We start from the raw sequence: 55,529 nt of genomic DNA on the forward strand, positions 1-55,529 counted from the left end.
TCGAGAAGGGCTTCGCCGGCTTTTCGATCGGGCAGAGGATCGACAAGGTCGGCATGCGCGGATCGCCGACTGCCGAGCTGGTGTTCGACGATTGCTTCGTCGGCGACGAGCAGGTGATGGGGCCGCTCAACGGCGGTGTCCAGGTGCTGATGTCTGGCCTCGATTACGAGCGGGTGGTGCTGTCGGGCATCCAGCTGGGCATCATGCAGGCCTGCCTCGACGTCGTCCTGCCGTACGTGCGCGAGCGCAAGCAGTTCGGCCGCCCGATCGGCGAGTTTCAGCTGATGCAGGCCAAGGTCGCCGACATGTATGTCGCGCTCAGTTCGTCACGCGCCTATGTCTATGCCGTCGCCAAGGCGTGCGACGCAGGGCTGACGACGCGGTTCGACGCTGCCGGCTGCATTCTGCTCGCGTCGGAAAATGCGGTGAAGGTGGCGGGGGAGGCGATCCAGGCGCTCGGCGGCGCCGGCTATACCAAGGATTGGCCGGTCGAGCGCTACTGGCGCGACGCCAAGCTGCTCGACATCGGCGCGGGCACCAACGAGGTGCGGCGCATGCTGATCGGTCGCGAGCTGATCGGGCGCAACGCCGCAAGCGGGGAATGAGGCCACCGGCATGACCACGATCCAGACGCTCGTCGATACCGGTTCCGACACCTTTGCCGCCAACGCGGCGCACAACCGAGCGCTCGCCGATAGCCTGCGCGAAACGGTGGCGCGCACGGCGCTCGGCGGATCCGAGCAGCATCGTGCGCGTCACGTCGCGCGCGGCAAGCTGTTGCCGCGTGACCGTGTCGAGCGGCTGCTCGATCCCGGCTCGCCGTTCCTCGAGATCGGCGCACTCGCGGCGAACGGGATGTACGGCGACGCGGCGAACGCCGATGGCGCGCCGGGCGCGGGTATGATCGCAGGGATTGGCCGCGTGTCGGGCCGCGAGTGCATGATCGTCGCCAACGATCCGACGGTGAAGGGCGGGGCATACTTCCCGCTGACCGTGAAGAAGCACCTGCGCGCGCAGGAGATCGCGCGCGAGAACCGCCTGCCGTGCATCTACCTCGTCGATTCGGGCGGCGCCAACCTGCCGCACCAGGCGGAGGTGTTTCCCGATCGCGAGCATTTCGGCCGAATCTTTTTCAACCAGGCGCATATGTCGGCGGAGGGGATCGCACAGATCGCCTGCGTGATGGGCAGCTGCACCGCGGGCGGCGCCTATGTGCCCGCAATGTCTGACGAGACGGTGATCGTCCGCGATCAGGGCACGATCTTCCTCGCCGGGCCCCCGCTGGTGAAGGCGGCGACGGGCGAGGTGATTTCCGCCGAAGAGTTGGGCGGGGCGGAGACGCATGGGCGCCGGTCGGGTGTCGTCGATCACGTCGCCGAGAATGACGCGCACGCGCTGCTGATCGTGCGCGATATCGTCGCGACGCTCAATCGGCCGAAAGCGATCGACATCGAGGTCGCCGCGCCGCGCCCGCCCAAGCTGAACCCGCAGGATCTCTACGGCATCGTGCCGCAGGACGTGCGCGCGCCATACGACGTGCACGAGGTGATCGCACGGATCGTCGACGGGTCGGAGATGCACGAGTTCAAGCCGCTGTACGGCACGACGCTGGTGTGCGGCTTCGCGCGCATCTGGGGGATGCCGGTCGCGATCCTCGCCAACAACGGCGTGCTGTTCTCGGAAAGTGCGCTCAAGGGCGCGCATTTTATCGAACTCGCCTGCCAGCGCCGCGTGCCGCTGCTGTTTCTGCAGAACATCTCGGGCTTCATGGTCGGTGGCAAGTACGAGGCGGAAGGGATTGCGAAGAACGGCGCGAAGCTCGTTACGGCGGTGGCAACCGCGTCGGTGCCCAAGATCACGGTGCTGATCGGCGGCAGCTTCGGGGCGGGCAATTACGGCATGTGCGGGCGCGCCTACAGCCCGCGCTTCCTGTTCACCTGGCCCAATGCGCGCATCTCGGTGATGGGCGGGGAGCAGGCGGCGAGCGTGCTTGCGACGGTGCACCGCGATGCGGAGCGCTGGTCCGCCGACGAGGCGGAGGCGTTCAAGGCGCCGATCCGCCAGAAATACGAGGACGAGGGCAACCCGTACTATGCCACCGCGCGCCTCTGGGACGATGGTATCATCGATCCGGTGCAGACGCGCGACGTACTCGGCCTCGCCTATTCCGCGGTGCTCAACGCGCCGATCCCGCAAACGCCGAAGTTCGGCCTGTTCCGGATGTGATGGCCATGATCGAGAGCTTGCTGATCGCCAATCGCGGCGAGATTGCCCGTCGCATCATCCGTACTGCGCGGCGCCTCGGCATTCGCACGATCGCGGTCCATTCGGACGTCGACGCCGGCATGCCGTTCGTGCGCGAGGCGGACGATGCGGTCTGCATCGGCACCGCGCCCGCGACCGACAGCTACCTGCGGCAGGACCGGCTAATCGCCGCGGCGCGCGAGACGGGCGCGCAGGCCATTCACCCCGGCTACGGTTTCCTGTCGGAGAATGCCGAATTCGCCGAGGCAGTGATCGCCGCCGGGCTGATATGGGTCGGTGCGCCACCCGCCGCGATCCGCGCGATGGGGCTGAAGGACGCGGCAAAGGAGCGGATGATCGCCGCCGGCGTGCCCGTCACGCCGGGCTACCTCGGCGCCGACCAATCGCCCGCGCGGCTACAGGCGGAGGCGGATGCGATCGGTTATCCCGTGCTGATCAAGGCGGTAGCCGGCGGCGGCGGGAAGGGTATGCGCAAGGTCGATGCGCCAGCCCATTTCGCCGCGATGCTCGAGAGCTGCCAGCGCGAGGCCGCGGCGTCGTTCGGCAACACGCAGGTGCTGATCGAGAAGTACATCCTGTCGCCGCGCCATATCGAAGTGCAGGTGTTCGGCGACACGCACGGCAACGCCGTTCACCTGTTCGAACGCGACTGTTCGCTGCAGCGGCGGCATCAGAAGGTGATCGAGGAAGCGCCCGCGCCGGCGATGGATGCGGCGACGCGCGCGGCGGTCTGCGACGCGGCGGTCAAGGCGGCGCGCGCAGTCGATTATGTCGGGGCGGGCACGATCGAGTTCATCGCCGACGGATCGGACGGGCTGCGCGCCGATCGCATCTGGTTCATGGAAATGAACACCCGCCTCCAGGTCGAGCATCCGGTGACCGAGGCGATCACCGGGCAGGATCTCGTCGAATGGCAGCTGCGCGTCGCGAGCGGCGAGCCGCTGCCGAAGCGGCAGGAGGAACTGGCGATCGACGGCTGGGCGATGGAGGCACGGCTCTACGCCGAGAACCCCGCGACCGGCTTCCTCCCCTCGACCGGGCCGCTCGATCGGCTGCGCTTCCCCAAGGATGTGCGCGTCGACAGCGGCGTCGAGGAAGGGGGCGAGGTGACGCCCTACTACGATCCGATGATCGCCAAGCTGATCGTTCACAGCGCGACTCGGCGTGAGGCAGCGTCGCGGCTGGCGGCGGCGGCGCGCGGTACGCAGGTGTGGCCGGTGCGCACGAACGCCGCTTTTCTGGCGCGCGCCGCGTCGGATGCGGACTTCGTCGCGGAGCGGATCGATACTGGCTTCATCGAGCGACACGCCGATCGGCTGATCCCAGCCACCCAGCCCTCGCCACCGGTGCTGGCCGCCGCCGCCGCCGCGATCCTGCCGGCGGCGAGCGGCGATCCCTGGACCGACTTGCGCGGCTTTCGTGCCAATGCGCCGTCGGTAACGCGCGTCGAGGTCGAGGTGGGGGGCAAGCCCTATCTCGTCGACGTTGAGAGCGATCATTCCGCAGCGACGGTCGCCGACGGCGTCCTGTTCCTCGAAGGCGAGGCATGGCCGGTCGGGCCGCGCCGCGCGGATCACGTCGGCGGGGGCGGGGAAGGCGACGGCGCGATCCTGTCGCCGATGCCAGGCCGCGTCATCGCGGTGCTCGTTGCGGACGGGCAGACGGTGACCAAGGGCGAGCGGCTGCTGGTGCTCGAGGCGATGAAGATGGAGCAAGCGCTGGTTGCGCCCTTCGACGGTATCGTCGCCGACTTGAAAGCGAGCGAGGGGGCGCAGGTGGCTGAAGGAACGCTACTGGCGCGGGTCGAGCGCGCAGCCGAGGGTTAAGTTCATGCGGCGTTCAGCATTGACGACTACAAGTGTAGTCGTTACGAAGGACGTCGCCATGCGGGAGTATGTCATCACGATCGCGACCGCAACGCTGGCCGCCTGGCTGCTGCAGCAGGGCGCGCCGCCATCGACGGGCTTGCACCCTGCGGCGCGCACCGTCATCGCGGCGGGGTGACGATCAGTTTCCATCTCGCGCGCGCCGACAATGGCGTCATCGGGCGTGACGGCACACTGCCTTGGCACCTCCCCGCCGACCTGCGGCGCTTCAAGGCGCAGACGCTCGGCCGTGCGATGATCATGGGGCGCAAGACGTTCGACAGCTTTCCCGCGCCGTTGCCCGGCCGGCGGCATATCGTGCTGACGCGCGACGCAGCATGGCAGCGCACAGGCGCCGAGGTGGCGCATGCTCCGGCCGAAGCGATGGCGCTCGCGGGTGACGATGCCGCGGTGATCGGCGGCGCCGACATCTTCGCGCTGTTTCTGGCTAAGGCCGATCGAATCGAGCTGACCGAAATTCACGCTGCGCCAGATGGCGACACGATTGTGCCGCCCTTCACCGGCTGGCGCGAAATTTTCCGCGAAGATCATCCAGCCGAGGCGGAACGCCCGGCGTACAGTTTCGTGACACTGGTGCGCTGAACCGCGCGCCGCTATGCGCCGCTGCGATGGAGCGGCAGGCAATGATCAGGCTGAACGCGGGCGATGTGCTGCCGCTGGACTTGCGCGGCGGGATCGTCGCGCTCGGCAATTTCGACGGCTTCCACCTCGGCCATCAGGCGGTCGTCGGCCAGGCGATGACGCGCGCGCGGGCGGAAGGACGGCCGGCGCTGGTCGCGACCTTCGATCCGCATCCGATGCGTTATTTCAAGCCCGACACGCCGTGGTTCCGGCTGACGACGCTCGAACAGCGCGCCGCATTGATGCAGGCAGCCGAGATCGACGCGATGATCGTGTTCGAGTTCGACGATCGTCTCGCCGGGCTCGACGCGGACGCCTTCGTCACGGAGCGGCTGATCGGGCAGCTCGGCGTCGCCGGCGTCGTGACGGGGGCGGATTTCACCTACGGCAAGGCGCGTTCCGGTGACGTAGCGAGCCTCGCGGCGCTCGGCCGCCATCACGGCTTCTCGACCGACACGGTGGGTGCGGTGAGGCTGGATGGCGAGACGGTGTCGTCGACGCGCATCCGCGCCGCGCTGCGCGAGGGGCGACCGCGCGATGCCGCGCGGCTGCTCTCGCGTCCGTTCACGATCGCCGGCGAGGTGCGCCACGGCGACAAGCTCGGGCGCGAGATCGGCTATCCCACCGCCAACGTCGATCTCGGCAACTATCTTCGCCCCGCCTACGGCATCTACGCGGTTCGTGTGGCGCTCGCCGATGGACGCGTGATCGACGGGGCGGCCAATCTCGGGATCCGGCCGAGTTTCGATCCGCCCAAGGAGCTGCTCGAGCCGTATCTGTTCGACTTTTCCGAGAACCTCTACGGCCAGACGATTGAGGTGGCGCTGATCGACTTTCTGCGGCCTGAAGCAAAGTTCGACAGCCTCGATGCGCTGAAGGCGCAGATGGCCGCGGATTGCGATCGGGCGCGGGCGTTGCTGGCGGAGTGACGCTCGGCTAAGGGCGCGAGCCTCTATGGCCGACGAAACCCCCTCCGCATCCGCGCCCGTTCAGAAGGATTGGCGCGACACCGTCTTCCTGCCGAAGACCGACTTCCCGATGAAGGCGGGCCTGCCGCAGAAGGAGCCCGCGATCCTGGAGCGCTGGCAGCGGCTGGGTCTGTACCAGCGGCTGCGCGAGCAGCGCGCCGATCGTGAGACGTTCGTCCTCCACGACGGCCCGCCCTATGCCAATGGCGACATGCATATCGGCCACGCGCTGAACCATATCCTGAAGGACATGGTCGTGCGCACGCAGACGCTGCTCGGCAAGAACGCGCCGTACGTGCCCGGCTGGGACTGCCACGGCTTGCCGATCGAGTGGAAGGTCGAAGAGGAATATCGCAAGAAGAAGCTGAACAAGGACGAGGTGCCGGCGGCGGAATTCCGCGCCGAATGCCGCGCCTATGCGCAGAAGTGGGTCGACACCCAGCGCGAGCAGTTGAAGCGGCTCGGGATTAACGGCGATTGGGACAAGCCGTACCTGACGATGGACTTCTTGGCGGAGGCAACGATCGTCGCCGAGCTGATGAAATTCGCCGAGACGGGCCAGCTGTATCGCGGCGCCAAGCCGGTGATGTGGAGTCCGGTCGAGAAGACCGCGCTGGCCGAGGCCGAGGTCGAATATGAGGACGTGGTGTCGACGCAGATCGACGTCGCGTTCGAGATCGTCGAGGCGCCGAACGCGCCGGATCTGGTTGGCGCGCATGCGGTGATCTGGACCACGACGCCCTGGACGATCCCGGTGAACCAGGCGCTCGCCTACGGCCCGGAGGTGGAATACGTCCTCGCGCGGTTCGACGACATGGTGATCGAACCGCGCACATTGCTCGTTGCGCGCGATCTGATCGAGAGCTTCGGCGCACGCATCGGCCATCCGGTGGTGATGAAGGTCGGCGACGAAGCCGGCACCGTCACCGCACTGGCGATGATCACCGGCGACAAGCTCAAGGGTGCGGTCGCGCGTCATCCGATGCACGCGCTGGGCGGCTTCTTCGCCAGGCCGCGCCCGTTCCTCGCCGGCGATTTCGTCACCACCGATGCCGGCACCGGGCTCGTCCACATGGCGCCAGATCACGGCGAGGACGATTTCGAGCTGTGCAAGGCGCACGGCATCGATCCGGTGTTCGCGGTCGATGCGGCAGGCATGTACCGGCCTGACTGGGCGTGGCTCGGCGGGCAGGGCAGCGTCATCAACAAGAAGTTCGTCGCCGCCGATGGCCCGATCTGCACCGACCTGCGCGAAGCCGGCGCACTGGTCGGGGCGAGCGACGACTTCAAGCACAGCTATCCGCATTCCTGGCGCTCGAAGGCGAAGGTGATCTTCCGTTGCACGCCGCAGTGGTTCATTGCCGTCGACAAGCCGATCGAGGGTGGCGACACGCTGCGGCAGAAGGCGGTGGCCGCGATCGCCGCGACGCGCTTCGTGCCCGAGAAGGGCCGCAACCGCATCGGCGCCATGGTCGAGGGGCGGCCGGACTGGGTGATCAGCCGGCAGCGCGCCTGGGGCGTGCCGATCGCTTTGTTCGTCCATCGTGCGACGGGCGAATTGCTGGTCGACCCGGCGGTTAATGCACGCATTGTCGAGGCCTTTCGCAAGAAGGGTGTCGATGCCTGGACCGACGAGGCAATGGCTGGCTTCCTAGGCGGGGGACGCGATCCGGCGGATTACGAGCGGGTTACCGACATTCTCGACGTGTGGTTCGATTCGGGCTGCACCCATGCCTTCGTGCTGGAAAGCGGGCGCTGGCCGGAGCTTAGGTGGCCGGCGGACCTGTACCTCGAAGGGTCCGACCAGCATCGCGGCTGGTTCCAGTCCTCGCTGCTGGAAAGCTGCGGCACGCGCGGACGCGCACCGTACGACGCGGTGCTGACGCACGGCTTCACGATGGACGCCAAGGGCATGAAGATGTCCAAGAGTCTCGGCAACACGATCAACCCGCTTGATCTGATGCGCGATTATGGCGCGGACATCCTTCGGCTGTGGGCGCTGTCGGTGGATTTCACCGAGGATCACCGCATCGGCAAGGAGATCCTTGCCGGCGTCGCGGACCAGTATCGCAAGCTGCGCAACACGTTCCGCTATCTGCTCGGCGCGCTCGACGGGTTCGACGAAAGCGAGAAGCTGCCGGTCGCCGAGTGGCCCGAGCTGGAGCGGTATATGCTCCACCTCGTCCATGCGTTCGACCAGCAGCTTCGCCGCGCGATTGCCGATTACGACTTCAACGGCTACGTCCGCCTGCTGAGCGATTTCGCCAACGAGGATCTGTCGGCGTTCTTCTTCGATATCCGGAAGGATTCGCTTTATTGCGACGCCCCGGACGACGTGAAGCGCCGGGCCTATCGCACGATGCTCGACGTGCTGTTCCACGCGATGGTGCGCTGGGCGGCGCCGGTGCTGGTCTTCACTGCCGAGGAAGTGTGGCAATCGCGCTTCCCCGATGAAGACAGCTCGGTGCATTTCCTCGACTGGCCCGAACTGCCGGCGGAAGCGGGCGAGAACGTCAGCGCCCGCTGGCTCGAAGTGCGCCGCCTGCGCGAGCGCGTGACCGAGGCGATCGAGCCGCTACGCCGCGAAAAGGTGGTGCGCTCCAGCCTGGAAGCCGACGTGACCGTCACCGACACGCCGTTGCCGGTCGACCAGTTGGCCGAGGCGTTCATCGTGGCGAAGGTATCGCCGGGCGATGAGGTGACGGTGAGCCGGACCGATTATCACAAGTGCGGGCGCTGCTGGCGGCTGCTGCCCGAGGTGGTTGAGGATACCGCGCTGTGCGGCCGCTGCGCTGCCGTCGTCGGCGAGGCGGCGGCGTGACGCGTGGTGCACCCGTTGCGGGGCTCGCCGCGGCGGCGGCGGTGTTCGTGCTCGACCAGCTTAGCAAATGGCTCGTCACCGGGCCGCTGGGGATCGACTTCCTTGGCGCCTCGCGTGAGATCGTGTCGTTCTTCGACCTGCGTTTCGTGCAGAACATGGGCGTCAGCCTGGGGCTGCTACGCGCGGAAAGCGATGTCGCGCGCTGGGCGCTCGTCGCGATGACGGCCGCGATCGCCGTCGCCGTCACATGGTGGATGTGGCGCGAGGAGAAGGCGGCCGACAAGCTGGCGCTCGGCCTGGTGCTGGGCGGCGCGCTCGGTAATATCCTCGATCGCGTGCGTCTGGGCTATGTGGTCGATTTCGCCGACCTGCATTTCGGCGAGTGGCGGCCGTTCCTCGTCTTCAATGTGGCGGATGCGGCGATCACGATCGGCGTGCTCATTCTGCTGGTGCGCGCGCTGCTGATTCGCGATAAGCCCGCGCAACAGCCGGCACAGACGGTTTCGGAGAATGTGAATGCGTAAGGTGGTGGCGCTTGGAGCAGCCGCGGCGGCGATGCTCATGTCGGCAACGTTGGCGGGGTGCGCGAGCAGCGGGCTCGACCGCGATCGGCCCGACGAGTTCGCGGTGGCGCGTCAGCCCTCGCTGATCATCCCGCCCGATTTCGCGCTGGTGCCGCCGACGCCGGGCGCTGCGCGCGTTCAGTCGGTGACGGGCGCGCAGGCGCAGACGCTCGAGGCGCTGTTCGGCTCCGCACCGCGCAGCGCGAGCGAGGCCGCGGTCGTCCAGTCGGCCGGAGGCGCGACCGCAGATCCGGGCATCCGCTCGTCGGCGGGCGACCCCAGCACCAACGTCGTCGACAAGGGGCAGACGACGCGCGACATCATCGCCGCGCCGGAAGGCGATGGGCAGGACGCGCGCGCCAACGCGCCGAAGTAAGCGTCCAATCCGATCCGACGGCCGCTAGCGGCGGTCAGTCGGGCCGCGGGCGCAGGTTCGACTGGTAGATGTGCCAGCGCTGCTGCGCTGCGGTCGCGCCGTCGATGGCGGCGGTGCGATGAAGCACCACGTCGCCCTTGAGTGTGGCCGGGCGACCGTCACGCAAGGTGGCAGCCACACTTACGGGAACCGTGACGTAGCGCTGGCCGGCACCGCTATCGACGCGGCCGGGCGTTCCGATATCCGCGCGATAGTCTACGAATTTGGCGAAACTCGCGGCGAAGTCGGCGGCCGACATGCCAGAGGCTGCGCCGTCACGTTCCCACAGGTGCCACGCCGTTCGATAATCCCCGCGGTTAATCGCGCTGAAATAGGCCTGTGTTACTGCGACTGCCGCCGCGACATCCTGCCCGCCGCTTTCCTGCGCATTCTTATCTGCAATGGTCGCACCCGCTACGCGCCCCGCGGCGTCGGCACTATTCGACGACCGCTCGGTCGACGTGACGCGATCATCGGTATCGGGCAGGGCGGCAGACGTAGATGGTGCCGATTTCGCCGACGGTCTCGCGGCGGGGCGCTCCGTCACCGCATCGTTGCCGCCCGGCGCCGGGGGAGAACAAGCCGTCACGGCCACCGCCGCCAGCGCGACAATACCGCGGCGCCTGTCGGCTTTCACGAGTTGGCGGTCACGGATTGATCGCCACCTCGTCGGTGTCGCTCAGATCCTCGTCGTCATCGATCGAGCCATCCTCGAACGCTTCCTGCGCATCATCCTCGCCGATGTCGTCCTCGTCCTGCTCGGCGTCGTCGTCCTGCTCGGCGACCTCGCTGTCGGCCATTAGCAGTTCGTCCTCCTGCTCGTCGTCGGCATCGTCGACGTCGAGATCGGGATCAAGATCGGTGATGATCGTGCCGTCGCTCGGGCCGTCGCGCGTCGCTTCGAGGATCTCAGCGCGCTGGCTCTCATCATAGCCGTCCTCGTCGAAGCCGTCGTCGCCCGAACCGTGGCTCGTTACCTGATGGCCGCCCATGATCGTTTCTCCTGATTGCCGATGCGGAACGGCCATCGCCGCTTGCCGGTTCCGGGGCTGTGCGGTGACGCGGGTCGGTTGAGGAAAGGGTGAAGCGACGGGGAAGGTCTGCGTCGAAAGCCTTCCCGGTTAGGCTTGTACCGGCTGCCGACGCCCATTAGTGTGTTATACGATACGTACACCTTGAGCACGGAGTTGCCGCCATGATCGTGAAGTTTGCCGCCGTCGCCGCGATCGCGCTGTCGCTCGTCGCGTGCAGCAAGAACGACGGGGAGGGCACGACGGTGTCGATCAACGGCGGCAACGGCACGGCGCTGGTCGATGGCGACAGCGGCGAGGTGACGGTCGACACGCCCCTGTTCAAGGGCGCGATCAAGCTGCCGAAGATTACCATGACGGCCGACAATTTCGATCTGAACGGCGTTCATCTTTATCCGGGATCGAAGATCGGCTCGGTCAATGTCGATGCCGGCAAGGACGGCGGCGAAGGATCGGGTGGTGTAGTGCGCGTGCGGTTCGACAGCCCGGCCAGCGCCGAGAAGGTACGCGACTGGTTCCGGGGCGAGTTCGAGAAGGCGGGGACCAGCGTTACGGTCAACGGCAACAGCCTGTCGGGGCAAGCCGAGGACGAGCGGTTCCGCATCGATCTGCAGCCTGCCGGCGAGCGCGCGAGCGGCGTCGTGACGATCAACGGCTAGGCAACAGGGGGCCGGGCACGGCATCAAGGGGGACGCGCGACGCTGGCGGGGGCAGTGCGCTGCGCTTATGTAGCGCAGCAACCCACTGTTCGATCGAAGGCGTATGTGATGCTCGATACCCAGATGGCCGCCGTGCCGACCCTAAGCCTCGCCGATCAGGCACGCGATCCCGAGCGGTTCGCCGCTGACCTGGGCGGATCGTTTCGTCGCTTCGGCTTCGCAGTGGTCGCCGATCACGGCGTGCCGCACGATCTGATTTCGCGCGCCTGGGCCGAGACGGAAGCGCTGTTCGCGCTGCCGAAAGAGGAGAAGCGCGGGTATTTCGTCGAGGGCGCCGGCGGGGCGCGCGGCTACACGCCGTTCAAGACCGAGATCGCCAAGGACGCAAAGCACGTCGATCTGAAGGAATTCTGGCACGTCGGGCGCGAGTTGCCGGCTGGCCATCGCTTCGCGGGATCGATGGCGCCGAATATCTGGCCGGAACGCCCGGAAGGTTTCAAGGACACATTTCTCGAGCTGTTCAAGGCGTTCGACACCGCGGGCGACCGGCTGTTGTCTGCGATCGCGACGCATCTCGGCCTGGCCACCGACTGGTTCGATCCGGCGGTGCGCGACGGCAATTCGGTGCTGCGGCTGCTGCATTATCCGCCGATCCCGGTCGATGCGGAGGGGGTGCGCGCCGGGGCGCATGAGGACATCAACCTCATCACGCTACTGCTCGGCGCGGAGGAGGCGGGTCTCGAACTGCTCGACCGCGATTCGGGCAAGTGGCTCGCGGTAAAGCCGCCGGCGGGCGCGATGGTCGTCAACGTCGGCGACATGCTGCAACGGCTGACCAACCACGTACTACCGTCGACCACGCACCGCGTCGTCAATCCGCCGCCCGAGCGGCGCGGGCACTCGCGTTACTCGATGCCGTTCTTCCTGCATCCGGCGCCCGATTTCCTGATCGAGACGCTGCCGCAGACGATCACACCGGATAATCCCAACCGCTATCCGACCCCGATCACCGCACACGATTACCTGCACGAACGACTGGTGGAAATCGGCCTGATCAAGAAGTGACCCGTCACGCTGCCCGGCACGCTGCCCGCCACGATCAATGCGGCGGGCAGCGCGGTAGTGTTCAGCGACTGGCGAGGAAGGAGCCGAGATCCTTCGGCGTTGCGGCATTCGCTGCCGCCGTCAGCTGCGCATCGCTGCGCGGCGCCGGCGTGTCGGGCACGTAGGACAGATCGGTCACTTCGACGGTTGCGCCCATTTCGGTCGCCGCGAACAGTTTCTTGGCAAATTCGGTCGGCACGCGAATGCAGCCGTGCGAGGCGGGGAAGCCGGGATTGCGGCCAGCATGGATCGCCACGCCGTCCCATGTCAGCCGCTGCATGAACGGCATCGGCGCGTTGTCGTACAGGTTCGAATGGTGCATCTGCTTCTTCTGCAGGATGGTGAAGAGGCCAACAGGGGTCTCGTTGCCTTCCTTGCCGGTCGAAACGGTCGACACCGCGACGAGCTGATCGGCGCGATAGACATAGGCCTTCTGATCGGGAATACTGATCAGAATGCTGACCGGGCCCGCCGCGGCGTCCTCTTCCCAGAGGTACTTCCCCGGCGTGAGGGTAGCTGCAGCATCGACGAGAGCAACGCTGGTGCCGACCGCGCTCTTGGCGAATGCTGGCGTGGCGGTGAGGGCTGTCATCGCGAGGACAGCCGGCGTCAATGCACGAATCAGGCGCATGATCCAGACCCCTTACTATAAATACTCGATCCGGCTTTTCGGATCTTGACAGGCACAACGGATGATCGCGGGTTTGGTGCCATTGCGACGAATCGCGCCGGATCTGCGACGTACCAAGCAAGCGACGGGCCAGATGCCCGCAATGGTTGAGGAACGTTCACCATTTCGCTGGTATGAGGGGCCAAGCGGGAATGGGAACGACGATCTGATGACAATGATGGAATGTGGGGCGGGGAACGATGGTGCGATCGACGCGGGCAAGGCGCCAACGCGTCGCGGCTTGCTGAAGACGGCAGGCGCGCTCGCCGGCGCGATGATCGTGCCCGATGCTGTTGCCGCTGCGATGCGTCCGCTGGATCCGCGGCCAGCCCCGCTGCCGGCATCGGCGCTGGCGCCGGTTCGCCCCGCACCGCGCGTGGTGCCGAGCTCACCGCGTGTTGTGCGCCCCGAATTGATGCGGCGGGCGCTCGCCGCACTCGAGCGGCACGGCAGCCGCGGCGTCCAGCGCGATCGCATGGTTATCGCCGATTTCGCCGCATCGTCCGCGCAGCCGCGCTTTCACCTAATCGATCTCGTCAGCGGCACCAGCGTGTCGAAGCTTGTCGCGCACGGCAGCGGATCGGATCCGGCGCACACCGGCTATCTGCAGCGCTTCTCGAACCAGGACGGCTCGAACGCGTCGTGCGAGGGTGCCTTCCTCGCGTCGGATTATTACGTCGGCAAGCACGGGCGCTCGCAACGGCTGATCGGGCTCGATCCGACCAACAACAACGCGCTGTCGCGCGCGATCGTCGTCCACGGCGCGTGGTATTCTAACCCTGACATGTTGCGCACGCACGGCCGGCTGGGTCGCAGCCAGGGCTGTTTCGCAGTCGGCGAGCGCGAGCTGGCGGAGGTCTTCGAGCGCCTCGGCCAGGGCCGGATGATCTACGCCGCCAAGGTCTGACGCCGGCGCAGCGTGCGCGCGCGGCCGATGAGCCGCGCCCACAGCAATTGCTCGATCCCAGCGTGGCCGAGCCCGAGATGCGGCGGGCGGATCTGCAGCGCGTCGCGCAGCGCGATCGTCCCGGCGCGCAGCGACGCGCGCGCCACATCGGCCCAGCGCCGTGCAGTCGCCCAGCGGATCATGCGGATGTCGGCATCGCTCAGCGCGTTGTCGGCGAGGAAATGCTGCTGCAGCCGCGACAGGTGGTCGCCTAGCCGCATCAGCGTGGCGCGGTCGGGCACTGGCTGGCGGTGCATGAGATGTTCGACGACAAGCGCGGCGGCATCGTCCGCCTGTTCCTCGAACGGGGAGGCATACGCCGCTGCTAGCACCCGGCGCGCATTGGCCAGCATCACCGTCTCATACCGCTGCGACGCGCCGCCGGCGTGGCGGCGATAGGCGAGCAGCGGCGCGTCGATCCGCGCGATCGCCCCGTGCGCCGACAGGCGATGATAGAGGTCGAAGTCCTCGGCGTAGAGAATGTCGGGGCGGGTGAACGGATCGAGCCGCGCCGCCGCGGCTTGCCGCATCATCACCGATGACCAGACGAACGGGTTCTCGATCCGGATTAACCAGCGCAGCAGCGCGGGCGTGGTGTGCGCGACGTGCGGCGAGGGCAGCAGCCGCGCGCCGTCCAGCACCTCGGTCGCGGTGGCGACGAGCACGGTGTCCGGATTGGCGTCGAGGTACGCGACCTGCCGCGCGAGACGATCGGGCAAGCACAGATCGTCCTGATCGAGCCCGGCGACGTAGCGGCCGCGCGCCTCGGCGAAGGCGCGGTTGCGCGCGCGTACCGGACCGCCATTGGCCGGCAGGGCGATCATCCGCACGCGTGGATCGGGCCAGTCGCGCAGCACGGCACGCGTCGCATCGGTCGAGCAATCGTCGACCACGATCACCTCGAAATCGCTGAACGTCTGGCGTTGCAGCGAAGCGAGCGTTGCGGGCAGCAGTTCGGCGCCGTTGTACGCCGCCATGATCACGCTGACGACGGGCGGCGCGCTCATGCCGCGGCCCGTTCGCGCGGGGCGAGCAACTGGTCGACGATCATCATGCCGACGTCGTTCTGCCACAGCCACAGCCCGTTCGCCTGCCCGACGAAGCTTGCCTCGCCGCCGAGTTTGCCGTGCGGCACGAAGCCGGCGGCCAGGCCGATCCCAAACAGGCCGGGGATCGGCGCGCCGCCCGCGTCGCGGACGCGGCATTCGCCGTCGACCATCGGCGCGCCGTGATGCGCGGCGAGGGCGAGCCGGCGGCCGGCGGCATCCTCCAGCGACAGCGCACGCGGGCGATAGCCCATCGCGGCGATGACGAGATCAGCCTCGCGCAGGCAGGCACGTGCGGCCGCATCGTCGTCGCCGGTGACGCGGTGGAGGGCGACGCGCGGGTCGGGCTGGCGACCGTCGATGCCGAGCATACGCAGCACGAGGTCGCGCGCCTCGAGCCGGAAGCCGGCGAGGCGATAGACGAAGCCCGAGACGGGGCAGATGTCGTCGGGGCCGAAATCGGTAAAGCCTTCGGCATGCGCTGCCTCGACCGACGGGTAGAACGGCCGCAGCGGGCGGCGGTGGAGGAGGGTGATCGCCCCCGCGCCTAGCGGCAGCGCGGGGCGGCCTTTGAGCAGCAGCGCAACCGTCGTCAGCGCGCTGGTCGAGCCGCCGATCACCGCGATGCGCGGCGCGCGTTTGGTCGACAGCAGATCAGCGACCATGTCGTATCCACCGAGCGACAGCACCGCGTCCGACTGGATCAGCCGATCGCCGGCGAGCGCGACGATCGGCTCGCCCGCGACGTGCTGTGCGACCAGCCGGTCGAGCGGCTGGTGCCCGCCGGTGGCGATGACGAGATTGCGCACGATGCGCTCGCTGTCGCGGTGCGTGGCGAGATCCCGTACGCGTACGTGCCACAGCCCGTCGACACGCCGCGCGGAAAGTGCCTCATGCCCCGTCAGCACCGTGCCGCCGTTGGCGGTGATCGTGGCGTGAAGGCGATCGCCCATCGCGCGTAGCAGCGGGCCGACTTCGGCGAGCGGCACGCCGAGCGAGCCGCGATGCCGCGCGACGGCGAGCGCCGCGGGATGATCGGCGAGCGTGGCGATCGCAGGATCGGCATTGCCCTCGATCACCGACAGAAAGGTCTGCGCGGTCGAATCGGAGGTGATCGCGTAGCGGCCGAGCTGTCCGCCGCCGATCGCCGCATCGCGCTCAACGACGATCAGCCCATGGGCCAACTGCGGCAGCAGGCCGTGCCGGCTCGCCGCGGTCAGCATCGCGGTACCGGCGGGGCCGCCGCCGACGATCATCGTCTCGGCGACGGGCGATGCAGCCCGTGCCGGCGTGCGCGGCGTGGCAGCGATCGCCTTGTCGAGCGCGTCGATCGCGCGATCGACGTCGGCGACCGTCATCGTGTCGGACAGCGGCAGCGACAGCAGCCGGCTCCCGATCATGTCGGCGACCGGCGTCGGCTCGATCTGCGCGACGCCGCGCACCCACGGCTGCTCGCCGAGATGCGGGCTGAAATACTTGCCCGCGCCGATACCCTGCCGGTCGAGCCGCGCGATGATCGCGTCGCGCTCGTGCGTATGCTGCGAGGGGAGCAGTAGCGGAAAGAAGCCGAGCGCCTGGCGCCCCGGTGCCTGCGGCTGCGCCGTGTAGCGCCCGGCGATGGCGCGATGATAGGCATCGGCGAGTGCGCCGCGGTGCGCGGCCACGGCGTCGAACGTGTCGAGCCGCGCCTGCGCGACGACCGCCATCGCCTCGGGCAGCTTGGCGTTGAGCCCCGGCAGCGTCGCGGTGCGCGGCGCGGTGAAGCCGAAATTCGCCATCGCGCGCAGCCGCTCGATCCGGTCGGGATCGGCGCAGTGGATCAGCCCGCCCTCCGCCGTCGCGAACGGCTTGGTCGCGTGCATCGAATAGACGACGGGGAAGGGTGCGCCGGCACCGAAGCCGACGCCGGCCGCATCAATCGTGCCGAGCGACGCGGCGGCGTCGACCACCACCGCCACGCCGTATCGACGCGACAGCCAGTGATAGCGTTCGAGATCGATGCCGTAGCCGAAGGTCGCGTAGGGCACGACGGCGGCGATGCGCGCGCCGTAGCGCGTGAGCAGGCGTTCCTCCTCGTCCGCCGCGGCGCTCCAATCATCAGGATCGATGTCGCAGACGAGCGGGGTGAGTCCGGCCCACCACGCCGCCTGCGCCGTCGCCGCGAACGTAAGCGCCGGCATCAGCGCGAAGCGCCCCGCCGGCCCGTCGTTCACCGCATCGCGCAGCGCGATCATCAGCCCGAGCGTCGCATTGGCGACCGCGAGGCATGCGCCGCGCCCGTCGAACAGGCGCTGCGTCGCGTCCGCCTCGAACGCTCGCAGCTCGGGGCCATTGTTGCTCAGGATACCGGAGGCTTCGACACGGGCGAGCGCCTCGACCATCGTCGACAGGCGGGGCGGGTGCGGGGCGATCAGCGGCAGACGCTTCATGGGCAAGACGATCCTCTCGCCCCGCCCCATGGCTTGATTCAGGCTAAGATCCGGTTACCCGCCGATCGAAGGCCTTGAGTTCATAGGCGATCGACGCCTCGACCAGCGCGTCCCACAGCTGCGCGATCGCCTCCGCCGGCAGTCCCGTAGCGGCGGCGTGATCGGCGGCGTTGGCGATCACCTGCGCCTTGCGATCCTCGTCGCGCACGTGGCCGCGCGCCGGCTTGATGCGGGCGGCGGCGTCCATATAGTCGAAGCGGCGTCGCAGCAGCGCGATCAGCTCGCGATCGACTTGGTCGACGCCGGCGCGCACCTCGGCCATGGTCGCGCATTCGGGCCCGGATAGGATCATGGCATCGGGCCTTGGCGAGGCGCAGCGGCGCTGTCCACCCCGCGTCGTCGATCGCCGCCACACGCCGTGCCGGCCCGGCGCGCTCGCCTTGACTTCGGCGCCGCCGAGGCCTAGGCGCGCCGCTTCGCGATTGCCCCTGCACCCCGGTGAAGCAGGCGGCCCGGCCGTTTTCGAGATGGCCGGTGCGATACCGGGATCACCGTTGTCAGCATATCGAAGGATACAGCATGTCGAAGCGCCATAGCGCCAAGCACAAGATCGACCGTCGTCTCGGCGAGAACATCTGGGGCCGCCCGAAGAGCCCGGTGAACAAGCGTGAATACGGCCCCGGCCAGCACGGCCAGCGCCGCAAGGGCAAGGTGTCGGACTTCGGCCTGCAGCTGCGCGCCAAGCAGAAGCTCAAGGGCTATTACGGCGACGTGACCGAGAAGCAGTTCCGCCACTGCTACGACGAGGCCGCGCGCATGAAGGGCGATACCTCACAGAACCTGATCGGCCTGCTCGAGCGCCGCCTCGACATGATCGTGTACCGCGCGAAGTTCGCGCCGACGATCTTCGCCGCGCGTCAGCTCGTCAGCCACGGCCACGTCTACGTCAACGGCGTGAAGTGCAACATCGCGTCGCGCCGCTGCGCGGTGAACGACGAGATCACGATCGGTAAGAAGGCGCAGGAAATGGCGCTGGTGCTCGAGGCGCAGAGCCTCGCCGAGCGCGACGTGCCGGAATATGTCGCGCAGGACGGCACCACCAAGGTGACCTTCATCCGCGTGCCGACGCTGGACGAAGTGCCCTATCCGGTGAAGATGGAACCGAACCTCGTGGTCGAGTTCTACAGCCGCTGACGCCAAGCTCCGGCGACGCCGGAGCGCGGTTCACCGTCAGCGGCTCGGCCGGCCTTGCCCACGCAAGGTTCGACGGCGTGGCTTCGCCACGCCGGCCGCTGGAGACAGGAAAAGGGCGGTCCCGAAAGGGGCCGCTTTTTTCGTATGGCCCGTCATCAGGATGGTGATCGGGCAGGACGGCGCCAGGTGCGTCGATTGACCGTCGGCACTGCGACGCACGCCAGCCCGTCCCCGCGCTTAGGTAGACTAAGCCTCTCTTTTCCCCCCCGAGCCCACGGCTATGTCTCGAAGGCCGCGACGCGCAGCAAGCGATCGTTGCGAGGGGCGGGCGAACCTGTAAGGTCCGCCGCATTGCCGTTCACGAGGATATCCGATGCGTCGCCTTGCCACTATCCTGCTGCTCGCCACCGCGCTTCCCGCGGACGCGCAGACCCAGCCGAGCTTCTCGGTCGAGACGCTGAAATCGGTGACGCAGGAACTGTCGTCGGACGCCTATGAGGGCCGCGCGCCGACCACCGCGGGGGAAACCAAGACGATCGACTATATCGTCAAGCGCCTCGCGGCTGCGGGGGTGAAGCCGGGCAACAAGGGGCAGTGGACGCAGGAAGTGCCGATGGTGGAGATCACCGCAACCGACGTCTCGCCTTTCACCGCCACCGGCGGCACGGCGCCCGTTACCTTTAATTATCGCACCGATATGGTTTCGGGGACCTATCGCGTGACGCCCAAGGTGGCGCTGAAGAATAGCGATGTCGTCTTCGTCGGCTACGGCATCAACGCGCCAGAGAAGGGCTGGAACGATTACGCCGGGCTCGACGTGAAGGGGAAGACGGTCGTCATCCTCGTCAACGATCCCGACTGGCAGACGCCCACCGCGGGGCTCGACACAGGGCCGTTCGAGGGCCGGGCGATGACCTATTACGGTCGCTGGACGTACAAGTTCGAGGAGGCCGCGCGGCAGGGCGCGGCGGGCGCGATCATCGTTCACGACACCGAGCCCGCAGCCTATGGCTGGTCGGTAGTGCAATCGTCGTGGACCGGGCCGCAGTACGAGCTCGACGAGCCCGGCAACCACATGGATCAGAGCGAGGTGATCGGCTGGATCCAGCTCGCCAAGGCGAAGGAGCTTTTCGCTGCCGCGGGAAAGGATTTCGATCAGCTCGCTGCGGCGGCGAAGAGCAAGGGCTTTCGCGCGGTGCTGCTCGGTCTCAAGCTGTCGGGCCAATTCTCGAACCAGATCAAGCGCAGCATGTCGAAGAACGTCGTCGGCGTGATCCCCGGCACCGCCGCGCCCGACGAGGTCGTGCTTTATTCCGGTCACTGGGACCATCTCGGCCGGTGCGACGCGGTGGCGGGCGACGATATCTGCAACGGCGCGGCCGACAATGCGACGGGGATCGCCGGGCTCATCGCCATGGCGGAGGCGTATAAGAAGGCGGGGCCAACGCGCCGTTCGGTCGGCTTCGTCGCAGTGACGGCGGAGGAGAGCGGGCTGCTCGGCTCGCGCTATTATGCCGAGCATCCGGTGTTTCCGCTGGGCAAGACGGTCGGCGGGGTCAACATGGACGTGTTGAACGTGCTCGGCCCGGTGCGCGATTTCGAGATTACCGGCGCTGGCAAGTCCGAGCTCGAGGACATGGTGAAGCCGCTGCTCGCCGCGCAGGGCCGCCGCGTGTCGGCCGAAGCGACGCCCGAGAAGGGGCACTACTATCGCTCGGACCATTTCAGCTTCGCCAAGCTGGGCGTGCCGATGCTGTCGGGCGGCAGCGGCGAGGATCTCGTCACCGGCGGCGTCGCGGCGGGCAAGAAGGCCGCGGAGGACTATAACGCCAATCGCTATCATGGGCCCAAGGACGAATATGACCCCAACTGGAACTGGGGCGGCGCGATCCAGGATCTGACGATCTACTATCAGCTCGGCCGGCAGCTCGCCGACGGCACCGCCTGGCCGAACTGGTATCCCACCGCCGAGTTCAAGGCGATCCGCGACAAGTCGCGCGAGGCGGCGAAGTGAGCCGCACGCCCAAGCCCGAATGGGCGCCGCACAAGGCGGTGTGGATCGGTTTTCCGAGCCATCCCGAACTATGGCAGGAGGATCTGGACGAGGCGCGCGACGAGGTCGCGGCCTTTGCCGCCGCGGTACATGCCGGGGGCAAGGGCGAGCAGGTGCTGCTCGTCGTCGCCGACGACGAGGCGGCGGAGGCGGCCAAGCGGCTCGCCGGTTTCGCGCAGATCGTCGTGGAGCCGTTCGGCGATATCTGGCTGCGCGACACCGGGCCAATCATCGCCGGCGACCGTGTCGCGCGCAGCTTCCGCTTCAACGGCTGGGGCGGCAAATACGACCTGCCGGGCGACGACGATATCGGCCAGCGGCTGGCGGCGCAGCGCGGCAAGCGCGTCGAGCGGCACGACTGGGTGCTGGAGGGCGGGGCGATCGACGGCGACGGTACAGGCCTCGTCGTGACGACCGAGCAGTGCCTGCTCAACCCCAACCGCAACCCCGGCCTGTCGCGCGCCGAGATCGAGGCGCGGCTCGCCGCCGATCTCGGCTACGACCGCGTGCTGTGGCTGGGCAACGGACTACACAACGACCACACCGATGGGCACGTCGACAATCTCGCCCGATTCGTCGGCGAGGGGCGGCTCGCGATCCCGGTCGGCGGCGACAACGATCCCAACTGGCAGGTCTATCAGCAGGCGGCGCAACGCGCGCGCGCAGGCGGCGTCACGGTGGTGCCGGTACCGTCGCCCGGACGGGTGCTTCGCGACGAGGAAATCGTGCCGGCGAGCTACATGAACTTTTACATTGGAAATGCGAGCATCGTCGTGCCGATCTATGGCGCGCCCGACGACAACGTCGCGGTGCGCGAGATCCAGGCGCTATTCCCCGAGCGCCGCGCGATCGGCCTGCGCGCCGACGCGATCCTGACGGGGGGCGGCAGTTTCCATTGCATCTCGCAGCAAATCCCCGCCTGAACCCTTGCGGCCCTCGCACCGCGGCATACGCGGGCGAGGGCCGATCCGCTTAGCCGAAGACGCGCGCGAAGATCGTGTCGACATGCTTGTAATGATAGCCCAGATCAAATTCGGCATCGATCGCGGCGGGTGACAAGGCGGCGGTCACATCCGCGTCGGCCTTGAGCAGATCGCTCAGCGACAGCGCGCCGTCCGATTCCCATACCTTCATCGCGTTGCGCTGCACGAGGCGATACGCGTCCTCGCGGCTTACGCCGGCCTGCGTCAGCGCCAGCAGCACGCGCTGCGAGTGGACGAGCCCGCCCATTCGATCGAGGTTCTTCTGCATCCGCGCCGGATAGACGACGAGCTTGTCGATCACGCCGGTGATCCGCCCGAGCGCGAAATCGAGCGTGATCGTCGTGTCTGGGGCAATGTAGCGCTCGACCGAGGAGTGGCTGATGTCGCGCTCGTGCCACAAGGCAACGTTCTCGAGCGCCGGGGTGACATAGCCGCGGACCATACGTGCAAGGCCAGTGAGATTCTCGGTCAGTACCGGGTTGCGCTTGTGCGGCATCGCCGACGAGCCCTTCTGCCCGGGCGAGAAATATTCCTCCGCCTCCAACACCTCGGTACGCTGGAGGTGGCGGATCTCGGTCGCAAGGCGCTCGATCGAGCTGGCGATGACGCCAAGCGTCGCGAAATACATCGCGTGCCGGTCGCGCGGGATCACCTGCGTCGAGACTGGTTCGATCGCGAGGCCGAGCTTGGCGGCGACGTGCGCTTCGACGCGCGGATCGACGTTGGCAAAGGTGCCGACCGCGCCCGAGATCGCGCAGGTGGCGACGTCGGCACGCGCCGCGACGAGCCGTGCGCGTGCGCGATCGAACTCGGCATAGGCCTGCGCCAGTTTGAGCCCGAAGGTGACGGGCTCGGCGTGGATGCCGTGGCTACGCCCGATCGTCGGCGTCAGCTTGTGTTCCTCGGCACGCCGCCGGATCACCGCCAGCAATGCGTCGATATCAGCGATCAAAAGGTCGGTCGCGCGCGTGAGCTGGATGGCAAGGCAAGTGTCGAGCACGTCCGAGCTCGTCATCCCCTGATGCATGAAGCGCGCCCAGTCCTCGCCCGAGTGCGCAGCGACCTGCTCGGACACCCAGGTGAGAAAGGCGATCACGTCGTGCTTGGTCACCGCCTCGATCGCGTCGATCGCGTCGACATCGATCCTTGGCTCGGTGCGCCACCACGCCCAGAGCGCATCGGCGGCGGCGCGGGGAACGACGCCGAGATCGGCGAGCGCTTCGGTGGCGTGCGCCTCGATCTCGAACCAGATGCGGAAACGCGCTTCGGGCGTCCAGATCGCGGTCATGTCGGGGCGGGAGTAACGCGGAACCATGTGCATTTCCTTGGTCGTGCGCAGGAAACGGCTCGTCGCGAGCCGCCGAGGGGAGGGGCTGGCGCGGGCGTTAGCAGGCTCATGTCAAGGCTTCAAATCGAGTGACAGGAACCGATATTATCAATCGACGGTTGATGACGGACCAGTTCCTGGCGCGGTGCCCGATGTTGAGCGCGCCGCCTGTCGACCGGACGAATAGAATAACGAATGGAGAGAAAAGATGTTGAAATTCGCTCTTCTCGCTACGGCCATGACCGTTGCTTCGCCGGCGCTTGGGCAGCAGGCGACCACCACTGAGCCGACGACGGCGCCGACCGCGCAGGCAGCGCCGGCTGCACCCGCAGATCAGGCAGCACCGATGGACTCGACCGCAGCCGCGCCCGCAACAGCGGCAACCCCCGCACCGACGGAGACGGCTGCGAGCACTGCACAGCCCGCAACCGGCGATCAGGTCACCTCGATCGTCGATGCAGAGTTCGCGTCCTACGACAAGGACGGCAACGGTGATCTGAACAAGGCCGAGTTCGCCGCGTGGATGGACGCACTCAAGTCCAAGGCCCCGGGCGGCGCCGACAAGCCGGGCGACGCGAAGTGGAACGAGGCGGCGTTCGCGCAGGCCGACAAGGACAAGTCGACCAGCGTGTCGAAGCAGGAACTGACCGGTTTCCTCGGCAGCCCGGCCAAGGCTGGCTGATCGCGCCGACAATCGATCAAAAGCGGCCGCTGGAGCAATCCGGCGGCCGTTGTCGTATCACATCAGCCCCTTCGCGCGCAGGCTGGTATGGCCGCTGGTGCCGATGATGAGATGATCGTGGACGCCGATGCCGAGCCCCTTGCCGGCCGCAACGATTGCGCGGGTAATGTCGATGTCGGCGCGGCTGGGCGACGGATCGCCCGAGGGGTGATTGTGCACCAGAATGATCGCCGCCGACCCGAGATCGATCGCGCGTCGTATCACTTCGCGCACGTGGACCTGGGCTTGGTCAATCGATCCCTCGCTCATCACCTCGTCGCGGATCAGCATGTTGCGCGTATTAAGGTGCAGCACGCGCACCCGCTCGATCGTGTGATGCGCCATGTCGGCGCGCAGGTAATCGAGCAGCGCCTGCCAGTTGCCGAGCACGGGGCGCGCCGCGACCTCGGATTGCAGCAGCCGAAGCGCGGTAGCCTGCGCGATCTTGATCGCGGAAATGCCCACGTCGCCCATGCCCTTGATCCGCGACAGCGCCGCCCGGTCGGCGGTGAAGACCCCGCCGATGCTGCCGAATTCGCGGAGCAGCGCCTTGGCGATCGGCTTGGTATCGATGCGCGGCGTCGCAAGCGTGAGCAGGTATTCGATCAGTTCGTGATCGAGCAGCGTGTCGCCGCCAAGCCCGAGCAAGCGTTCGCGGATGCGCGCGCGGTGACCCAGGTGGTCGGGCGGTGGGTCGCTATCGGCCATGGCGCAGACGCTAGGCGGCAGTCCGGGGCAGCGCAATTGCAAGGCGATGCCATCCCCGCGTAGAGGGCGGTGATATCGTATCGTTTGAAGAAGAGGTTGCGTGGCGGCGGCACAACAGGATCGGACGCGCCGCCGCATGATCCGCACCCGCCTCCTCATCGCCGTCGTCGGGCTTGTCGTGCTGGCGCTGCTGGGGGCCTGGCTTGCGCGCGTGCCGATCGCGACGGGCGTGATCGACCGTACCCTCGCGGCGAAGGGCGTGCCGGCACGATACCGCGTGGCTGACCTTGGCTTCGGGCGCCAACGGCTGACGGACGTGGTGATCGGAGATCCGGCCGATCCCGACCTCGTCGCCGACTGGATCGAGACGCGGACCGATATCGGCCCCGCCGGCGCGCGGGTTACCGGCATTCGCGCAGGGCATGTACGGCTGCGCGGCCGGGTGGTCGACGGCAAGCTGCGGCTTGGCGCGATCGACCGTCTGCTTCCCGCACCGTCGGGGGCGCCATTCGCTCTGCCCGCGATCGACCTCGCGCTCGCCGACGGGCGTATGCGACTGGAGACGCCGATCGGCGTGTTCGGGCTGCGGCTGGCGGGCAGCGGCGGGCTGGCGGATGGTTTCCGCGGGACAATGGCGGTCGTGGCGACGCCCCTCGCGGTGCGCGACTGCACCATCACCGGCGTCGAGGGCGTGCTGGCGCTGCGCATCGATGAGGCGGCGCCTCGCCTCGCCGGCCCGATCCGCGCCGGTCGCGCTGCCTGTCCCGGTGCGACCGTTCGTGCACCGGAGGGCCGGATCGACGTGGCGCTGTCGCCGGCGCTCGACCGGTGGCGCGGCGGCGCGGCGGTTAGGACGGCGCGGATTACCGCATCTAGTGTCGCGGCGGCCGGGGTGAGCGGGCAGATCGACTTCGCCGGCACCGCGGCGCGGACCGAAGGCAGCGCGCAGCTGCGCCTCATCGACGTCGGCGCGCGGGTTGCACGAAGCGAAACGCTGGCGTTCGCTGGCCGATGGCGAATCGCCCCCGAGCGCGCAATCGTCGCGGGCAGGTTCGATGCCGGCGGCGCAAGTCTCGACCGCAGTGTCGGCGCGGCAGCGGCGCGCGCGGGCGCGTCGGCGGCCGGCACGCCGCTAGCGCCGATCGCCGCAAACCTTGGCCGCGCAGCGACGCGCGCGGCGGCCCGCTTCGATATCGGCGGCGAACTCGCCCTCGGCAATGCCTCTGGGCGCTACCTCGTCACGATCGGGCAGATCGCCGCACGGTCGGCATCCGGCGCGGTCGCCGGCTTCGGCAATGGTGCGGGGATCGTCATCGGTGACCCCGCCGGTCTGCGCGCCGATGGACGGCTGACGATTGCAGGGGGCGGCTTTCCCAACGCGCAGGTGCTGGTATCGCAGCCCCTCGCCGGCGGCACCGTGCGCGGCGTCGCGACGATCGCGGCGATGACGGCGGGATCGGCGGACGTGCGCGTGACGCCGATCCGCTTCGCCGTGGCGCCCGCGGGTACGGTGGAACTGCGGACGCAGGTGACGTTGTCCGGCCCGCTGGGCGACGGCCGCGTGGAAAGGCTGGAGGTGCCGGTGGCGCTGCGGCGACGCGCGGGCGGCGCGATCGTGATCAACGATCGCTGCGTGCCGCTGCGCTTCCAGCGACTGACGCTCGCCGGACTGACGCTCGGGGCGACCGCGGTGCCGCTATGCCCGGTCGATGGTGCGATGGCGCAGGTGAACGACGGGCGTATCGGCGGCGGCGTGCGCAGCGCGGCACTGCGGCTGGCCGGGCGGCTCGGCAGCAGCCCGCTGACGCTCACCGCGGGCGGCGTCACGTGGCGCCATGCCGAGCAAGGCTTTATCGCCTCATCGGTCGCGGCGCGGCTCGGCGCTGCGGATCAGCCGACCGTGCTCGATCTCGCGACTCTGTCGGGCACGGTCGCCGGGGGCGGGGTGACGGGGCGTTTCGCGGGCGGTGCTGGGCGGATTGGCGCTGTTCCGCTGCTATTGTCGGATGCGGCCGGCGGCTGGCGCTTGACGGGCGGCGTGCTGTCGCTCGACGGCGCGATGAGTGTCGCGGATGCCGACGGCAACCCGCGCTTCCGCCCACTGGCCGCAAGCGACGTGTCGCTGCGGCTCGTCGATGGAAAGATCACGGCAACCGGGCGCCTGATCCAACCGACAAAGGGCGTGCGCGTCGCCGACGTCGCGATCCGCCATCGCCTGTCGAGCGGCACCGGAGCGGCGCGGTTGACGGTGCCGGGGCTGACCTTCGGCGACGGCTTCCAGCCCGAGGAGCTGACACGACTCACCTTCGGCGTCATCGCCGATGTGAAGGGGACGGTATCGGGGGTGGGCGATATCGCGTGGAGCCCGGCGGGCGTCACCTCTACCGGCACGTTCCGCACCGACGGGACCGATCTTGCCGCCGCCTTCGGCCCGGTCACCGGGATCAGGGGAGAGATACGCTTTACCGATCTGCTCGGCCTGGAGAGCGCACCGCGACAGGTGGCGACCGTGGCGTCGATCAATCCGGGCGTCGCGGTGACGGACGGGCGAATCGAATATCAATTGCTGCGCGGGCTGCGCGTCGCGGTGGCGGGGGGGCGCTGGCCGTTCGCGGGCGGCACGCTGACGCTCGAGCCGACGCTGCTCGACTTCGCCTCGCCGCAGGCGCGGCGCATGACGTTCCGCGTCGCCGGCATGGACGCGCGCCAGTTCCTGCAACAGTTCGACTTCAAGAATCTCGACGCGACGGGCGTCTTCGACGGCGAGCTGCCGATGGTGTTTGATCAGAACGGCGGACGCATCGTCAACGGCACGCTGGTGGTGCGCGAGGGCGGGGGAGCGCTCGCCTATCTCGGGGAGCTTAGCGAGAAGAACCTCGGCACCTGGGGCAACATCGCGTTCCAGGCGCTGCGATCGCTGCGTTATCGCAACCTGCAGATCGTGATGAACGGCGCGCTGGCCGGCGAGATGGTGACCGAGGTGCGCTTCGCCGGCGTCAGCCAGGGCGAGGGGGCAAAGTCGAACTTCCTCATCCGGCGCCTGCAGAAGCTGCCGTTCGTCTTCAACGTCCGCATCGCCGCGCCCTTCCGTGGGCTGATCGATTCGGCGGCGAGCTTCTACGATCCCAAGCGGCTGATTGAGCGCAATCTCCCGGCGCTGCTCGACGAGCAGGAGAAGCGCGCCGCCCCGCCCACCATTCAGCCCCCGGCAAGCGAGACTATGCGATGACAGCAGCAGGATTGACGAAGCGCGATGACGATACGATCTCGATGATGGTGAAGCGGCTGGCGATCGGTGTGGCGGCGGGGCTCGGCGGATGCGTGAACGTTGCCGCGCCCGACAAGCCGATCGTGATCAACCTCAACATCAGCGTGACGCAGGAAGTGGTGTACCGGCTCGACAACGAGGCGAAGTCGCTCATCAAGCAGAATCCGGGGATTTTCTGACATGTTCGAGTTGGCAACCAAGAAGGCAGTGCTGATCGCGGCGGCGGTGGCCGCCACGGGCATTTCCGCTGCCGCCTGGGCCCAGCGCGACCCCGCCTATGCCGCGGCGCGTGCCGCAGGCCAGGTGGGCGAGCAGCCCGACGGCTATCTCGGCGTGGTCGGCGGCGGATCCGCCGATCTGCGCGCGCTCGTCAACGCGATCAACATCCAGCGCAAGGCGGCCTATACGCAGAAGGCGCAGGCGTCCGGCGCGACGGTGGAGCAGCTGGCGTTCACCAGCGGGTGCAACCTTATCCAGCAGACAACGGCAGGCGAGAAGTATCGCACGCCGGACGGCGCCTGGGCGACGCGCGGCGGCGGCGCGCCGACGCGCGATCCGCGCTGCGTCTGAGCGCTTCGTCCGCGACTTAGCGGCCGATCGAACGGCAGGTGCCGCGCCGCGGAGCGGCCGCAACGGTTGACACCCCCCGACCCCCCGGCTAACCGGACCGCGCCTTGGCGGGCTCGCCACTTGGCACTCTTCGCGCCTGCCCGGAACAAGGGGAGAGCGCGCGGATGGCCGAGAACGAGTCCGGACCAGACACCCTCGGCCAGGATGCTCGCATCACCTCGCTCGACGCGCGGTTGACGGCGGCGCAAGCGGAAGAGGCGCACCGGACAGGGGCGGGCAAGGCGGCTGCCGACGACGGTTCGCGTCTCGGCAATCGCGTGCTGGCCGAACTGATCGGTGGCATGGTGGGCGGCGCGCTGATCGGTTGGGTGATCGACCGATTTGCCGGCACGCAGCCCTGGGGCCTGCTCGTGATGCTCGCCCTCGGGACGGGCGCCGCGTTCAGGAACATCATTCGGATTTCGACCAAGCGCCCGTGATGATCGGGCGCTTTCGTTAGGGAAGCAGTGAACGTGGCGGAAGGCGGCGGCAAGATCGATCCGATGCACCAGTTCCTGGTGGAGCCGCTGTTCGGCACCCAGAACTGGCAGATCGCGGGCTACAATATCGCCTTCACCAATTCGGCGATGTGGATGGCGGTCGCGACGATCGTGCTGATCGGCTTCATGTCGCTCGGCACCGCGGGCAAGACGATCCCGACGCGCGGCCAGCTGATGGTCGAAAGCACGGTTCGCTTCATCGACAACATGCTCGCGTCGAACATCGGGCCGGAGGGGAAGCGCTACGTCCCGTACGTCTTCTCGCTGTTCATGTTCATACTGTTCGCCAACGTGCTCGGCCTGCTGCCGCTGGGTGTTGTCGGCGTTCACCCGTTCACCTTCACCAGCCATTTCACGATCACCGGGATCCTCGCGATCCTGTCGTTCTCGATCGTCCTAGTGGTCGGCTTCTGGCGCCACGGTCTGCACTTCTTTAGCCTGTTCGTGCCGCATGGCACGCCGTGGTGGCTGCTGCCGGTGATCCCGCTGATCGAGTTCGTCTCGTTCATGGTGCGCCCGTTCAGCCTCGGCCTGCGATTGTTCGTCGCGATGACCGCGGGGCACATCCTCCTCAAGGTACTTGCCGGGTTCGTCGTCAATGCCGGCAATGCCGGGCTGGGCGTTGGTCTGCTGGTTGGTATCCCCAGCTTCGGCCTGATGGTCGGCATTTCGGCGCTTGAGCTGCTCGTCGCCGGCATCCAGGCGTATGTTTTCGCGCTGTTGACCTCGCTGTATCTCAACGATGCGGTCAACCTGCACTAAGTTTTCGATTGTTCAATCCAACCGTTTGATTTGATAAGGGAGTTATAGAAATGGACGCAGAAGCCGCAAAGCTGCTCGGCGCCGGTCTGGCCGCTGTGGGTGCCGGTCTCGCCTCGCTCGGCGTGGGCAACGTGTTCGGCAAGTTCCTCGAAGGCGCGCTGCGCAATCCGGGTGCGGCCGACGCGCAGCAGGGTCGTCTGTTCATCGGCTTCGCCGGCGCCGAGCTGCTTGGCCTGCTGTCGTTCGTCGTGGCGATGATCCTGGTCTTCGTCGCCTAACATCCACTGATGGGGCGGCCTTGACGGTCGCCCCGATCGGGCAGGATCACCGATGCCTCAGATTTCCCAACTTGCCGCGACATGGGCATCCCAGCTGTTCTGGCTGGTGGTGACCTTCGGCATCGTCTTCCTCGTCGTGGGCCGCGGCATGCTGCCCAAGGTGCAGAAGACGATCGATTCGCGTGATCGCTCGATCGCGGCCGATCTCGCCGCCGCGTCGAAGGCGCGGGACGAGGCCGATCGGGCCGAAGAGGCGTGGCGCGTGCGCGACCAGGCCAACCGGGAAAAGGCGCAGGCACTGGTCGCCGACGCGCGTCAGCGCGCGCAGGTGGCGAGTGCCGAGACGCTGAGCGCGGCGCAGGCCGAGCAGGCGAAGCACGTCGCATCGCGCGAGGCGGACATCCGCGCCGCCACGGTGCGGGCACTCGCGGAGATCGAGTCGGTTGCGGCCGAGGCCGCGCAGGACATCGTCACGCGCGTGTCGGGCGTGCAGGTGAGTGCCGACGAGGCAAGGGGCGCCGTTCAGGCGGCGATGGCGCATGGCTGAGTTCATCATCATGACGGCGATGGCGCCCGGCTCCGCACAGGTGGCGGAGAATCTGGCGGACGCTGCCGAGGCCGAGGGCATGTCGGCGCGCGGCACCGAGGCGCTGTCGACCTCGATCGCCGAGGGCGGGCCCGATCACCATGTCGATCCGTCGCTGTTCGGTTTCGCCAACGGGACGGTGATCGTCTCGCTGGCGATGCTCGTGCTGCTGATCGTGCTGGTGGTGAAGAAGGTGCCGGCGCTGATCGTCGGTGGGCTCGATCGTCAGATCGCGGATATCCGCCGCCAGCTCGACGAGGCGAAGGCGCTGCGCGCGGAGGCCGAGGCACTGCGCGACGAATATGCGCGCAAGATCGCCGACGCCGAGAAGAGCGCGGCGGATATGGCGCAGCAGGCGAACCATGAGGCCGAGGCGATCGTCGCGCAGGCGCGCAGCGATGCTGCCGAGCTGGTCGAGCGGCGTGCGCGTATGGCAGAAGATAAGATCGCAGCCGCCGAGCGGTCGGCGATCGCCGAGGTTCGCGCGACTACCGCCAAGGCGGCGTCGACCGCGGCGGCATCGCTGATCGCGCAGCGGCACGGCGCGGACGCCGACAAGGCGTTGGTCGATCGCACCATTGCGGGGCTCGGCCGGTTCAATTGAAGCCGCCATCGCTGGTGACTGTTGGGGCCGCTCTCGCAAGAGGGCGGTCTTTTTCGTTCGGCAATTGCGTGAAGACAAAATAGCCCTCGATAGGCGCTGACCACGCACCATGTAGCGCCGGCTCGCGAAGCACGGGCAGCGGCATCGAACTGCACCCGGTGGTCGCAGCGGCGCGGGACGCGTATCGGGTCGCATGCCCCGTCGCATCGTCTTGTCAATCGTCGCCGTGGCAGCGCTGCTGCTCGCCTATCCGCTTGCCGCGCTGATCGGCGGATCGATGCCGAGCAACGCCAAATGGCGCGCACCCGAGCGGGGGATCACGCTCTTCCTGGAAACGAACGGCGTCCACACCGGGATCATCATGCCCAAGGTCGCGGCCGGCGTGGACTGGCGGCAAGTCTTTCCAGCGCGGGACATCGCCGACCCGCGCTACGGCGCGTACGATTACGTGTCGATCGGATGGGGGGAGCGCGCCTTCTACCTTGAAACGCCGACCTGGGCCGATCTGAGGCCGTCGACGGTGATCGCGGCGGCGCTCGGCAGCGATCGCACCCTGATCCACGTCGATCACCTGCCGCGGCCCGCGCGCGACGGGTCGGTGCGGCGGCTGGTCGTCACGCCAGCGCAATATCGCCGGCTTGCCGGGTACGTTCGCGCATCGCTGGTCGAGGGCGGCGAGCGGCGTCATGGCTACTTTGTCTATGATGCCTTCTACGCCGCGCGCGGGGGCTACGATGCCGTGAACACCTGCAACGCCTGGGTCGGCAACGCGCTGCGCTTCGCAGGCATACGCGTCGGCGCGTGGACGCCGCTGCCGGTCACGATAATGTGGTGGTTTCCGCGCTACGACTAGGCGATGGTCCGGCGCTGTCGACGCGGCGAACGACGGGCACGAGGGGGACGGGTGAATGGCGTTTGCGCAAAGGCCGGCGGGGGTGAACGGATCCGGTCCGGGATCGGAGCATGACGATGCGGCCTATGTCGATGCGCCCGACCTGCGGTGGTTCGTCTTCGCGCTGTTCTTCATCTTCGGTGGGATCACCAGCCTCAACGATATCGTCATGCCGAAACTGCAGGAGCTATTCACGCTCAGCCACGCGCAGGCGAACCTGGTCAATTCGGCGTTCTTCCTCGCCTATCTGCTCTTCTCGCTTCCCGCCGCGGGGATCGTGCGGCGGATGGGATATATGCGCACCGCGTCGATCGGCCTGGTGACGATGACCGCGGGGTGCCTGCTGTTCATTCCCGCGGCCAATTCGGCGACGTTCGGGATGTTCCTCGGTGCGCTGTTCGTGCTCGGGGCGGGGATCACGATCGTCCAGGTTGTCGCCAATCCGCTGATCTCGCTGCTCGGGCCGCCGGCGACGGCGAGCAGCCGGTTGACCTTCGCGCAGGCATTCAACTCGCTGGGCACGACGATCTTTCCGCGCGTTGGCTCGACGCTGATTCTCGGCGGGCTGGCCGGCGTCAGCGCGTCGGCGCTGAGCGGCCCGGCGCTCGACGCCTATCGCGTGGAAGCGTCGCGCGCGATCGTCCATACGTACATCGCGCTCGCCATCGCGCTGCTGGTGATCGCCGGCGTCGTGTGGACGCGGCGCAACCGGCTGCAGGAGGAGCAGGAGCGCGCCGGATCGATCTTCCACGCGCTGACGCTGCTTTCGCAGCCGCGCTTCGCGCTCGGCGTGCTGTGCATCTTCCTCTATGTCGGGGCGGAGGTGACGATCGGATCGAACCTCGTCGCCTATCTGTCGCAGCCAGGCGTGTGGAACGTGTCGCATCAGGTGGCGGGCAACTACGTGCCCTTCTACTGGGGCGGCGCACTGATCGGGCGCTTCGCCGGCTCGGCAATCCTGCGCATCGTCTCGCCGGGCAAGGTGCTGGCGGTCGCCGGTACCGCGGCGATCGCGCTGATCGCTCTTTCCGCCAATGCAAGCGGCGTCGTGGCAGGGTGGCTGCTGATCGCCGTCGGGCTGACCAACTCGATCATGTTCCCGACGATCTTCAGCATCGCGTCGGCAGGGCTCGGCAAGCGCGCGGCGGAAGGGTCGGGCGTGATCGCCACCGCGATCGTCGGCGGCGCGGTGGTCCCGCCGCTGTACGGCACACTAGCCGACGTGTCGGGCAGCCTGTCGCTCGCACTGGTGCTGCCGGTGATCTGCTACCTGGTGATCGCCGGATACGGCTTGTTCGCGCGCCGGGCAGGGTGAGCGCGCGGCGGACCGTTCGCCGCGCGCCCGTGCGTCATGCGGCGACGCCGCCGTCGACGTTGAGCGTCGTGCCGGTGATGTAGCTGGCGTCGGGCCCCGCGAGGAAGGCGACCGCGCCGGCGATCTCGTCGGCGGTACCGTAGCGACGCAGCGGGATGGCGGCGATCATCTGCTGCGCGAAATCGCCGTTCGCGGGATTCATGTCGGTATCGACCGGGCCCGGCTGGACGGTGTTGACGAGGATGTTGCGCGCAGCGAGATCCTTTGCCCAGCCGCGCGCCAGCGCCGCCACCGCCGCCTTGGTCGCGCTGTATGTCGCAGTGGATGGGAAGGCGAGTTCGCCCGAGACGCTGCCGATCAGGATGATGCGGCCGCCTTCTGCGATGTGCGGCAGCGCCGCACGTGTGCCGACATGAAGCCCCTTCACGTTGACGCCGAACTGATGGTCGAACAGCGCGTCGCTATCCTCATCAAGCGAAGCGAACGCCGCGACGCCGGCATTGTGCACAAGGATGTCGATTTGGCCGAGCGCAGCGACAGCCTGCTCGATCCCGGCGCGCTGCGCGGCAGGATCGGCGGCGTCGGCCTGAAACGCGAAGGCGGTGCCGCCGGCCTGTTCGATCGAGGCAACGGTGGCGTCCGCCGCTGCCTTGTTGCCGGCATAGGTAATCGCGATGGTCGCGCCGTCGGCGGCGAGGCGCTTGGCGATTGCCGCGCCGATGCCGCGCGACCCGCCGGTGACGAGCGCCTTCTTGCCGTGAAGAGTCGTTTGAAGAGACATGGGAGGAAGCTCCAAATCGCGGCCCGCGATCACGCCATCGTGCGCCGTCGGCCAGCACGGCAGATGGGGCGCCGGTTCAATAGTTCAACATTCCCGAACTATCAAATCGACGAAGCGATCCTATGTTGGTTGCATGCCGCGCTTCACCCACCCCCGGCTCGACGACGTTCCGCTCGCGCTGGCTTTGCATGCGCTCGCCGATCCCAATCGGCTAAGCATGGTGGTGCGGCTTGCGGCGACCGAGCGGCTAAGCTGTGCCGGCGCCGCGCCGTGCGATTCGATTCCCAAGAGCACCTTGTCGAACCATTTGAAGGTGCTGCGTGCAGCGGGGCTGATCGAGACGATGCAGGCAGGGCGTGAGATGATCAACACGCTGCGGCGCGAGGAATTCGACCGGCGCTTCCCAGGGCTGCTCGCGACCGTCCTGACCAACGCCGCGCGCTAACTTCGGCCGAAGCGCTTCGCGTCGTCAGGCGCCGAGTGGATAGAGGGCGGCAGCGATCTGGCGCCCTTCGCTGCGCAGGACACCCCAGGCGCGCGCAGCGGCGCGGCTGTCCATCGGCTCTAGGCCAATGCCGCGCGCCTCAAGCGCCTCTACTAGCGCGCGTGGCGGCCGGACGAGCGTGTCGCCGGTGCCGATCAGCACGAACTCGGGCGCGGGATCGAGGATCGTGGCGAGCGCCGCTTCGTTGAGCTCCGCGAGCGGCGGGGGGCTCCAGGCCCGCGCCTCGTTCACCGTCAGCAGCGCGGCGGCAAGCACCGTCGTATCGTCGAGCCGGAAGCCACCAGGGCCTAGCGCGCGAACGATCGGACCGCCGCCGTCGCGCGCGCGATCCATCCTCATGCCGGGTCAGCCTGCGGCAGGCGCCGCATCAGGCGCGCGGCGTGCGCGGCGCGACGCGCTCGGCATTGTCGATCGCGCTCGTCTTCACCTTTTCCGGGGTGGGATCCGCGCGCAGGCCGAGCGTGATGAGCAGCGAGGACGAGACGTAGATCGACGAATAGGTGCCGACGACGATGCCGAGGATCATCGCCGCGGTGAAGCCGCGCAGCACGTGGCCGCCGAGGAACAGCAAGGCGGCGAGTGCGAGCAGGATCGTCACCGACGTCATCACCGTGCGTGGCAGCGTCTCGTTGACCGACAGGTTGACGATCTCGCGCATGTCCATCTTGCGATAGCGACGCATGTTCTCGCGGATGCGGTCGTCGATCACGATCTTGTCGTTGATCGAATAGCCGATGATGGTGAGCACGGCGGCGACGATGTTGAGGTCGAACTCGAACTGCGTCAGCGCGAAGAAGCCCAAGGTCATGACGAGATCGTGGACGATCGCCGCAATCGTCGACACGCCGAACTGCCATTCGAACCGCACGATCGCGAACAGGCCGATGCCAAGCACTGCGAGGACGACGGCGAGGACGCCGTTGCGGATCAGTTCGCCCGACACCTTGCCCGAGATCGTCGAGTAGCGGCTGAACGTCGCGCCGGGGAAGGCCTGGCCAATCGCGGTCTCGACCTTCTTTACCGCGGCGTTGGTGGCGCCCTCGTCGGCGCCCTCCTGCACGGGCAGGCGGATGGTAAGTGTGCGCGGATCACCGAACTGCTGCAATGAAGCCTCGCCAAGCCCCTGTGCGTCGACGACGTCGCGCAGCCGATCGAGATCGGGCGGCGTCGCGAACCGCTCTTCGATCATCAAGCCGCCTTCGAAATCGACGCCGAAATTCAGCCCCTTGTAGAAGGTGACGCCGACGGCGAGCACCGACAGCAGCAGCGTGAGCCCGAACGCCCAGCCGCGCAGTCGGACGAAATCGATGTTCGTGTGATCGGGAACGAGCTTGAGCAGTTTCATGCGACGACCTCCGTCGATCCCGCTGTGCGGTCGCGACGATTAAACAGCATGTGAGCGATCATATGTTGATCGTCTTCGGCTTGGTACGGCGCAGCCACTGCACCGTCAGCATGCGGGTGAACAGCACGGCAGTGAACACGCTGGTGGCGATGCCGATCAGCAGCACGACCGCGAAGCCCTTCACCGGGCCGGAGCCGAGGATGAACATGATGATGCCCGAGATGGCGTGCGTCATGTTCGCCTCGAAGATCGTCCGGCTGGCTTCCGAATAGCCGAGCTCAATCGCCTGCGACACGGTACGCCCGCGGCGCCGCTCCTCGCGGATACGCTCGTTGATCAGCACGTTCGCGTCGACCGCGGTGCCGATCGTCAGCACGAAGCCGGCAATGCCCGGCAGCGTCAGCGTGCCGCCAATCAGCGCGAGCACGCCGACGATGACGAACACGTTGATGACGACCGCGAGGTTCGCATAGACGCCGAAGCGGCCGTAGGTGACGAGCATGAAGGCGACGACGAGCGCCACCGCGACGGCGGAAGCGAGGATGCCGGCGCGGATCGATTCGGCGCCGAGATCGGGACCGACGGTCGATTCCTCCACGACCTTCAGCGCCACCGGCAGCTTGCCCGAGCGCAGCGCGATCGCCAGCGCGTTTGCACTCTCAGTGGTGAAGCTGCCCGATATTTGCGCGCGGCCGCCCAGGATCGGCTCGTTGATGTTGGGCGCCGAAATCACCTGATTGTCGAGGATGATCGCGAACGGCTTGTTGACGTTCTCGCGCGTCACCTGCGCGAACTTGCGTCCGCCCTGGCTGTCGAAGGTGATGGCGACCTGCGGCTCGTTGGTCTGCTGGCTGAATTCCTGCCGCGCGTCGGTCAGCTGGTCGCCGGTCAGGATCGCCGAGCGCTTCACCGCGATCAGCGGAATGCCGGCGGGGTTGGTCGGATAGGCGAGCACCTGGCTGCCGGCGGGCGCCTGCTTGGCAACAAGCTGCTGCGGCGAGGCGGTCTCGTCGACGAGCTTGAACTCGAGCTTCGCGGTCTTGCCGAGCAGATCCTTCAGCGCCTGCGGGTTCTGCAGGCCGGGAACCTGGACGACGATGCGGTTGGTGCCTTGGCGAATGATCGTCGGCTCGCGCGTGCCGAGCTCGTCGATACGGCGCCGGACGACTTCGGTCGCATCGCCCATCGCGGTATCGACCGCCTGCGTCAGCCCAGCCTGGGTCGGGGTAAGGACGAGGCGGCTCGAATCGACCACCTGGATGTCCCATTCGCGCTGCCCCGTCATGCCGACGCCGCCGCCGGTGATGGCCAGCAGCCGCTCGCGCGCCGCATCGACCTGCGCCGGGTTGCGCAGCAGGAAGGAAAGCCGGCCGCCGCGCGTCGAGATATCGCCGATCTCGATCCGCGGATCCTGACGGCGCATCTCCGTCTGCACCTGCTCGCGCATCGTCTCGAGCCGCGAGGTGGCGACGTCGTTCACGTCGGCCTCGAGCAGCAGATAGCTGCCGCCGGCGAGATCGAGCCCGAGGTTGATGCGCGGATGCGGGAAGCTGCCCCAACTGTCGGTAATGCGCTGCGGGAGCAGGCTGGGGATCGCGAGCGCGCACAGCACCGCGATCGTCAACCAGATCGAGACGACCTTCCAGCGCGGGAAATCGAGCATGTCGGGCTCAGTCGTTAGCGGGCTTGGCGCCGAGCGGCGTCACTTCGGCGAGCGTCGCCTTGACGACGCGCACACGCGTGTTGGGCGCGATCTCGACCTCGACGAACTGCTCCTCGACCTTGGTCACCTTGCCGACGAGCCCGCCGGCGGTGACCACGGTGTCGCCCTTCTTCACCGCCGCGACCGCATTCTGCAGCGCCTTCATACGGCGCTGCTGCGGGCGGATCATCAGGAAGTAGAAGACGATGAAGACGAGAACGAGCGGGGCGAGGCTGAGGAAGCCGCCGAGCCCGCCCTGCGCCGCGGCGCCGTTCGCCGTCTGGGCGTGAGCTGGGGAAATGAACATGCCGTCCTTGCGTGCACAGGGGGCGCGGGGCACGAAACCGCACCCTGCGTGAAGCGCGTGCCGCTACCATCGCTGCGCCCTTGGCGCAACGGGCGCGCGCGGGTACGTCTCGCCGCGCGACGCCGCCCGCGAGGGGCGCGCGAGAGGAGATAGAGCGATGACGATCCTGGTGATGGGCACGATCAAGCTGGGCGAGGGCGAGGGCGCGAAGGCCGCGTCGCTGCTCGCCGAGCACGCCAAGGTGGTGAAGACCGAAGAGGGGTGCGAGGAATACAGCTTTGCGTTCGACGCCGCCGATCCCGATCTCGTCCGCGTTGCCGAGCGCTGGGCGAGCCCCGAGGCACTAGGCGCGCACGGCCAGGCCGAGCATCAGAAGGCGTTCGGGCGCAACCTGCGCGCGCATTCGCCGTCCGCCATGTCGATCGACGCGTGGGACGGACAGCACTGGCGCAAGCTGATCTGACGCGACTTGCATAAGCCGCGCGGCCCGCGTAGGGCCGCGCGTCTCGGTCGGGGCGTAGCGCAGCCTGGTAGCGCATCACACTGGGGGTGTGGGGGTCGCAGGTTCGAATCCTGTCGCCCCGACCAGAGATTTCCCCATTTTGAGTGCAAGCGCGCCCGTAGCTGGGTGAGGTTAGGCGCCGCCCTTCGTGGCGAACAATGCGTCCTTCGCCTTGCCGATGCCGTGCAAGACCAGCCATCCGGTCGCGTAGGTCAGGACGACGGGCGCCAGCGCGCGGATCGCGAAGCCGGCGACCGCGCCACCGATCGCGCCGTCGAGCGTCGAATCGTCGCCGTCTGCGCCGTCGATCGCGCTGCCGATCGCCGCACCGATAATGGAACTGAGCATCACATCAGCCTTTCGTGGGAATTGACCTCGCGAACCCGTCGCGCGACGCAGCGGTTCCCTCGACAGGCGGCGGATCTTCCTACTGGTATCCATGCTCGATCGCGGAGTTGAGCCAATGGCACGGTGGCGTCGTGATTGCTTCGTCTGGCTCGGGCTCCGCGCGAAAGTCGGGGGCGGCAGGCGTACTGCCACCCCTTTGCAATCAGAGATCGAAGCGGATGCCCAGGCGGAAGGTGCGGCCCAGATAGTCGTAGAACGTCTGGTTGATTCCCAGATCGACGTTCGACGTATCCGACGGCCCCTTGCCGACCGGCGCGGGATCGCGATTGAAGACATTTGCGACGCGCAGGTAGAGCTGGCTCTTCACCTTGCCGACCGGCAGGTCGTAGGCGAAATAGGTGTCGAGATAGAAAGCGCCGGCGAGCCGGTTGTCCGCGATCGTCCGATTGATCGTGTTCGACGCCGGGCACGAGGTCCGGCACTCGACCCATTCGTTGTTGTAGACGCCGGCGCTGATCCCGCGGCCGATCACCTGCATCGAGAAGTTGTCGAGCGCGTAGCCGAGCGTCAGGCGATAGGTCCAGTCGGGCGGGCCGGCGCCGCCGATCTGGCCGACGGTATCGGTCGGCTCGTTCACGCCGTTCGATTCGGACGCCTCAAGATAGTGGGTGGCGATGCCGCGGAAGCTCATCTTGCCGGGTAGCGAGGCCGAGAGATCGGCGAGATCGAACTGGTAGCTCAGCTCGAAATCGATGCCGCGTGCGCGGTTCGACAGGAAGTTGTACGGGCTGTTGGCGATCAGATATTCGGTGACGTTCGGCCCAGGCCCGGTGGTGTTGGTGAAGCCGTTGCTGCCGAACGCGATCGTCGTGCCGTTGCGCAGGATCGCCTGAAGGCGGTTGCACAGTTCGAGGTTGCCGGTGAAGCAGCGGTCGACGATCTCCTGCGGGCCGAGTGTGCCGATCGCGCCGTTGATCTTGATGTCGTAATAGTCGACCGACAGGCCGAGCCCGGGGATGAACGACGGGCGATAGACGAGGCCGAGGCCCCAGGTATCGGCCTTTTCGGGATCGAGCCCGAGGTTACCCGTCACCGTCTGCGTGTAGCGGATCGCGGTATTGTTCTGCCACGGATCGCCGATCGAATTGGTATTGCGCGCGCCGCCCTGGAACAGTTCGGACAGGTTGGGCGCGCGGATATCGCGCGACCGCGTGACGCGCAGCCGCAGATCGTCGTACACCTGCCAGGCGAGCCCCGCCTTCCACGTGACGACGTCGCCCGACTGGCTGTAGCTGGTGTAGCGCGCGGCGCCGTTGAATTCGAACCCGAGCGGCAACGACAGCAGCGCCTCGAGATACGCTTCGGTCACGGTATATTGACCGAAGGTCGGCACGAAATTCCCCGAATACCAGCCCGAGGCGTATTCGGGCGGCACGAAGCCCGAGATCTTCTCGCGTCGGCTCTCAACACCGAAAGCGAGGCCGATCGGCTTCACCCACGGATTGTCGATGTTGGTGCTGAGGTTGATCGAGGCGACGTCCTGCTGCAGCCGCCGGTCGCCGTACGGCTCGCCCATGATGTAATCGACCGCCGCCTGCGAGTTGACGCCGATGCCCATGCGATTGAAGGGCACGCAGCCGGCGGCGAGCGGATTGGTGCTGCCGTCGCGCGTCACGCGGCACACGATGTCGCCGTTGGCGAGCCGCACGGCATCCTGCGCGAAGCCCAATTTGGTGCGATTGGCGGAGACCAGCCCCTCCTTCGCGTTCATCACGCCGCGCTGGTAATAGCCGTCCCATTTGAACGCGAGCGAGGCGACGTCGAACGATCCCTCCACCCCGAACAGATAGCGTTCGACCTCGCGGCGATAGCGGCTCTCGCGCGTCGGGATATCCTGGTTCCACGTGCCAAGCGTGAAGCCGGCGCCGTTGAGCTGGCTCCTCACCGCCGCCGGGATGAAGGCGTTGTCGCCCAGGATCGTCACGTTCGCCTTGTCGGTGTGATACCCGCCCCAACTGTCCTGCGCGCTCTTGTTGTACGACAGTTCGGTGAACAATTGCAGGTTCTCGAGCACGTCGAAGCTGAAGCGGCCGAAGATGCTCGTGAGCTTCTCCTCAGGCTGGATCGAGGTGCCGTAATATTGCTGGCTCAGCTTCCAGTCGCCGCCGACCGTCCATGGCAGGTTATTGAGCCGGCCGGCGCCGTAATCGTAGCGGTTCACCGTACCGCCCTGGCCGAAATACGTGCCGCGCAACGGGCCGGACGTGATGATGCCGCCGCCGGTCGTGGTGTTGAGCCCCGACTGGTAGGATTCCATATATTCGGGCTCGCCGTTGCCGGCGACGTAGCGCGGGTTCTGGATCAGATGGACGCCGCGGTTTTGCCAGCCGCGCGAGCCCGCGCCATAGACGCCCTTGCGATGGGCGTAGTTGCCGCTGAGCAGCGCGCGGCCGCGGCCGTCGGCGAACTCGACACCGCCGGTCAGCGTCGCTCGATACGATTTGTCGTCGCCGTAGGTCGTCTCGCCGTAGCCGAATTCGCCCTTCAGCCCGGTATAGGTGCGGTCGAGGATGAAGTTAACGACGCCGGCCACCGCGTCCGACCCGTAGACGGACGAGGCGCCGCCGGTGACGACCTCGACGCTCTTCACCAGCCCCTGCGGAATGGTGTTGACGTCGACCGTGCCGGTGGCGAGCGAGCCCACCGAACGGTGGCCGTCGAGCAGCACCAGCGTGCGCGTGGTGCCGAGCGAGCGCAGGTTGATCGTGTTGATGCCGCCCGCGCCGCCACTGAGGTTGCGCTGCGTGTTCGACGGTGTGACGCTGCCGGCGACCGACGGGATCTGGTTGACGAAATCGGCGACGTTGGCGGGGGCCGACGCCTGGATATCGGCGAGGCCGATGACCGTCACCGGGGTCGGCGCGTCATAGCCGTTGCGCACGATCCGCGAGCCGGTGACGGTGATGACGTCCGAATCGGGTGCAGTCTTGTCGATCGGAGCGGCTTGTGCTGCGGCCACGGTGGCCGGATCGAGCGTCGGCGACGGGGAGGGCGCGGCAGGCGTCGGCTGCGCGTCCTGCGCATAGGCGTTGGTCGCCCCCGTCAGCAGCAGCGCCGCGAGGATCGTGCGGCGCGCTGCGACGCCGGTCCGAGCCATTGGTCTGCCGCCACGAAGCAAGATCCGGCAATCGGCCGTGTCGTCACCGCACGAGCAAATGGCGGAAACGAGGCGCGCGACTACAGGCGCGCGAACAACTCGCGGAAAAGCGTGCACGATTATCCCCCTGATAGGCTGTAAATGCCGTCCCTGCCCGGACAGTGTGCCTCGCCTTTGTCGGCGATGTTGTTAGACGGCCTGTTACGCTTTGTGCGCTTGTTCAGGACTGTCTTTTGCTACGTCGAGGCTATCAATCGACGATCGCAGGTCAACCCTGCGTCGGATACAGCCGGCTATACATAATCGCGCCCCTGCCATAACCTGCGGCTATACTAGGACGTCCACACACCACTTAAGGTATAGGTGGTTTCTTTAGTTACTTTCATCATCCGTGCAATCGGCGTTTCCGATGCCGATCCGTGACAGGCGCTGTGGCGTCGCAGAGGACTGACACTACGAATTTGCCTTTCCCGGCGCCGCGCCATAGCGAGCGCGCCGCGCCCGACCGGCGCGACGGAGACGCGTAATGCCCCTGTTAGACCCAATGCGCCGCGGCGGCCGCATATGATCTTGCGCGAGGTGATCGGCGTCGCCGAGGTGCCGGGCGGGCCACCGTTGCGATTGGTGCGCCACGGCGGCGACTTCATCATCATGCTCGACCGCAACGAGCTGATGAGCAGCCGGATGAGCGGTTCGGAAGTGGCGCTCGGCACGATGACGCTGGCGCGACTGGCGGGGCGTGCGGCGCCCGCGGTGCTGATCGGCGGCTATGGCATGGGGTTCACGCTGCGCGCCGTGCTCGGGCTGGTCGATGCCGGTGCGCGGATCACCGTTGCCGAACTGGTGCCCGGAATCATCGACTGGGCGCGCGGGCTGCTGGCGACGCTGACCGACGGATGTCTCGACGATCCGCGCGTCACGCTGCGCATCGCCGATGTCGGCACGGTGATGGCCGAGGGAACGTATGATGCGATCCTGCTCGACGTCGACAACGGGCCCGACGGGCTGACGCGGCAGGCGAACGACAGCCTTTACACCGCGCGCGGCCTGGCGCGGGCGCGCGCCGCGCTCCGCCCCGGCGGGGTGCTGGCGGTGTGGTCCGCCGGCCCCGATCCGGCGTTCGCGCGTCGGCTGCGCGAGGCGGGCTTTGCGGTCGACGAGGTGAAAGTGCGCGCGCGCGAGAACGGCAAGGGGCCGACGCACGTCATCTGGTTCGCGACTCAGCCCACGCGCTGATGCTCGTCGCGGCCGCGTGCGCGGCGTGTCGGTCGGACGAGATGGTCGATGAAATTGCGCAGCTCGGTATGCCGCAGCCGTGCGTCGATCACCTGTTCGTCAAGCCCCAGCTGCCACGCCAGATCGTCGCGCGTCGTATCCGCGTCCAGCGCATCGATCGGCCGCGCGATCGCCTCGATCGCTGCCTCGTCGCGCGCCAACCCTTGTTCGATCAGATCGTCGGCCTGGCGCCGCAGCGCGGCGGCGACCTCGCCGAGCGTGAGTTCAGGATGATATTGCACACCCCAGAAAACGCCGTCGCCGCAGCGTATCTCCGCCGCCTGGACGTGCGTGACGCGATTGGTGGCTAGAAGCGTCGCGCCATCGGGCAGCGTCTCGACTTCGTCGGTGTGGATCGCCGGCGCGTCGAACGCGGCGGGCCGCCCGGCGAGCAGCGGATGATCGCGGCCTGCCGCCGTCGGTACGATACGGCGCGCGAATCCCGCCTCACGCCGCGCGCCCATCGATCGTACTGAGCCGCCCGCGGCCACCGTTGCCATCTGAAGCCCGGCGCACGAGCCGAAAGATGGTGTGCCCGAGGCGAAAACCGCGCGCATGAAGGCAATTTGCCGGCGGACCTCGGGTGTGTCCTCATAAGCGTGGAGCGGGGAGCCGGTGAGAAACACCGCGTCATAGCCCGCGACCGTATCGCTGCCTATTGACGGCGTGTCGGCATCGGCGGGCTTTACCCGCTCGATCCGGCTGCCCGGCGCCAACGCCTCGAGCAGGTCGACAAACGTTTCGCCCGAGCTACGGCCGACGCTCTCCCGGCGCTTGTCGCGCGCCTCCGGCGGCTCGCTCTCGGCGACCAGGAATTTCATAAGGTTCTCGCTGATGCTTTCGGCGGATGCCGGTTCGATCCCAGCAGAACGGCAGCGTTCTGCGCTTGTTCCTTCGGCATGCGAATGAACAAGCAAGCGCGCGACTGGTTGTCGGCCTCGTCATTCCCTTCCTTGCTGGAGACCCACATGCTTCGTTCGCTTCTGATCGGCCTCGTCGCGGGGCAGCGCGCGATGACGCCGCTATCGGTGCTCGCCGGTGCTGCCCGTGACGGCAAGCTCGATCCCGGCTCGCCGGCGCAGCTGCTCAAAAATCCGCTGCTGGCAAGCGGGGCGGTGGCGCTGGCGGGCGCGGAGATGGCGGGCGACAAGATGCCGTCCGCGCCCGACCGGATCGTGCTTGTCGGGCTGGCCGCGCGCAGTGCGACCGCCGCTTTCGCCGGCGCCTCGCTGGCGCCGAGTGGCCGCCGCGCCGCCGGCGCCGCGCTGGCGGTCGCGGCGGCGGTCGCTTCGTCGTACGTCGGCTGGTCGCTGCGCGTCCGCGCGATGCGGCGCTTCGGGCAGACGGCGACGGGCGCGATCGAGGATGCGATCGTGCTCGGCGGCGGCGCGCTGGCCACCCGCCTGATCGCGCTGCCGGCGCGGGGCTGACCGGCGCCGGCCATCCCGTCAGGTGGCGGCCGGTCCCTTCAGACCGGGCGGCGCGGCCTCGGCAGCGTCGGGATCGCGCCCCTGCGACCGGTCGAGCAGACGCATGACGGGGGTGACGGTCAGGCCGTGGAGCAGGATCGAGAACAGCGCCGTCAGCCCGACGATCGCCCACAGGCGATCGGCCTGGGGCAGGTCGACGTGGTTGAGCGCATAGGCGAGGTAGTAGAAGGAGCCGACGCCGCGGATGCCGAAGAAGGCGATCGTCAGCTTCTCGAGTCGGTCGGCCTCGATCCCCGCAAGCGCGACCAGCCCCGTCACCGGCCGCACGACCAGGATCAGCGCCGCCGCCGCGGCGACGTCGGTCCAGCGTAGCGGCGCGAGCAGGCCGCCGATCAGTGCCCCGCCGAACAGGATAAGCAGCACCATCATCGCGATCCGTTCGACCTGTTCGGTGATGTCGTGCATCTCGCGATTGAAATCATGATCGCGATGCGAGCGGCGCAGCGTCAGTGCGGTGACGAACACCGCAAGAAACCCGTAACAGTGAACGATCTCGGTCAGTCCGTATGACACGAAGGTCGCCGCGATCGCGATCAGCCCGTCGCCGGTCTGCGCGAGTTTCGTCTCGGCGGGGACATGGAACGTCAGCCAGCCGAACGCCTTGCCGATCAGCCAGCCGCCGACCAAACCGGCGCCGATCTCCCACAGCACATTGTAGCCGAGCCACTGCGCGAACCACGGCTCGCCGGAAGACGCGGTCAGCGCGAGCGCGATCGCGAGATGGACGAACGGAAAGGCAAGCCCGTCGTTGAGCCCCGCTTCCGACGTCACCGCAAAGCGCACTTCGTCCTCGTCACCCGACTTGGGCGGCCCCACCTGCACGTCGGCGGCGAGCACGGGATCGGTCGGTGCGAGCGCCGCGCCCAGTAGCAACGCAGCCGCCCAGCTCAGCCCAAGCAGACCGCCGCCGATCAGCGTGATCGCGGCGATACCGAGCGGCATGGTGATCGCGAGCAGCCGCCATGTGACGCGCCACCGGCGCCAGCTGAACGCCCGATCGAGCTTCAGCCCCGCCCCCATCAGCGCAATGATGACGACGAATTCGGTGAAGCGCTCGGTGAATGCCGCATAGCGCATCGGCGAGGGCGTCCAGGTGATGACGGGCAGCAGGAACAGCGCGGCGCCGATGCCGATGCAGATGATCGGCAGCGACAGCGGCAGTTTCCGCAGCGCAAGCGGTAGCCACGCCACCAAGGCAATCAGGAATCCGGTACCGGTTAGCAGCAGAATGTAGGGATCGGGGGCGGTCAGCTCTGGCATAACCGTTCCAACGAACGGCGCGCCGGTTGGTGCTCTGTTCGTTACGACCGCGCTATGGTCAGGCGCGACGGCTTACCTAATCGGCGGCGTATTGCGGCATGAGCGTGCGGGCGAGACCGGCGATCGCGCCGGTGCCGCGGCGCGATCGCTTGGCGACGTAGAGCGCATCGTCGGCGGCGCGCAGCAGCGTCGAGCGATCGGCATGCGCGGTATCGGCGACGCATGCGCCGATCGTCGATGACACGGGGATATTGCCGCCGTTGGCAGGCACCGTATGGCGCAGGTCGGCAAGCAACCGCTCGATCGAGGCAACGAGCCGCGCGGCCGCATGTTCGCCGTGCAGCAGGACGACGAATTCGTCGCCGCCCAACCGCGCCGCGAGGTGATCGCCGAGATAGGTCGCCTCCCGCAGCCGCGATGCCATCACCCGCAGCACGTCGTCGCCTGCCGCGTGGCCGAGCCGATCGTTGACTTCCTTGAACCGATCGAGATCGAGGATTGCCACCGCCAACGGTTCGTCACCGCGGTTCGCCAGCGCGGCGTCGAGCCGTTCGTTGAAGGCGCGGCGACTGGCGAGGCCGGTCAGCTCGTCGGTCAGCGCCACTTCGCGCAGGCGGCGTTCGAAGTGATAGCGCTCCGTGATGTCCTGGATCACGCCGAGCAGCGCGACGGGCTGGCCGTCACGCAGTTCGGGTTCTCCAAGCGCGCGCACGCGGCGCTGTTGGCCACCCGCGTCGATGAAATCGAGCTCGAGATCCCATGCCCGGCCGTCCGCGATACATTGGTCGAGAACGGAGCGCAGCCTGTCCCGATCGGGCTGCGGATAATATTCCAGCGCGTCCTCCAACGCGGTATCACCCCGTGATTCGATACCGTGGATGGCGAACGTCTGCGCCGACCAATAGGTCTGCTGAGTCGCGAGATCGAGCCGCCAGGAACCGATCCGCGCCATCCGCTCGGCATGCTGCAGCAAGCGCTGTGCGCGCTGCACCTCGATCAGGGCCTCCTGCCGCGCGAGGGCGAGGCGCATGCTCTCCTTCGTCGCGCGGCGCGCCTCCAGCAGCGCCTCGATCACATGCGCCATGCCCGTCAGCATCTCGATCTGCGCGGGGGTCGCCGTGTGCGGACGATCATCCATCACGCACAGCGTACCGATCGTCGCGCTGCCCGCGCCGTCCGGACGGCGGACGCGCAACGGCACGCCGGCGTAGAAGCGGATGAACGGCGGACCGACGACCAACGGGTTATCGGCGAACCGGACGTCGGCCGCGGTATCGGCGATGATCAGCGTATCATCGTTCGCGACGGCATAGTTGCAGAACGAGATATCGCGCGCCGTCTCGCATGCCGAAACACCGTAACGCGCCTTGAACCACTGCCGGTTGGCGTCGATCATCGTCACCGTCGCCATACGGCATCCGAACAGATAGCGTGCGCCGTTGACGATCGTGTCGAACTCGGATTCAGGCGGCGTATCGAGCACTTCGATCGCGCGCAACGCGGCTAGACGCTCGTTTTCGGTAACGGTCGACATGACCGCATTCTTTCACGCGCGCCTTAGCTGCGGGTTAACGATGCGATGGGTCGACCAGTCTTAGGTCAGCGGCTTCTTCTCCAATTTGCGTGCGAGGGTGCGGCGATGCATGCCCAGCCGGCGCGCCGTTTCGGAGATATTGAAGCCGGTTTCCGCCAGCGTCTCGTTGATCCGTTCCCATTCGAGCGTCTTGATCGACGTCGTCCGCCCGGCGACGGGGACGCTCGCATTGCCGGCGGCCTTGCTGAACGCGGCCTCGATATCGTCGGTGTTCGACGGCTTGGCGAGATAGTGGCATGCGCCGAGCTTGATCGCCTCCACCGCGGTGGCGATGCTTGCGAAGCCAGTCAGCACGACGATCAGCATCGCGGGATCGAAGGCGTGCAGCCGCGCGACGCAGCCGAGCCCCGATCCGTTGCCGAGCTTCAGATCGACCACCGCGAACTCGGGCTCCGCCTCGTCGATCACCGCATCGACCGCGTCGGGCGAATGCGCCACCCACACACGATACCCGCGCCGCTCGAACGAGCGTTGCAGCGTACGCGCAAAGGTCGCGTCGTCCTCGACGATCAGCAGGCGTGGCGCGTCGTCGGTCATCGATCACCCCTTCGTCGGATCGCGAGCGGCAGGACGAGACGCACCTCCGCGCCGCCGCCCGCGCGATTGTGCGCCTCCAGCCGCCCGCCGAGCCGGCGCGCGACATTGCTGGCGAGGAACAGGCCGACGCCGTGCCCGGCACCCTTGCTCGACTGATAGAGCTTGCCGACACCGGCGAGCTGCTCCGACGCAAAGCCCGCGCCGCGATCGGTGACGGCGATCGTCAGTTCCTCCACGTCGCACGTCGCGCCGATCGCGATACCGCGAGGGGAGGCCTCCGCCGCATTGTCCAGCAGGTTCCAGATCGCTTGGCGCAATGCCGGTCCAGCGACGACCGCGGCATCGTCGGACGTGTCGAGCGTCACCGCGCAGGGGATCGACGGCTGCGTCGCGCGCCATTCCTCCGCGGCGTCGATGAGGAAATCGCGCGCCACGACGCTTTCCATCGCCTCGCCGCGCGGCTCGCCGGCGGAATGGAGCACGTCGGTGACGATCGCCTTGCAGCGCTGCACCTCGGCCTGCATCTCGTCCACCTCGCCCGCCAGTTCGGGGTCGGCGGCGATGCGCGGCAGGCGCCGCCAATCGCTGAGGATCACCGCCAGCGAGGCGAGGGGGGTGCCGAGTTCGTGCGCCGCGCCGCTCGCGAACAATCCCATGCGCACGATCCCGTCCTCCTCCGCCGCGCGCTGCCGCAGCGCGGCGACATAGGCATCGCGCGCGCGCAGGTTGCGGCTGATGCGCGTCACGAACATCGCCAGCAGCACGCTCGTCAGGCCGAAGCTGATCCACGCGCCGAGCGCGTTGAGATCGCCGACCAGCGGCACGAGATCGGCGGGATAGCGCAGCGCGCGGCCCCACAGCCCGAGTGCGGCGTAGCAGAGCGCGGTGACCACCACGAGCACCCACACCGACCAGCTTTCGAGCAGGATTGCGCCGAGCACCACCTGGAGCAAGTACAGCGAGATGAACGGGTTGCTCGCGCCGCCGCTGAGCCACAGCTGCGCGGTGAGCGAGCCGACGTCGAAGAACAGCGCCAGCAGCAATTCGATGTTGGTCACGCGATGACGCGCGAGCAGCGCCGCGCTGACGAGGTTGGCGAACGCGAGCAGCGCGACGACGCCGAGCATCGGGACGAGCGCGAGCGGCACGCCTAGCACGAGATCAACCGCCAGGATCGTGAACAGTTGTCCTGCTACCGCGATCCAGCGCAGCTGGATGAGTTGCCGCATGTTTTCCGCCGCCGCCGTATCGGCGAGCGGTCCTGCCGGCGGACTGCGGGTCAGCGCGAGAAGCGGCGTTTCCATCAGCGCGCGTCCTTGCCGCGGATCACGAGCGCCATGCCGACGAGCGACAGAGCGGCGAGCGCGAACCAGGTGAGCGCATAGAGGAGGTGGGTGTTACGAAAGGCGATCACCGTCAGCCCGCCGATCGGATAGCCGCCCGGGTTGGGCGTCGCATCGGCATCGATGAATACCGGCGCGACCTTACCCAGCTTTCGTACATGCGCGATCGCCGCGACGTCGCGCGAATACCAGCGGCCGGCAGCGGGATCGTTGCTCCGAAGGAACGCGCCGCCGGGCTCGGAGGCTCGGATCAGCCCGGTGACGGTGACCGTGCCCCCAAGCGACTGGCGCGTCGCAGGATCGCGCCGCGTGGCGGGCACGAAGCCGCGATTGACCAGCACGATCCCGCGTGGCGGCTGCGTCGTTACCAGCGGCGTCAGCACCCACCAGCCGGGCCCGCGCGTCGTCACCGCCTGAACCAGTGTTTCACGCGCGCCGAGAAAAGTGCCGCGCACACGCACGCGGCGATATTCGTGATCGGCCGTCCAATCGGTGGGCAGTTCGGCGGGGGCGGCATTAATTCGCGCGTTCACCTTGGCGATGAGGTCGAGCTTCCACACGCGCCGCTCGACCTGCCAGATGCCCAGCGCCACGAAGCCCGCTGTGAGCGCCAGGCACAGCGCCGCGAAGGCGCCGCGCCGCACCTACATCCCCACCATGTCGCTGCCGTCGCCCATCGGCATCATGTTGCCGTTGAGATGGTACATGATCCACAGCGAACCCGAGATCACGATGGTGACGATCACGATGGTGAAGATCAGCGCCATCAGCGTCCAGCCGCCCTCCGCCTTGGGATTAACGTGGAGGAAGAAGAAGGTGTGGACGACGATCTGGACGAAGGCGAGCGCGACGACGATTGCCGCCGTCGCCGGGGCGCTAGCGATCGCGCCCGTCATCACCAGCCCGAACGGGATCGCGGTGAGCAGCGCCGACAGCAGGAAGCCGATGACGTAGCCGCGGCGCGAGCCGTGGCCGTGCCCGCCATCGACGGGCGGGGTACCGTCATGGTGCCCATGTGCCGCTTCGGCGTGATCGCTGTGGTGCGGCGCGCTCATCGTACAACTCCGAGCAGGTAGACGAAGGTGAAGACGCCGATCCAGACGACGTCGAGCAGGTGCCAGAACATGCTGAGGCACATCAGCCGGCGGCGGTTGGCGTCGATCAGCCCACGCTGGCCGACCTGGACGATCATCACCGCGATCCAGATCAGCCCGCATGTCACGTGCAGACCGTGCGTGCCGACCAGCGTGAAGAACGCCGACAGGAAGGCGCTGCGCGTCGGGCCGGCGCCCTCGGCGATCAGCGTGCCGAATTCATAGAGCTCGATCCCGACGAAGATCGCGCCGAACAGCGCCGTCACCGCGAGCCACGCCTGCGTCGCGCGCGCGCGGCCTTCCTCCATCGCGATCATCGCCATGCCGCAGGTGATCGAGGAGATCAGCAGCATCGCGGTGTTGAGCGCGACGAGCGGCAGTTCGAAGATCTGCCGCGGTGCGGGGCCCTCGGCGTAGCTGGTGCTGAGCACGCCGTAGGTGGCGAAGAGCGTCGCGAAGATCAGCGCGTCGCTCATCAGGTAGATCCAGAAGCCGAGCGTCGTCCCGCCGGAGCTGTGATCGTTCTCCTCCGTCTCGGTCTGGTAGAAGATCGGCGGCTCGCCGTCGGCGGTCATCGTCTGCGTCGTCATGCGATCACGCTCCCGCCAGCGCGGCTGCGGCACGCTCGGTCTTTTCGACCTCCGCTGCCGGGATATGATAGTCGCGGTCATAGTCGAAGGTGTGTGCGATCGTCACCACCACCATGCCGGCGAAACTGAGCGCGGCGAGCCACCACATATACCAAACCATGCCGAAGCCGAGTGCGAGCGCGAGTGCCGACAGGATCACACCGACGCCCGTGTTGCGTGGCATGTGGATCGGCTGATAGCCGCTGTCGGGGACCTTGCTGCCGCGGTCCTTCATGTCGTGCCACGCGTCGAGTTCGTGGACGACGGGGGTGAAGGCGAAATTGTACGCAGGCGGCGGCGAGCTCGTCGCCCATTCGAGCGTGCGGCCGTTCCACGGATCGCCGGTCGTGTCGCGCAGCCGCTCGCGATCGCGGATGCTGACGTAGAGCTGGATCAGGAAGCCGGCGATGCCGACTGCGATGATCGCGGCGCCGATTGCGGCGATGACGAACAGCGGCTGAAGCGTCGCGTCGTCGAGGTGGCGCACACGGCGCGTGACGCCCATCAGCCCGGCGACGTACATCGGCGTCCAGGCGACCCAGTAACCGATCACCCAGCCCCAGAAGTGGACCTTACCCCAGAACGGATCGAGCTTGAAGCCGAACGCCTTGGGGAACCAGTAATCGATCGCCGCGAACAGGCCGAACACGACGCCGCCGATGATCACGTTGTGGAAATGCGCGACGAGGAACAGCGAGTTGTGCAGCACGAAGTCCGCCGGCGGCACCGCCAGCAGCACGCCCGTCATGCCACCCACGGTGAAGGTGAGCAGGAAGGCGACGACCCAGCGCATCGGCAGTTCGAAGCGGATCTGCCCACGATACATGGTGAACAGCCAGTTGAAGATCTTCGCCCCCGTCGGGATCGAAATCACCATCGTCGCGATGCCGAAGAAGCTGTTGACGCTGGCACCAGAACCCATGGTGAAGAAGTGATGCAGCCACACCAGGAACGACAGGATCGTGATGACGACGGTGGCGTAGACCATCGAGGTATAGCCGAACAGCCGCTTGCCGGTGAAGGTCGAGGTGATCTCGGAGTACATGCCGAACACCGGCAGGATCAGGACGTACACCTCCGGATGGCCCCAGATCCACACCAGGTTCCAGTACATCATCGGGTTGCCGCCGAGATCGTTGGTGAAGAAATTGGTGCCGACGTAACGGTCGAGCATCAGCATCGCGAAGGCGGCGGTAAGGATCGGGAAGATCGCGATGACGAGGACGTTGCTGCACAGCGCAGTCCACACGAATACCGGCATCTTCATCATCGTCATACCCGGCGCGCGCATCTTGATGATCGTGACGACCATGTTGATGCCCGACAGCGTCGTGCCGATCCCTGCGATCTGAAGCGCCCAAAGATAATAGTCCGGACCGGTATCCGGGCTGTTCGCCAGATTCGATACCGGCACGTAGTTTAGCCAGCCCGCGCGGCTGAACTCGCCGACGAACAGCGACACCATGACAAGCAGCGCGCCCGCCACTGTTAGCCAGAAGCTGAGGTTGTTGAGGAACGGGAAGGCGACGTCGCGCGCGCCGATCTGCAGCGGCATGACGTAGTTGATGATGCCGACGATCAGGGGGATCGCGACGAAAAAGATCATGATCGTGCCGTGCGCGGTGAACACCTGATCATAATGATGCGCGTTAAGATAGCCCTCGCTCGCGCCGAAGCTGATCGCCTGCTGCGTGCGCATCATGATCGCGTCGGCAAAGCCGCGCAGCAGCATGATGATGCCAAGGATCATGTACATGATGCCGATCTTCTTGTGATCGACGCTGGTGAACCATTCGGTCCACAGCCAGCCCCACAGGCGATATTTGGTCACCGCGAAAAGGATGCCCGACCCGATCAGCACGACGCCGGCGAAGGTGACGAGCAGAATCGGCTCGTGAATCGGGAAGGATTCGAGGCTGAGCCGACCGAAGATCGTCTTCAGGATGGTCTCGTTGAACATGGAGGCTCCGGCGGCTCAGCCGCGCGCCGCGGCGGGGGTGCCCGGCGCGGTCGGCAGGAGAAGGTTGGTCATGTCGCGGTTACGACTGGAGGCAGGATCGGTGGCGCCGGGCGCGCCCGGCTGGCGCGGCTTGCTGACGTTGGGAACGGTCTCGATCTCGTCGGCGTCCTTCATCAGCGCGCCCTTTGGCTTGCTGCGCGGCATCGAGCCGCGACCTGCGGGCATGCCTTCGCCCATCTGCATCGCATGCGGGTTGCCGCCGCCCGCCGCGCGGTCGCGTGCCATCGTCTCGCTCATGCACGGCGTGCCGGGTGCGACGCAGCGCTCGAAAATGCGGCGGAACAGATCGGGCTGCACCTGCGCGAAGTGCATCGCGGGCACGCGCTCGCTCGGCCGCTCGAGCTTCAGGTAGTTGGCGGTGCTAAGCGCCCGGCCGCGTCCGCGCACGTCGGCCACCCAGCGGTCGAAGCCCGCCTGGTCGAGCCCGCGCAGCGCGAAGCGCATGTAGGAGAAGCCCGCGCCGCTGTAATTGGCGGACATGCCCTCGTACGTGCCGGGCTTGTTGAGCACCGCGTGCAGCGTGCTGCGCATGCCGGGCATGGTATAGACCATCCCTGCCATCGTCGGCGCGTAGAAGGTGTTCATCATGTTGCTCGACGTCATGTCGAAGCGGACCTGCCGGTCGATGGGCAGCGCAAGTTCGTTGACCGTCGCGATGCCGAGTTCGGGGTAGATGAACAGCCATTTCCAATCGAGCGACACCACTTGCACGCGCAGCGGCTTGTCGTTGGGCACGGCGGCCTTGGTGGCGGACAGGCGGTTGAGCGGACGGAACGGATCGAGCAGGTGGGTGCTCGACCAGGTGAGCGCACCGAGCGCGATGATGATCAGCAGCGGCGCCGACCAGATGACGAGTTCGAGCGTCGTCGAATGGTCGAAGTGCGGATCGTAGGTCGCGTCCTTGTTTCCCTGGCGATAGCGCCACGCGAAGACGACCGTCAGGATCAGCACCGGCACGATGATAAGCAGCATCAGCGCGGTCGAGATGTAGATGAGGTTGCGTTGCTGCAGCGCGACGTCGCCCGCCGGATCGAGCACCGCGCCCGAGCACGCGGTGGCGAGCGCCAGCAGCGGCAGCAGCAGGGGCAGGCGGATGCGGCGCAGAAGCGGGCGCTGTTCTCGGCGCATCAGGGGCGGATGGTCGCGCATGGGAGCCTCTTAGACGCTGATCCGTTGGCGCCCCATTGGACAATTTGTCCAATCCCGTCGCCGGTGTAGGATCGGCAAAAGGGCATGACGAAAGGTCCGTTATCGGGCCGCGAAATTGTGGCGGCGGGTGGTGCCGTAGGAGCTTGATAGCATGACCGCTTCGACACTGGCACCTGGCTCCCATGCGGCCGAACGCGACGCGCGGCTCGTCAACGCGCGCGAGAAGAAGATCGCTCCCGGCGAGATCGCGATCGGCGTGATCATCGGGCGGACGTCGGAATTCTTCGATTTCTTCGTCTACGCGCTCGCCTCGGTGCTGGTCTTCCCCAAGCTCATCTTCCCCTACGTCGATGCGCTGACGGGCACGCTCTACGCCTTCGCCGTCTTCGCGCTGGCCTTTATCGGCCGCCCGTTCGGCACCTTGCTATTCATGTGGATCGATCGCGTTCACGGGCGCGGGACCAAGCTGGTGCTGGCGCTGTTCCTGCTCGGCGGATCGACGATGGCGATCGCGCTGCTGCCCAGTTACGCGCAGGTCGGCACGCTGTCGGCGATCCTCCTCGGGCTGTTCCGCTTCGGCCAGGGCATGGCGCTCGGCGGCGCGTGGGACGGGCTGCCGTCGCTCCTGTCGCTCAATGCGCCGGAGGAGAAGCGCGGCTGGTACGCAATGATCCCGCAGCTCGGCGCGCCGCTCGGGCTGCTGCTGGCGGTCGCGTTGTTCGCCTATTTCCTGACGATCCTGTCACCGCAGGATTTCCTCAGCTGGGGCTGGCGTTACCCGTTCTTCGTCGTCCTCGCGATCAACGTCGTCGCGCTGTTTGCGCGGCTGCGGCTCGTCGCCACGCCCGAGTTCACCCGGCTGTTCGAGAGCCGCGAGTTGCAGCCGTCGCCCGCGTTCGCGACGCTGTTTCGCGAATGGCGCACGATCCTGCTCGGCGCGCTCGCCCCGCTCGCCAGCTTCGCGCTGTTCCACCTCGTCACCGTCTTCCCGCTGTCCTGGGTGACGCTTTTCGCGAAGGAAGATCCGGTCCGTTTCCTCGGGATCGAGGCGGCGGGCGCGGTGATCGGCATCCTGTCGATCCTTGCGTCGGGGCTGATTGCTGATCGCGTCGGGCGGCGCGCGGTGCTCGGCGTGTCGGCGGTGATGATCGCGGTCTACAGCGGCTTCGCGCCGCGGCTCCTCGATTCGGGTGGGCTGGGCGAGGCGATCTACATGCTCGGCGGCTTCGTCCTGCTCGGCCTCGCCTTCGGCCAGTCGTCGGGGGTG

General features: G+C 67.4%; 55 protein-coding genes and 1 tRNA gene (2 of these 56 running past the window's edge). 31 read left to right on the forward strand and 25 right to left on the reverse strand.

Translation table 11 applies throughout. The annotated features are described in order from the left end of the window. The 8 genes from F1C10_RS00805 to F1C10_RS00840 form a co-directional block, all read left to right on the forward strand. Positions 1-605: the 3' portion of an acyl-CoA dehydrogenase family protein gene (locus F1C10_RS00805; RefSeq protein ID WP_185209991.1), read on the forward strand. It extends 535 nt beyond the left edge of the window; 605 of the gene's 1,140 nt are visible here — the last part of the coding sequence; its start codon lies off the left edge, out of view; the stop codon is at positions 603-605. Positions 606-615: 10 nt separating this feature from the next. Then, entirely contained in the window at positions 616-2,226 is a 1,611-nt protein-coding gene (locus F1C10_RS00810; protein WP_185207962.1) for a carboxyl transferase domain-containing protein, read from the forward strand. Between the two features lie 5 nt (positions 2,227-2,231). Beyond that, on the forward strand, positions 2,232-4,091 hold the full coding sequence (locus F1C10_RS00815; protein WP_185207963.1) for a biotin carboxylase N-terminal domain-containing protein: 1,860 nt from the start codon (positions 2,232-2,234) through the stop codon (positions 4,089-4,091). Positions 4,092-4,265: 174 nt separating this feature from the next. After that, complete coding sequence (locus F1C10_RS00820) at positions 4,266-4,733, forward strand: dihydrofolate reductase (RefSeq protein WP_185207965.1); 468 nt, start codon at positions 4,266-4,268, stop codon at positions 4,731-4,733. Between the two features lie 41 nt (positions 4,734-4,774). After that, positions 4,775-5,701, forward strand: a complete 927-nt coding sequence (locus F1C10_RS00825) for a bifunctional riboflavin kinase/FAD synthetase (RefSeq protein WP_185207967.1) — start codon at positions 4,775-4,777, stop codon at positions 5,699-5,701. A gap of 25 nt (positions 5,702-5,726) precedes the next feature. Beyond that, a complete protein-coding gene (gene ileS, locus F1C10_RS00830) occupies positions 5,727-8,561 on the forward strand; it encodes an isoleucine--tRNA ligase (protein WP_185207969.1) in 2,835 nt (944 codons plus the stop codon). Next, complete coding sequence (gene lspA / locus F1C10_RS00835; RefSeq protein ID WP_185207971.1) at positions 8,558-9,085, forward strand: signal peptidase II; 528 nt, start codon at positions 8,558-8,560, stop codon at positions 9,083-9,085. The genes ileS and lspA overlap by 4 nt, the downstream gene beginning before the upstream one ends. Beyond that, entirely contained in the window at positions 9,078-9,500 is a 423-nt protein-coding gene (locus tag F1C10_RS00840) for a DUF3035 domain-containing protein (protein WP_185207972.1), read from the forward strand. The genes lspA and F1C10_RS00840 overlap by 8 nt, the downstream gene beginning before the upstream one ends. Positions 9,501-9,534: 34 nt before the next feature. On the opposite strand, the gene F1C10_RS00845 is transcribed toward F1C10_RS00840, so the two are convergent. Together F1C10_RS00845 and F1C10_RS00850 are read right to left on the reverse strand one after the other, a co-directional pair. Then, on the reverse strand, positions 9,535-10,176 hold the full coding sequence (locus tag F1C10_RS00845; protein WP_219729771.1) for a hypothetical protein: 642 nt from the start codon (positions 10,174-10,176) through the stop codon (positions 9,535-9,537). A gap of 10 nt (positions 10,177-10,186) precedes the next feature. Next, entirely contained in the window at positions 10,187-10,531 is a 345-nt protein-coding gene (locus F1C10_RS00850; RefSeq protein ID WP_185209992.1) for a DNA primase, read from the reverse strand. A gap of 203 nt (positions 10,532-10,734) precedes the next feature. Here F1C10_RS00850 and F1C10_RS00855 point away from each other — a divergent pair, with 203 nt between their 5' ends. Together F1C10_RS00855 and F1C10_RS00860 are read left to right on the forward strand one after the other, a co-directional pair. Continuing rightward, entirely contained in the window at positions 10,735-11,229 is a 495-nt protein-coding gene (locus F1C10_RS00855) for a hypothetical protein (protein WP_185207976.1), read from the forward strand. A 108-nt stretch (positions 11,230-11,337) separates the two neighbouring features. Further along, positions 11,338-12,294, forward strand: a complete 957-nt coding sequence (locus tag F1C10_RS00860) for an isopenicillin N synthase family oxygenase (protein WP_185207977.1) — start codon at positions 11,338-11,340, stop codon at positions 12,292-12,294. A 61-nt stretch (positions 12,295-12,355) separates the two neighbouring features. Here F1C10_RS00860 and F1C10_RS00865 read toward each other — a convergent pair whose 3' ends face one another. After that, entirely contained in the window at positions 12,356-12,964 is a 609-nt protein-coding gene (locus F1C10_RS00865) for a L,D-transpeptidase family protein (RefSeq protein ID WP_185207979.1), read from the reverse strand. A 214-nt stretch (positions 12,965-13,178) separates the two neighbouring features. Between F1C10_RS00865 and F1C10_RS00870 the strand changes: the two genes are divergently transcribed. After that, complete coding sequence (locus tag F1C10_RS00870) at positions 13,179-13,910, forward strand: murein L,D-transpeptidase catalytic domain family protein (RefSeq protein ID WP_258043169.1); 732 nt, start codon at positions 13,179-13,181, stop codon at positions 13,908-13,910. On the opposite strand, the gene F1C10_RS00875 is transcribed toward F1C10_RS00870, so the two are convergent. Genes F1C10_RS00875 through F1C10_RS00885 form a run of 3 tightly spaced genes read right to left on the reverse strand, consistent with a single transcriptional unit; the run spans position 13,892 to position 17,776 of the window. Beyond that, on the reverse strand, positions 13,892-14,956 hold the full coding sequence (locus F1C10_RS00875) for a glycosyltransferase (RefSeq protein ID WP_185207981.1): 1,065 nt from the start codon (positions 14,954-14,956) through the stop codon (positions 13,892-13,894). The genes F1C10_RS00870 and F1C10_RS00875 overlap by 19 nt on opposite strands. Further along, complete coding sequence (locus tag F1C10_RS00880; RefSeq protein WP_185207983.1) at positions 14,953-17,424, reverse strand: DegT/DnrJ/EryC1/StrS family aminotransferase; 2,472 nt, start codon at positions 17,422-17,424, stop codon at positions 14,953-14,955. The genes F1C10_RS00875 and F1C10_RS00880 overlap by 4 nt, the downstream gene beginning before the upstream one ends. Positions 17,425-17,467: 43 nt before the next feature. Further along, a complete protein-coding gene (locus F1C10_RS00885) occupies positions 17,468-17,776 on the reverse strand; it encodes a chorismate mutase (protein WP_258042999.1) in 309 nt (102 codons plus the stop codon). A gap of 227 nt (positions 17,777-18,003) precedes the next feature. On the opposite strand from F1C10_RS00885, the gene rpsD reads away from it, so the two are divergent. From rpsD to F1C10_RS00900, 3 genes are all read left to right on the forward strand, one after another. Beyond that, the gene (gene rpsD / locus F1C10_RS00890) at positions 18,004-18,618 is read left to right on the forward strand and encodes a 30S ribosomal protein S4 (RefSeq protein WP_085810998.1); all 615 of its coding nucleotides are present in this window, start codon (positions 18,004-18,006) and stop codon (positions 18,616-18,618) included. A gap of 373 nt (positions 18,619-18,991) precedes the next feature. Then, complete coding sequence (locus F1C10_RS00895; RefSeq protein ID WP_185207985.1) at positions 18,992-20,632, forward strand: M28 family metallopeptidase; 1,641 nt, start codon at positions 18,992-18,994, stop codon at positions 20,630-20,632. Beyond that, positions 20,629-21,594 (forward strand): agmatine deiminase family protein, encoded by a 966-nt coding sequence (locus tag F1C10_RS00900; protein WP_185207987.1) that lies wholly within the window; start codon positions 20,629-20,631, stop codon positions 21,592-21,594. The genes F1C10_RS00895 and F1C10_RS00900 overlap by 4 nt, the downstream gene beginning before the upstream one ends. 49 nt (positions 21,595-21,643) lie before the next feature. Here the strand turns inward: F1C10_RS00900 and purB are convergent, their stop codons facing one another. Next, positions 21,644-22,969: an adenylosuccinate lyase gene (gene purB / locus F1C10_RS00905; protein WP_185207989.1), complete on the reverse strand. Its 1,326-nt coding sequence runs from the start codon at positions 22,967-22,969 to the stop codon at positions 21,644-21,646. Between the two features lie 250 nt (positions 22,970-23,219). Here purB and F1C10_RS00910 point away from each other — a divergent pair, with 250 nt between their 5' ends. Continuing rightward, positions 23,220-23,663 (forward strand): EF-hand domain-containing protein, encoded by a 444-nt coding sequence (locus F1C10_RS00910; RefSeq protein ID WP_258043000.1) that lies wholly within the window; start codon positions 23,220-23,222, stop codon positions 23,661-23,663. Between the two features lie 57 nt (positions 23,664-23,720). On the opposite strand, the gene radC is transcribed toward F1C10_RS00910, so the two are convergent. Continuing rightward, positions 23,721-24,410, reverse strand: a complete 690-nt coding sequence (radC, locus tag F1C10_RS00915; protein WP_185207992.1) for a DNA repair protein RadC — start codon at positions 24,408-24,410, stop codon at positions 23,721-23,723. Between the two features lie 100 nt (positions 24,411-24,510). On the opposite strand from radC, the gene F1C10_RS00920 reads away from it, so the two are divergent. From F1C10_RS00920 to F1C10_RS00965, 10 genes are all read left to right on the forward strand, one after another. Continuing rightward, the gene (locus F1C10_RS00920) at positions 24,511-27,639 is read left to right on the forward strand and encodes a YdbH domain-containing protein (RefSeq protein ID WP_258043001.1); all 3,129 of its coding nucleotides are present in this window, start codon (positions 24,511-24,513) and stop codon (positions 27,637-27,639) included. Positions 27,640-27,650: 11 nt separating this feature from the next. Then, on the forward strand, positions 27,651-27,857 hold the full coding sequence (locus F1C10_RS00925) for a YnbE family lipoprotein (RefSeq protein WP_256926764.1): 207 nt from the start codon (positions 27,651-27,653) through the stop codon (positions 27,855-27,857). 1 nt (position 27,858) lies between these two features. Continuing rightward, positions 27,859-28,248 (forward strand): YdbL family protein, encoded by a 390-nt coding sequence (locus F1C10_RS00930; protein WP_185207994.1) that lies wholly within the window; start codon positions 27,859-27,861, stop codon positions 28,246-28,248. Positions 28,249-28,412: 164 nt separating this feature from the next. Next, positions 28,413-28,727: an AtpZ/AtpI family protein gene (locus F1C10_RS00935; protein ID WP_185207996.1), complete on the forward strand. Its 315-nt coding sequence runs from the start codon at positions 28,413-28,415 to the stop codon at positions 28,725-28,727. A gap of 33 nt (positions 28,728-28,760) precedes the next feature. Beyond that, entirely contained in the window at positions 28,761-29,549 is a 789-nt protein-coding gene (locus F1C10_RS00940) for a F0F1 ATP synthase subunit A (RefSeq protein ID WP_085811168.1), read from the forward strand. Positions 29,550-29,599: 50 nt separating this feature from the next. Further along, positions 29,600-29,827 carry a F0F1 ATP synthase subunit C gene (locus tag F1C10_RS00945; protein ID WP_046409264.1) on the forward strand — a complete coding sequence of 76 codons (228 nt, stop codon included), beginning with the start codon at positions 29,600-29,602 and terminating at the stop codon, positions 29,825-29,827. A 52-nt stretch (positions 29,828-29,879) separates the two neighbouring features. Then, positions 29,880-30,374, forward strand: coding sequence for an ATPase (locus F1C10_RS00950; RefSeq protein ID WP_185207998.1), 495 nt, complete (start codon positions 29,880-29,882; stop codon positions 30,372-30,374). Next, complete coding sequence (locus F1C10_RS00955) at positions 30,367-31,017, forward strand: hypothetical protein (protein ID WP_185207999.1); 651 nt, start codon at positions 30,367-30,369, stop codon at positions 31,015-31,017. The genes F1C10_RS00950 and F1C10_RS00955 overlap by 8 nt, the downstream gene beginning before the upstream one ends. Positions 31,018-31,210: 193 nt before the next feature. Beyond that, the gene (locus F1C10_RS00960) at positions 31,211-31,870 is read left to right on the forward strand and encodes a TIGR02117 family protein (protein ID WP_185208001.1); all 660 of its coding nucleotides are present in this window, start codon (positions 31,211-31,213) and stop codon (positions 31,868-31,870) included. Positions 31,871-31,925: 55 nt separating this feature from the next. Further along, a complete protein-coding gene (locus F1C10_RS00965; protein WP_185208003.1) occupies positions 31,926-33,224 on the forward strand; it encodes a sugar MFS transporter in 1,299 nt (432 codons plus the stop codon). A 34-nt stretch (positions 33,225-33,258) separates the two neighbouring features. Here F1C10_RS00965 and F1C10_RS00970 read toward each other — a convergent pair whose 3' ends face one another. Then, positions 33,259-34,005 (reverse strand): SDR family oxidoreductase, encoded by a 747-nt coding sequence (locus tag F1C10_RS00970; RefSeq protein ID WP_185208005.1) that lies wholly within the window; start codon positions 34,003-34,005, stop codon positions 33,259-33,261. A gap of 133 nt (positions 34,006-34,138) precedes the next feature. Between F1C10_RS00970 and F1C10_RS00975 the strand changes: the two genes are divergently transcribed. Beyond that, positions 34,139-34,450, forward strand: coding sequence for a helix-turn-helix transcriptional regulator (locus F1C10_RS00975; protein WP_185208007.1), 312 nt, complete (start codon positions 34,139-34,141; stop codon positions 34,448-34,450). A gap of 24 nt (positions 34,451-34,474) precedes the next feature. On the opposite strand, the gene F1C10_RS00980 is transcribed toward F1C10_RS00975, so the two are convergent. From F1C10_RS00980 to yajC, 4 genes are read right to left on the reverse strand one after another with little or no spacing between them, the layout of a single operon-like run. After that, a complete protein-coding gene (locus tag F1C10_RS00980; RefSeq protein ID WP_258043002.1) occupies positions 34,475-34,849 on the reverse strand; it encodes an Mth938-like domain-containing protein in 375 nt (124 codons plus the stop codon). 28 nt (positions 34,850-34,877) lie between these two features. Continuing rightward, positions 34,878-35,855 carry a protein translocase subunit SecF gene (gene secF / locus F1C10_RS00985; protein WP_185208008.1) on the reverse strand — a complete coding sequence of 326 codons (978 nt, stop codon included), beginning with the start codon at positions 35,853-35,855 and terminating at the stop codon, positions 34,878-34,880. Between the two features lie 58 nt (positions 35,856-35,913). Further along, a complete protein-coding gene (secD, locus tag F1C10_RS00990) occupies positions 35,914-37,518 on the reverse strand; it encodes a protein translocase subunit SecD (protein ID WP_185208010.1) in 1,605 nt (534 codons plus the stop codon). 7 nt (positions 37,519-37,525) lie between these two features. Further along, a complete protein-coding gene (yajC, locus tag F1C10_RS00995) occupies positions 37,526-37,864 on the reverse strand; it encodes a preprotein translocase subunit YajC (RefSeq protein WP_185208012.1) in 339 nt (112 codons plus the stop codon). A 157-nt stretch (positions 37,865-38,021) separates the two neighbouring features. Between yajC and F1C10_RS01000 the strand changes: the two genes are divergently transcribed. Continuing rightward, positions 38,022-38,327 carry a putative quinol monooxygenase gene (locus F1C10_RS01000; protein ID WP_185208014.1) on the forward strand — a complete coding sequence of 102 codons (306 nt, stop codon included), beginning with the start codon at positions 38,022-38,024 and terminating at the stop codon, positions 38,325-38,327. Positions 38,328-38,375: 48 nt separating this feature from the next. After that, positions 38,376-38,452, forward strand: a tRNA-Pro gene (locus F1C10_RS01005). A gap of 46 nt (positions 38,453-38,498) precedes the next feature. Here F1C10_RS01005 and F1C10_RS01010 read toward each other — a convergent pair. Together F1C10_RS01010 and F1C10_RS01015 are read right to left on the reverse strand one after the other, a co-directional pair. Next, complete coding sequence (locus tag F1C10_RS01010) at positions 38,499-38,714, reverse strand: hypothetical protein (RefSeq protein ID WP_258043003.1); 216 nt, start codon at positions 38,712-38,714, stop codon at positions 38,499-38,501. A gap of 202 nt (positions 38,715-38,916) precedes the next feature. Then, positions 38,917-41,871: a TonB-dependent receptor domain-containing protein gene (locus F1C10_RS01015; protein ID WP_185208017.1), complete on the reverse strand. Its 2,955-nt coding sequence runs from the start codon at positions 41,869-41,871 to the stop codon at positions 38,917-38,919. A 564-nt stretch (positions 41,872-42,435) separates the two neighbouring features. Here F1C10_RS01015 and F1C10_RS01020 point away from each other — a divergent pair. Then, positions 42,436-43,107: a spermidine synthase gene (locus F1C10_RS01020; RefSeq protein WP_185208019.1), complete on the forward strand. Its 672-nt coding sequence runs from the start codon at positions 42,436-42,438 to the stop codon at positions 43,105-43,107. Here the strand turns inward: F1C10_RS01020 and F1C10_RS01025 are convergent. Then, positions 43,092-43,967 carry a type 1 glutamine amidotransferase gene (locus F1C10_RS01025; protein ID WP_185208020.1) on the reverse strand — a complete coding sequence of 292 codons (876 nt, stop codon included), beginning with the start codon at positions 43,965-43,967 and terminating at the stop codon, positions 43,092-43,094. The two genes, F1C10_RS01020 and F1C10_RS01025, sit on opposite strands and share 16 nt — an antisense overlap. 147 nt (positions 43,968-44,114) lie before the next feature. Between F1C10_RS01025 and F1C10_RS01030 the strand changes: the two genes are divergently transcribed. Next, positions 44,115-44,576: a DUF4126 family protein gene (locus F1C10_RS01030; protein WP_185208022.1), complete on the forward strand. Its 462-nt coding sequence runs from the start codon at positions 44,115-44,117 to the stop codon at positions 44,574-44,576. 18 nt (positions 44,577-44,594) lie between these two features. Here F1C10_RS01030 and F1C10_RS01035 read toward each other — a convergent pair whose 3' ends face one another. From F1C10_RS01035 to cyoA, 9 genes are all read right to left on the reverse strand, one after another. Further along, the gene (locus F1C10_RS01035) at positions 44,595-45,896 is read right to left on the reverse strand and encodes a sodium:proton antiporter (protein WP_185208024.1); all 1,302 of its coding nucleotides are present in this window, start codon (positions 45,894-45,896) and stop codon (positions 44,595-44,597) included. Between the two features lie 76 nt (positions 45,897-45,972). Then, the gene (locus tag F1C10_RS01040) at positions 45,973-47,430 is read right to left on the reverse strand and encodes a diguanylate cyclase domain-containing protein (RefSeq protein ID WP_185208033.1); all 1,458 of its coding nucleotides are present in this window, start codon (positions 47,428-47,430) and stop codon (positions 45,973-45,975) included. 60 nt (positions 47,431-47,490) lie between these two features. After that, complete coding sequence (locus F1C10_RS01045) at positions 47,491-48,027, reverse strand: response regulator transcription factor (protein WP_185208035.1); 537 nt, start codon at positions 48,025-48,027, stop codon at positions 47,491-47,493. Beyond that, positions 48,024-49,331 carry an ATP-binding protein gene (locus tag F1C10_RS01050; protein WP_185208037.1) on the reverse strand — a complete coding sequence of 436 codons (1,308 nt, stop codon included), beginning with the start codon at positions 49,329-49,331 and terminating at the stop codon, positions 48,024-48,026. Before F1C10_RS01050 ends, F1C10_RS01045 begins: the two co-directional genes overlap by 4 nt. Then, positions 49,331-50,014, reverse strand: coding sequence for an SURF1 family protein (locus F1C10_RS01055; protein ID WP_185208038.1), 684 nt, complete (start codon positions 50,012-50,014; stop codon positions 49,331-49,333). Before F1C10_RS01055 ends, F1C10_RS01050 begins: the two co-directional genes overlap by 1 nt. After that, a complete protein-coding gene (gene cyoD, locus F1C10_RS01060; RefSeq protein WP_185208040.1) occupies positions 50,015-50,425 on the reverse strand; it encodes a cytochrome o ubiquinol oxidase subunit IV in 411 nt (136 codons plus the stop codon). Continuing rightward, complete coding sequence (cyoC, locus tag F1C10_RS01065) at positions 50,422-51,054, reverse strand: cytochrome o ubiquinol oxidase subunit III (protein WP_185208042.1); 633 nt, start codon at positions 51,052-51,054, stop codon at positions 50,422-50,424. Before cyoC ends, cyoD begins: the two co-directional genes overlap by 4 nt. Positions 51,055-51,058: 4 nt before the next feature. Further along, positions 51,059-53,053 (reverse strand): cytochrome o ubiquinol oxidase subunit I, encoded by a 1,995-nt coding sequence (gene cyoB / locus F1C10_RS01070; protein ID WP_185208044.1) that lies wholly within the window; start codon positions 53,051-53,053, stop codon positions 51,059-51,061. A 15-nt stretch (positions 53,054-53,068) separates the two neighbouring features. Beyond that, entirely contained in the window at positions 53,069-54,241 is a 1,173-nt protein-coding gene (gene cyoA / locus F1C10_RS01075) for a ubiquinol oxidase subunit II (protein WP_185208046.1), read from the reverse strand. A 172-nt stretch (positions 54,242-54,413) separates the two neighbouring features. On the opposite strand from cyoA, the gene F1C10_RS01080 reads away from it, so the two are divergent. Continuing rightward, on the forward strand, positions 54,414-55,529 hold the 5' portion of the coding sequence (locus F1C10_RS01080) for an MFS transporter (RefSeq protein ID WP_185208048.1). Its footprint extends 216 nt past the window's final position; only the first 1,116 of its 1,332 coding nucleotides appear in the window; its start codon is at positions 54,414-54,416; its stop codon lies beyond the right edge, outside the window.

Origin of the sequence: Sphingomonas sp. NBWT7 (genome assembly GCF_014217605.1) — a bacterium.
Lineage (GTDB): Bacteria > Pseudomonadota > Alphaproteobacteria > Sphingomonadales > Sphingomonadaceae > Sphingomonas.

Coding starts and splice junctions, on each gene's coding strand:
- F1C10_RS00810 (WP_185207962.1), top strand. CDS start 616: ATGACCACGATCCAGACGCTCGTCGATACCGGTTCCGACACCTTTGCC.
- F1C10_RS00815 (WP_185207963.1), top strand. CDS start 2,232: ATGATCGAGAGCTTGCTGATCGCCAATCGCGGCGAGATTGCCCGTCGC.
- F1C10_RS00825 (WP_185207967.1), top strand. CDS start 4,775: ATGATCAGGCTGAACGCGGGCGATGTGCTGCCGCTGGACTTGCGCGGC.
- ileS (WP_185207969.1), top strand. CDS start 5,727: ATGGCCGACGAAACCCCCTCCGCATCCGCGCCCGTTCAGAAGGATTGG.
- F1C10_RS00840 (WP_185207972.1), top strand. CDS start 9,078: ATGCGTAAGGTGGTGGCGCTTGGAGCAGCCGCGGCGGCGATGCTCATG.
- F1C10_RS00850 (WP_185209992.1), bottom strand. CDS start 10,531: ATGGGCGGCCATCAGGTAACGAGCCACGGTTCGGGCGACGACGGCTTC.
- F1C10_RS00855 (WP_185207976.1), top strand. CDS start 10,735: ATGATCGTGAAGTTTGCCGCCGTCGCCGCGATCGCGCTGTCGCTCGTC.
- F1C10_RS00860 (WP_185207977.1), top strand. CDS start 11,338: ATGCTCGATACCCAGATGGCCGCCGTGCCGACCCTAAGCCTCGCCGAT.
- F1C10_RS00865 (WP_185207979.1), bottom strand. CDS start 12,964: ATGCGCCTGATTCGTGCATTGACGCCGGCTGTCCTCGCGATGACAGCC.
- F1C10_RS00870 (WP_258043169.1), top strand. CDS start 13,179: ATGATGGAATGTGGGGCGGGGAACGATGGTGCGATCGACGCGGGCAAG.
- F1C10_RS00875 (WP_185207981.1), bottom strand. CDS start 14,956: ATGAGCGCGCCGCCCGTCGTCAGCGTGATCATGGCGGCGTACAACGGC.
- F1C10_RS00880 (WP_185207983.1), bottom strand. CDS start 17,424: ATGAAGCGTCTGCCGCTGATCGCCCCGCACCCGCCCCGCCTGTCGACG.
- F1C10_RS00885 (WP_258042999.1), bottom strand. CDS start 17,776: ATGATCCTATCCGGGCCCGAATGCGCGACCATGGCCGAGGTGCGCGCC.
- rpsD (WP_085810998.1), top strand. CDS start 18,004: ATGTCGAAGCGCCATAGCGCCAAGCACAAGATCGACCGTCGTCTCGGC.
- F1C10_RS00895 (WP_185207985.1), top strand. CDS start 18,992: ATGCGTCGCCTTGCCACTATCCTGCTGCTCGCCACCGCGCTTCCCGCG.
- purB (WP_185207989.1), bottom strand. CDS start 22,969: ATGGTTCCGCGTTACTCCCGCCCCGACATGACCGCGATCTGGACGCCC.
- F1C10_RS00910 (WP_258043000.1), top strand. CDS start 23,220: ATGACCGTTGCTTCGCCGGCGCTTGGGCAGCAGGCGACCACCACTGAG.
- radC (WP_185207992.1), bottom strand. CDS start 24,410: ATGGCCGATAGCGACCCACCGCCCGACCACCTGGGTCACCGCGCGCGC.
- F1C10_RS00930 (WP_185207994.1), top strand. CDS start 27,859: ATGTTCGAGTTGGCAACCAAGAAGGCAGTGCTGATCGCGGCGGCGGTG.
- F1C10_RS00935 (WP_185207996.1), top strand. CDS start 28,413: ATGGCCGAGAACGAGTCCGGACCAGACACCCTCGGCCAGGATGCTCGC.
- F1C10_RS00945 (WP_046409264.1), top strand. CDS start 29,600: ATGGACGCAGAAGCCGCAAAGCTGCTCGGCGCCGGTCTGGCCGCTGTG.
- F1C10_RS00950 (WP_185207998.1), top strand. CDS start 29,880: ATGCCTCAGATTTCCCAACTTGCCGCGACATGGGCATCCCAGCTGTTC.
- F1C10_RS00955 (WP_185207999.1), top strand. CDS start 30,367: ATGGCTGAGTTCATCATCATGACGGCGATGGCGCCCGGCTCCGCACAG.
- F1C10_RS00960 (WP_185208001.1), top strand. CDS start 31,211: ATGCCCCGTCGCATCGTCTTGTCAATCGTCGCCGTGGCAGCGCTGCTG.
- F1C10_RS00965 (WP_185208003.1), top strand. CDS start 31,926: ATGGCGTTTGCGCAAAGGCCGGCGGGGGTGAACGGATCCGGTCCGGGA.
- F1C10_RS00970 (WP_185208005.1), bottom strand. CDS start 34,005: ATGTCTCTTCAAACGACTCTTCACGGCAAGAAGGCGCTCGTCACCGGC.
- F1C10_RS00975 (WP_185208007.1), top strand. CDS start 34,139: ATGCCGCGCTTCACCCACCCCCGGCTCGACGACGTTCCGCTCGCGCTG.
- F1C10_RS00980 (WP_258043002.1), bottom strand. CDS start 34,849: ATGAGGATGGATCGCGCGCGCGACGGCGGCGGTCCGATCGTTCGCGCG.
- secF (WP_185208008.1), bottom strand. CDS start 35,855: ATGAAACTGCTCAAGCTCGTTCCCGATCACACGAACATCGATTTCGTC.
- secD (WP_185208010.1), bottom strand. CDS start 37,518: ATGCTCGATTTCCCGCGCTGGAAGGTCGTCTCGATCTGGTTGACGATC.
- yajC (WP_185208012.1), bottom strand. CDS start 37,864: ATGTTCATTTCCCCAGCTCACGCCCAGACGGCGAACGGCGCCGCGGCG.
- F1C10_RS01000 (WP_185208014.1), top strand. CDS start 38,022: ATGACGATCCTGGTGATGGGCACGATCAAGCTGGGCGAGGGCGAGGGC.
- F1C10_RS01010 (WP_258043003.1), bottom strand. CDS start 38,714: ATGCTCAGTTCCATTATCGGTGCGGCGATCGGCAGCGCGATCGACGGC.
- F1C10_RS01015 (WP_185208017.1), bottom strand. CDS start 41,871: ATGGCTCGGACCGGCGTCGCAGCGCGCCGCACGATCCTCGCGGCGCTG.
- F1C10_RS01020 (WP_185208019.1), top strand. CDS start 42,436: ATGATCTTGCGCGAGGTGATCGGCGTCGCCGAGGTGCCGGGCGGGCCA.
- F1C10_RS01025 (WP_185208020.1), bottom strand. CDS start 43,967: ATGAAATTCCTGGTCGCCGAGAGCGAGCCGCCGGAGGCGCGCGACAAG.
- F1C10_RS01030 (WP_185208022.1), top strand. CDS start 44,115: ATGCTTCGTTCGCTTCTGATCGGCCTCGTCGCGGGGCAGCGCGCGATG.
- F1C10_RS01035 (WP_185208024.1), bottom strand. CDS start 45,896: ATGCCAGAGCTGACCGCCCCCGATCCCTACATTCTGCTGCTAACCGGT.
- F1C10_RS01040 (WP_185208033.1), bottom strand. CDS start 47,430: ATGTCGACCGTTACCGAAAACGAGCGTCTAGCCGCGTTGCGCGCGATC.
- F1C10_RS01045 (WP_185208035.1), bottom strand. CDS start 48,027: ATGACCGACGACGCGCCACGCCTGCTGATCGTCGAGGACGACGCGACC.
- F1C10_RS01050 (WP_185208037.1), bottom strand. CDS start 49,331: ATGGAAACGCCGCTTCTCGCGCTGACCCGCAGTCCGCCGGCAGGACCG.
- cyoD (WP_185208040.1), bottom strand. CDS start 50,425: ATGAGCGCGCCGCACCACAGCGATCACGCCGAAGCGGCACATGGGCAC.
- cyoC (WP_185208042.1), bottom strand. CDS start 51,054: ATGACGACGCAGACGATGACCGCCGACGGCGAGCCGCCGATCTTCTAC.
- cyoB (WP_185208044.1), bottom strand. CDS start 53,053: ATGTTCAACGAGACCATCCTGAAGACGATCTTCGGTCGGCTCAGCCTC.
- cyoA (WP_185208046.1), bottom strand. CDS start 54,241: ATGCGCCGAGAACAGCGCCCGCTTCTGCGCCGCATCCGCCTGCCCCTG.